This is a genomic window from Herbiconiux liangxiaofengii, assembly GCF_041927335.1.
In the GTDB taxonomy this organism is placed as follows: domain Bacteria; phylum Actinomycetota; class Actinomycetes; order Actinomycetales; family Microbacteriaceae; genus Herbiconiux; species Herbiconiux liangxiaofengii.
Genome location: NZ_JBHFHD010000002.1, coordinates 1 through 51,822 on the forward strand (window position 1 = coordinate 1; position 51,822 = coordinate 51,822).

Genomic DNA, 51,822 nt, shown 5'->3' on the forward strand with positions numbered 1-51,822 from the left:
CCGGCCCCGCGACTCGTCCCGAATCGGGGCGCGACACGGCGTGTCGCCCCGATTCGGGACGAGTCGCGGGGGCGGTGCGAGCGCGCCGGGGCGGGCGTACGGTGACGCCCATGAGCCCCGATCAGTTCGCCTTCGACAACCCCGTCACCCGCTACGCCCGCGTCGAGCCGCCCGTGCAGCACCAGCCCGAGCCTGGCTTGCAGGGCGGCATGACCCCGGTGCCCGACCTCGGCGAGAAGACCTACCGCGGGCTCGGCCGGCTCACGGGCCGGCGGGCCCTGATCACCGGCGGCGACTCGGGCATCGGCGGCGCCGTGGCCATCGCCTTCGCCCGCGAGGGGGCCGACGTGGCCATCTCGTACCTGCCCGAGGAGGAGGCCGACGCCCAGCACGTGCTCGCCGAGGTCGAGGCGGCCGGCCGTCGCGGCATCGGTCTCCCCGGCGACATCTCCGACGCCGCCACCTGCCGGGGACTCGTCGCCGACGCGGTGGAGGCGCTCGGCGGCCTCGACATCCTGGTGAGCAACGCGGGCAAGCAGGTGGCGGTCGAGAGCCTCGACGACCTCAGCGACGAGCAATTCGAACTCACCTTCCGCACCAACGTCTTCGCCGCCTTCTGGATCGTCAAGGCGGCGGTGCCGCATCTCGCGCCCGGCTCGTCGATCATCACCACCGCCTCACTCGAGGCCTACAAGCCCGCCCCCGACCGCCTCGACTACGCCGCGTCGAAGGCCGCGATCAACAACCTCTCGAAGGGGCTGGCGCTGCAGCTGGCCTCGCGCGGCATCCGGGTGAACGTGGTGGCGCCGGGGCCGACCTGGACGGCCCTGCAGGTGTCGGGCGGGGTCTCCGACGAGCAGATGGCCGCCTTCGACGACGAGAGCACCTACCAGCGGGCCGGCCAGCCGGCCGAGCTCGCGCCGGCCTACGTGTTCCTCGCGTCGTCGGAGTCGAGCTACGTCTCGGGTGAGACCCTCAACGTCAACGGCGGCATGCCCACTCCGTAGCCCTTCCGCGGCGGCGGAATGTACCGCTGCGTCGTGCCGTCTGCGGCGGACTCTCCTGTCGTGCCAGACTCCCAGATGTATGGATGACGGTGCAGCACGTATCGCCCGCACGGAGCGGTCGGGCGACGACCTCGACGACGCTCGGGAGATGTACGAGCGCGGCTACAACGGTGCCGACTTCCAGGCCGAGCGCAGCGAGTCGGATTTCGCCTTCCGCTACACCATGGTGGGCGGCGAGAACATGACGCTGCGGTCGTCGACCTATCTCGGCACCATCACCGGTCGCATCCAGCCCGAGAACGAGTACATCGTGTCGTGGCTCATCCACGGATCGGGCGTGATGGAGGCGGATGGCGAGTCCAAGGTGCTCGAGCCGGGCCGGCCCGCCATGTTCCCCGCGGGCAAGCCCTTCGACTTCGACTTCGCCGACTACCGGCAGAACCTCATCCACCTCCGGGCCGGCTATCTCGAGCAGGTGGCCGCCGAGCACGAGGGCGCGCTGCCCGGCCCCATCACGTTCGACCACACCGCTTCACCCGAGGGCGCGGCGCTCACCAGGTGGGTCTTGGCAGTCGAGGAGGCCGCGCGGCTGCTCATCAGCGGTTCGCCGACCCTGCTGCAGCTGGCGGAGGTCGATCGCCGCATCGCGGTGACCCTGCTCGAGACCTTCCCGCACGTCACCTCCCGACTTCCCGACTCCCTGCTGGTGCCGCGGAACGGCCGGCTCCGTCAGGCGGTGGAGTACATGCACGCCAACGTGGCGGCTCCCCTCTCGCCCTCGGACATCGCCGCCGAGGTGGGCCTCACGCCCCGGGGGCTGCAGCAGGCCTTCCAGCGTCAGCTCGGCGCGACCCCCACGGAGTACCTGCGGGGCCTGCGGCTGGAGAGGGTGCGGGCCGAACTGGTGCACCTCAGCCCGAGGGATGCGACGGTGGCCGAGGTGGCCGCCCGATGGGGCTTCACGCACGCCGGCCGGTTCTCGGCCGCCTACGCCGCCCGCTTCCGCGAGTACCCGAGCGCCACATTGCAACGTTGACCGGGCGAATCGGTTCGCTTTTCGGCTAATGCAGACGTATGGACAGGTGCGCATCCGGTGGAATAGGCGTAGACCCGCCGGGGCGCGGCGACACCTGTCGCCGCCGCTGGCCAGCGGGCCCTGTGAGGAGGACGCGATGCCGTTTCGCAGCAAGGACACGCTCGAGCGCTGGCTCGCGGAGTTCCTCGCGGGCGGCCGCAGCTTTCCGGGCACGGTCGAGGTTCTGCCGCAGGACGGCACCGACGGCGGCGACACGGGCCTGGTGGTGGTGGGGCTGAAGTACGCGCCGACGCAGGTGTACATGGAGCCGGCTGCTCCGGGTGACCCGCACTGGACGGTGACCTTCCTGGCCCGGGAGGTCGACACCGCGCTGGATGTGACCCGGTTGCAGTTGCTCGCCGGGGAGCTCTCGCTCGTGTCGGAGCTGTGCGCGCACCTTCAGGCGCGGTCGACCGCGCACGTGCTCGAGCACGGGATCGCCGCGGCCTGAGCCGGCACGCCGGGGTCGCGCGGGTTGCGCCGCGCCGCGCCGGGGCCTGAGCCGCCCGGCTCGCCCGGCTCAGCAGCCCGTGAGCGCCGCCACCCCGGCCCCGAGTGAGTTGGGCCCGCCCAGCAGCGTGACCTTCGTGTTGTCGAAGGTCTTGAAGCTCAGCCGCACGTCGCGTGGCAGACAGTTCTGCGGCACCACCAGCAGGGGCGAACCGAGAGCTCCGGCGTAGGCCGAACCGGCCAGCGCATCCGGGAAGTTCAGGCCGGTGGCCAGGAAGACCCGGTCGCTCGTGCCGTAGGCGTCCTGGTTGATCGCCAGCGACGCGGCGAATCGGTCGGCGCCGGACAGCCGCTCGACGCTGGTGACGCCGGGCAGGGCGTCGAGCGAGCTCTGGATGCCGTCGCTCACCGAGTTCGGGCCTCCCGCGATGCGCACGTCGGTCACCTTCAACGACTCCAGCAGCGCCGCCGTCGAGCCGTCGATCGACGAGGCTCCGCCGTTCACGAGCACCACGGGGCGGCCGAGGTGCCCGCCGGCCCCGCTCGCGCTCAGGGCGTCGGGGAAGTTCAGGCCGGTGGCGACGTACGCTCCGGATGCGCTCGGGAACGCGTACGCCGCGAGGTTGCGCGACACCTCGAACCGGTCGGCGCCGCCGATGCGCTCCACGTCGACGCCGGGCACGAGTCCCGCCAGCTGGGACTGGACGAACGGCGACACCGAGTTCGGGCCACCGACGATCACGATCTTCTGGGGCTTGAGCTGCTTCGAGATCTCATCGGCCACCCCGCTGGTAAGCGCGCCGGTGGGGGTGAGCAGAAGTGGCGCGTTCGCCTGCACGGCGGCGGGGCCGGCGGACAGCGCGTCGGCGTAGCCGGTTCCGGTGGCGATGAACACGGTGCCCGCGCCGTCGGGGTAGGCCTTCTCGGCCACGTTCACCGCCACCTCGTAGCGGTCGGCGCCCTGGATGCGGTCGACGTCGATCTGCGGGTAGCCGAACCAGTCGGTGTACACGAACCAGAACAGCAGGTTGCCGATGCTCGAGCACGCGTTGCCGTTGCTGCCCTGCACCTTGGCCGCGTCGTTCGGCTGGTAGGGCGTGTAGGAGTAGAGGGCGGCGGTGGCCACGGTGCGGATGGTGACGGCCGACGATCCGCAGTCGGGGTTCGGGGAATAGTCGATCTGGGTGGGGGTGCCGATCGGCAGGCGGGGTTCGGCGCGGTAGTCGTCGAGCTGCCGCGCCGCGTTGTAGACCTGCAGGAAGAAGCCGCGGTAGGCGGGATCGCAGCTCGACCCGTCGGGGCACGCGTAACCGGTCGCCTGGTCGTACTGGCTGTCGGTGGGGCTGTTGCTCCCGATCAGCGACGACTCCTTCTGGATCAGGGCGAGCAGGGCCTTCTGACTCACCCCGCAGGCCTTGCCGGCCGCGGCGATCATGGCCGATGCCGTGGTGAGGCCGCCGGCGACCGCCGAGCAGTCGTTGTTCGCGGGCTGCGCGGGCGACGCCGGGAAACTCCGGATGTCGATGCAGTTCGTCGTGGCGCACGACGGCACCGTGGCCACCAGGAACGACTGCACCTGCGCGGCCGTCATGGCGTTCGGGTCGTACATGTTCTTGTCGGAGATGATGTCGTCGGCCCGGAAGCTGGCGACGCTGCCGTCGACGAGATAGGCGTCCAGCGAGGGCTCGGATGCCGCGGCCGGCGTCGGGGCCGGCTCCGGCGCCTCGGCGGCCGAGGCTGCTCCGGCCCCCGACACCAGGAGCCCTGCCGCGAGGGCGACCCCGCTCAGCCCGGCGGCGACGCGCGCCACCCACGATCGTGACGACGGCATCCTGATGCTCATGTCGCGATGCTAACCGTCTTCGACAGTTGTCAGGAAGGGTGGCACGGCGAATTCCCGGTGACGGGCCGCTGCCGGCCGGCGGGTGGCCGCGGGATCAGTAGTCGTCGCCGAAGCCCACGCGCAGCGCGTCGGGATCGGGCTGCGCCCGGGCGGGTTGCAGCCGGGCGGTCTTGTCGCGCATCCACTCCACGGCCGCCGGGTCGTCGAGGTCGACGTCGCGTTCCACCGCCGGAGCGGCGAACAGCTGGCTCGCCGGGCCGATCAGCAGCTTCACGGTGCCGCGCACCCCCTCGTCGGAGAGGGCGGGCACGATCACGAGGTCGGACTTGCCCACGTCGGCGAGAGCCTGGGCGTAGTCGACGACCGCGTCGCAGACCTTGTCGCCGAGCAGCATGTACCCGCTCGCGTAGTAGAGCTTCTGCATGCCCACCATCCTGCCCCCATCCGGTGTCATCGGCAGGGGCGACTAGGGTCGTCAGAGTCAATTCCCGAAGCATCACCCGAAGGAGTTCCATGTCCTCGCACTTCGACGTCGTCGTCCTCGGAGCAGGCCCTGGCGGCTACGTCGCCGCCATCCGGGCCGCTCAGCTGGGCAAGAAGGTGGCAGTGATCGAGTCGCAGTACTGGGGCGGCGTCTGCCTCAACGTCGGCTGCATCCCGTCGAAGGCGCTGCTGCGCAACGCCGAGCTCGCCCACATCTTCACGCACCAGGCCGAGCAGTTCGGCATGTCGGGCGAGGTCTCGTTCGACTTCGGCGTGGCCTTCGACCGCAGCCGGCAGGTGGCCGACGGCCGCGTGAAGGGCGTGCACTTCCTGATGAAGAAGAACGGCATCACCGAGATCGACGGCCGTGGTTCGTTCCAGGATGCGCACACGATCGAGGTCATCCTCTCCGCGGGCGGCACCGAGACGGTCACGTTCGAGAACGCCATCATCGCCACGGGTTCCACCGTGCGACTGCTGCCCGGCGTGGGGCTGAGCGACAACGTGGTCACCTACGAGACGCAGATCCTCACCCGCGAGCTGCCGGAGTCGATCGTGATCGTGGGCGCCGGGGCCATCGGCATGGAGTTCGGCTACGTGCTGAAGAACTACGGCGTCGACGTGACGATCGTGGAGTTCCTCGACCGGGCGCTGCCGAACGAAGACGCCGACGTGTCGAAGGAGATCGCCAAGCAGTACAAGAAGCTCGGGGTGAACATCCTCACCTCCACCAAGGTCGACACGGTTGTCGACGACGGTTCGTCGGTGACCGTCACGTACACCGCGAAAGACGGCAGCCAGGGCAGCCTCACGGCCGACAAGGTGCTGATGTCGATCGGTTTCGCGCCCCGGGTGGAGGGCTTCGGCCTCGAGACCACCGGAGTGGCCCTCACCGAGCGCGGCGCCATCGCCATCGACGACTTCATGCGCACGAACGTGCCGAACATCTACGCCATCGGCGACGTCACCGCGAAGCTGCAGCTGGCGCACGTGGCCGAGGCGCAGGGCGTGGTGGCGGCAGAGACCCTCGCGGGAGCCGAGACCCAGTCGCTGGGTGACTACCGCATGATGCCGCGCGCCACCTTCTGCCAGCCCCAGGTGGCTTCGTTCGGGCTCACCGAGCAGCAGGCGCGCGACGAGGGCCACGAACTGAAGGTGACGAAGTTCCCCTTCTCGGCCAACGGCAAGGCGCACGGTCTCGGCGAGCCGGTGGGCTTCGTGAAGCTGGTGGCCGACGCGAAGTACGGCGAACTGCTCGGCGCACACCTGATCGGCCCCGACGTGTCGGAGCTGCTGCCCGAGCTCACGCTGGCCCAGAAGTGGGATCTCACGGCCACCGAGCTGGCGCGCAACGTGCACACGCACCCCACGCTGAGCGAGGCGCTGCAGGAGGGCTTCCACGGCCTCACGGGTCACATGATCAACATGTGAGCCGCCGAGTTGCGCCGAATCACCCCTTCGCGCCCGCGCAGAGGGTGATTCGGCGCAACTCGCCGAGGGTCAGGCGAGGGTGGCGATGAGGTGCTGCACGCGCGCCTTGATGTCGTCGCGCACTGCGCGCACCTCGGCGGTGGGGAGGCCGGCCGGGTCGGTGAGCTCCCAGTCCTCGTAGCGCTTGCCGGGGAAGATGGGGCAGGCGTCGCCGCAGCCCATGGTGATCACCACGTCGGCCTGGCGCACGGCATCGGTGGTGAGGATGCGCGGCTCGGCCCCGGCGATGTCGATGCCCTCCTCGGCCATCACCTCCACCGCGGCGGGGTTGATCGACTCGGCCGGCTCGCTGCCGGCCGAGAACACGTCGATGCGGTCGCCGGCGAGCTCGCGCAGCCAGCCGGCGGCCATCTGCGACCGTCCGGCGTTGTGCACGCACACGAAGAGCACGGCGGGGCGGGATGATGCGGCGGGGGCGGCGGGCTGATCGGGCATGGCCGCCATCCTAGACAAGGCGGGTTAACGCCCGGCGGCCGCCGCCCGGCCGGGCGAGCCCCTACGATGGTCGCCATGGACGCTGCCCGGCCGAGCTCCCGCGACTGGGCCACCACTGCCGCCGAGGTCGTGATGGTGGTGGTGTCGGTGGTCTACGTGGTGACGAGCAGCTTTGCCGTGCTCGCCGTGTGGGAGGTGATCGCCGCCGCCTATCTCGTGGTCGGCTACGCCGGCATCCGTCGGCGCACTCTCGCCGGGCAGGCCGACACGGGCCGCTCGGGCGTGCTCGACACGCTCTCCTGGGTGCTGCCGCTGGCGGCGAGCCTGGTGGGCATCAACTCGGCCGTGCTCTTCCTGCTCGGCCGGTCCGACCTCGCCGGCGACCCGGGAGCCGGCGCAGTCACTGCGGTCTCGGCGGCGCTCGGCATCGTGATCTCGTGGCTGCTGCTGCACACGGGCTTCGCGCAGCGTTACGAGACCATCGAGTCGCGGTCGACGGGCGAACCGGGCCTGATCATCCCGTCGAGGCCGCATCCGGGACTCGTCGACTACCTGTACTTCTCGTTCACCATCGGCTCGTCGTTCGCCACCTCCGATGTGACGGTGAACACCAGCCGGATGCGCCTGACCGTGCTCATGCACAGCGTGGTGAGCTTCTTCTACAACGCGCTCGTGGTGGCGTTGGCGTTCCAGATTCTGCAGCAACTCGGCGCGCCCTGACGCAGATGGGCCGTCGGGGCGACGGGCCCACGGCCCGGCGCGGCTCAGGCCTGGCGCTTGGCCTTGTTGACGCTGCGCCGCACGAACCCGAACACCAGGGTTCCGACGATCAGGATGATGCCGATGATGCCGAGCCAGAGCAGACCCTCGATGGCGAAGCCGACGACGCTGAGGATGGCCCAGAGCACCAGGAGGATGACGATGACGGTCATGAACATGTCCTTTCACGGACGTCGTGTGCGGCGGTTGCCCTTCGAGCCTAACCCGGACGGGGGTCAGGGGGCGGCGCAGGGCGAGTGCTCGGGTTCGCTTCAGCATCCGTTCACCCGCCGCCCCTACGGTCGGCGTATGCACGACACCCGCTGGAGCACCCCCGCCTTGATGGCCCGCATCGACCTCGCCATCGTGCTCGACGGGAAGAGCCGGGTGGTGTCGGCCGAGCGGGCGCGGCTGCGGCTCGACTTCCTCAACGTGGTGAGCGCGGTCGACGGCGGGCGGATGAGCTCCGACGAGGCGCTGGGCCGGCTCGAGACCATGCTCGACACCGCCCGCGCCGCGGCCTGACGGGCGCCGCGCCGCGGCCCGACGGGCCTGCCTACACCGGCGCCACGTGGTGCCGCCCGAGCGGCAGCATCAACGGCTTGCCCGACGTCGGGTCGGCGATCACCCGGCTGTCGAGCCCGAACACCGCCCGCACCATCTCCTCGGTGAGCACCTCGGCCGGCGTGCCCGCCGCGTGCACCGCGCCGTCGGCGATGGCCACCAGATGGTCGGCGTAGCGCGCTGCGAGGTTGAGGTCGTGCAGCACCATCACGACGGTGGTGCCGCGGGTGCGGTTGAGGTCGGTGAGCAGGTCGAGCACGTCGATCTGGTGGCTCACGTCGAGAAAGGTGGTCGGCTCGTCCAGCAGCAGCAGATCGGTCTGCTGGGCGAGCGCCATCGCGATCCACACCCGCTGCCGCTGACCGCCCGACAGCTCGTCGACGGGCCGGTCGGCCAGGGCCGCGGTCTCGGTGGCGTCGAGGGCGGCGGCCACCGCGGCGTCGTCGTCGGCGTTCCAGCGGGAGAGCAGGCGCTGGTGCGGGTGCCGCCCGCGGCCCACGAGGTCGGAGACCGTGATGCCCTCGGGCGCGATCGGCGACTGCGGCAGCAGGCCGAGCGTGCGGGCGAGCTCTTTCGCCGGCATCCGGTGCACCTGCTTGCCGTCGAGCAGCACCTGCCCCGCGCGCGGCGCGAGCAGGCGCGACATCGAGCGCAGCAGGGTCGACTTGCCGCAGGCGTTGGCGCCCACGATGGCGGTCACGCCGCCGGGCGGCACGGCGAGCGAGAGCTGCTGCACCACGGTGCGGTCGCCGTAGCCGAGCGTGAGGTCGTGGGCGGCGAGGGTGTGGCCACGCGTCACAGCGAGCCTCCAGATCGATTCGAACGGATGATGAGATACACGAGATAGGGGGCGCCGAGCACGCCCGTCACGACGCCCACGGGGTAGCGGGTGCCGAAGGCGAACTGCCCCACGAAGTCGGCCACCACCACCAGCAGCGCCCCCACGAGCGCGGCCGGCACGAGCAGCGATGCGCCGGGGCCCACCAGCCGGGCGGCGATCGGCCCCGCCAGGAAGGCCACGAACGCGATGGGTCCGGCGGCCGCGGTGGCGAACGCGATCAGGCCCACGGCGGCCACGATCACGATCAGCCGCGTGCGGTCGACGCGCACCCCGAGCGCCGCCGCGGTGTCGTCGCCGAGCCGGGTGGCGGCGAGGTTCCGCCCCTGGCCGAGCAGCACCGGAGAGAGCACGGACACCGCCACGAGCACCGGCAGCACCTGCCCCCACGAGGCCCCGTTCAGGCTGCCGGTGAGCCAGCGCATGGCCTCCTGCAGATCCCACTGCGCGGCCTGCGAGAGCACGTAGGCGGTGACGCTGTCGAGCATGGCGGCCACGCCGATGCCGATCAGGATGAGCCGTGTTCCCGCCACCCCGCTCCGGTACGACAGCGCGTACACCAGCAGGGCCACGGCGAGGCCCACCACGATCGCGAACACCGACACCTCGGCGGCGCCGAGCGACAGGGTCACGATGGCGAACGCGGCGGCGGCGCTCGCCCCCGAGCTGATGCCGATGATGTCGGGGCTCGCCAAGGGGTTGCGCAGCATGGTCTGGAAGGCCACGCCGCCGAGCCCGAACGACAGGCCCGCCAGCACGGCCAGCGACACGCGGGGCAGCCGCAGCCGACCCACGGTGAACGTGGCCCCCGCCACGTCGTCGCCCAGGATGACGCGCAGCACGTCGGCCGGCGGGTAGAACGTGCGGCCCGCCATCAGGCTCACCGCGAACATCACCACGATCAGGGCGGCCAGCACGATCATCACGGCGCGCCGGCGACGGGAGCGGTGCGCTCGACCGCGCCGCACGGCGTCGACCGTCGTGGCGTGCAGCCCGGCATCCGGAGGCACGCCCGGTGCGGCGGGTGGCGATGGATCGACGGCGGTCACAGGCTGCGCACCTTCTGCCGCCGCACGATGGCGATGAAGAACGGCGCGCCCACGAGGGCGGTGATGATGCCCACGTCGATCTCGGCCGGGCGCGCCACCACGCGGCCCAGGATGTCGGCGGCCGTGAGCAGGCACGCGCCCGCCACCGCCGAGAAAGGCACCAGCCAGCGGTGGTCGACCCCCACCAGCAGCCGGCAGGCGTGCGGCACCACGAGGCCCACGAAGCCGATCGGCCCGGCCACGGCCGTCACCGCACCGCAGAGCACCACGGCTCCGAGCGCGGCCGAGCCGCGCGCGAGGGCCACCCGCTCGCCGAGCCCCGCCGCCAGCTCGTCGCCGAGCGCCAGGGAGTTCAGGCCCCGGGCCGAGAGCAGGCAGATCACGAAGCCCACCACGATGAACGGCAGCACCTGCTGGATGCTCGCGAGGGTGGCCCCGCCCACCCCGCCGATCTGCCACGATCGCACGCTCTCGCTGATGTCGCCGCGCGGCAGCACGATGGCGCTGGTGAACGACACGAGCGCCGCCGAGGTGGCCGCGCCGGCGAGCGCGAGCTTGAGCGGGGTGGCGCCGCCGCGGCCGAGGGAGCCCACCGTGTACACGAACACTGCGGCCAGCGCGGCGCCGGCGATGGCGGTCCAGATCTGCGCCGAGGCGCCCGCGAGCCCGAAGAACGCGATGCCGCCCACCACCGCGAGCGAGGCGCCCATGTTCACGCCCAGGATGCCGGGGTCGGCGAGCGGGTTGCGGGTGACGCCCTGCATCACGGCGCCCGAGACGGCCAGGGCGGCGCCGCCGAGCACCGCCAGCAGGGTGCGCGGGATGCGCGTGGCCACGGCGGCGCGGTCGAACCCGTCGGTCGCTCCGCCCAGAGCGGCCACGATGTCGTCCCACCCCACGTCGCGCGACCCCACGGCGACGGATGCGGCGGCCAGCGCCACGAGGAGCGCTGCGGACACCAGCAGCCAGAATGCTCGAAGCCGTCTCGGGCGCCGCACGGCGGCGGCTCCCGAGACGGCGGGTGCGCTGATCGCCCGGGTCACGCCTTGTCGGCGGCCTCGGCGAGCAGCGCCAGGTAGTCGTCCAGCACCCACGAGATCGACAGCGGGGTGGGGTTCGCGGCGGTGCCGAGAGGGCTGGTTCCGGGCAGCGCCACGACGGCCTTGTTCGCCACGGCGGGCATCTGCGACAGCAGGGGGTCGCCCTCGAGGGCGGTGAGCAGCTCGTCGCCGCCGTAGGTGACGATGATGTCGACGTCGCCGAACGCATCCGCCTGCTCGGCGCTCTGGCTCAGGGCGAACAGGTCGGTGGTGGCCGAGGCCGTCGCGATGCTCTCGGGGGTGCTCAGCCCGAGGTCGTCGAAGAACATCGCCCGGGTGTCGTGGGTGGTGTAGAAGCTCACCTCGCTGAGGTCGGCGGTGTCGACGTGGGTGAGGAACGCAGCCGACTTGCCCTCGAGCTGCGGGTACTCCGCCGCGGCGTCGGAGATCTGCTGTTCGAGGTCGGAGACGAGCTGCTCGCCCTCGGCCTTCAGGCCGATGGCCTCGCTGTTGAGCTCGATCATCTCGCGCCACGGGGTGCCCCAGGCGGTCTCGGGGTAGGCCACCGTGGGGGCGATCTCGCTGAGCGTGTCGTAGTCCTCCTGGGTGAGGCCCGAGTAGGCGGCCAGGATGACGTCGGGCTGGGTGTCGGCGACGGCTTCGAAGTCGATCCCGTCGGTCTCGTCGAACAGCACCGGGGTCTCGGCACCGAGGTCGTCGAGCTTCTCCTTCACCCAGGGCAGCAGGCCGTCGCCGTCGTCGTCGCCGAAGTTGGCGGCGGCCATGCCCACCGGCACCACGCCGAGTGCGAGCGGCACCTCGTGGTTCGCCCAGTTCACCGTGGCCACGCGTTCGGGCTTCGCATCGATCGTGGTGGTGCCGAGCGCGTGCTCGATGGTGATCGGGGTGAAGGCGGCGTCGCTCGAGGCGTCCGACGAGTCCTCGGCGGAGGACGAGGTCGAGCAGCCGGCGAGGGAGGCGGCGAGGAGGGCTGCCGTCGTGAGAGCGAGCAGGCGCGAGGCGCGGGGCATGGAGATGCCTTTCGATGGGGGTGCAGGGGTTCGCGACCCGGCGCAGTGCTGCGGCGCTTAGGGTTGCCTTACCAAACCTAGGTAGGGCTGAGGGGTTATGCAAGTCGGTGCGACATGTGGATCTCCTATGATCTCGAGAGTCATCGACCGGAGGGAACGAGTGTGGGCGTGATGAGGAGATGGGTGTTTCCGGTCATCCGGATCGTCTTGATCGCGGTGATCGCGATCGCGTTGGGAAAGCTGGCGTTCTTTCCCGACAAGGCGGCCGAGGCCGACCCGGCCGTGCCCACCGGAGAGGTGATGGAGCCCACGGTGGCCGTCACCCTCGGCAGCATCACCAACGACGTCGTGATCGACGCGACGGTCTCGGCCGATGCCGCCGTGCCCATCAAGGCCACCGCGGCCGGCACGGTCGACGAGGTGTTCTTCGCGGTCGGTGCGCCGGTGGCCGCCGGTGACGTGGTGTTCGACGTGAAGGTCGAGATCGTGCGCGACCCGGGTGAGACGGTCGACGCCGAGGGCAAGCCGTTGCCGGCCATCTTCCGCTACGAGGAGGTGACGGCGCCGAGCTCGGGCACCCTCAGCTCGCTGGCCGTGATCGAAGGCCAGACGGTGGCCATCGGCGAGGCGGCGGGCCAGATCGCGCCGCCCACGTTCTCGGTCTCCGGCGCACTGCAGCCCGCGCAGCAGTACCGGCTGGTCAACCAGCCCACGGAGGCCTCGGTGGCGATCACCGGCGGACCGGCCCCGTTCACCTGCACGGGCCTGCGCATCCAGACCCCGCTCGCCGGAGCCGGATCGGGCGGCGACACGGGCACGGGCGGCACCGGCGGCACCGGCACGGGTGGCACGACGGGCGGCACCTCGGGCGGCGGCACCTCCACCACCGTGAGCTGCCCGGTGCCCGACGGGGTGACGGTGTTCCCGGGCCTCGCCGCGCAGATGACCATCGCGGGAGGCCGCGCCGACAACGTGCTCGTGGTACCCACCACCGCCGTGCGCGGGGCCGCCCAGAGCGGATCCGTGTGGGTGGTGACCGCCGACGGCACCCACGAGGAGCACCCTGTGGGACTCGGCCTCAGCGACGGCAGCCAGGTGGAGATCACCGGAGGCCTCACCGAGGGCGACACGGTGCTGCAGTTCGCCCCCGGAGCGGCCGCCCTGCCCTCCGACGGCATGGGCGACTGCACCGCGATGCCCGACGGCAGCATGATGTGCGGATCGGTCCGGTGACGCTGCTGCACCTCGCCGGGGTGACCCGCACGGTGCTGCCCCCCGATCAGCCGGCACTCACCATCCTGAACGGCGTCGATCTCACGGTCGAGGAGAACGACCGCGTCTCGGTGGTGGGCCGGTCGGGTTCGGGCAAGTCGACGCTGCTCAACCTGCTGGGCCTGCTCGACCTTCCCACCAGCGGCACCCTGGAGTTCGAGGGCCGCCCGGTCAAGCAGTACTCGGCGGGCCAGCGTGACCGGCTCCGCGGCCGCGAGATCGGCTTCGTGTTCCAGCAGTTCAACCTGCTCCCCGGTCGCACCGCCCTCGAGAACGTGATGATGCCGCTCTACTACGCCGACGGCCGCCAGTTCTGGCGCCGGCGCACCATCGCGGCCGAGATGCTCGAGGAGGTGGGTCTCGGCCACCGGCTCGACAGCCTGCCCGACCGCCTCTCGGGGGGAGAGCAGCAGCGCGTGGCCATCGCTCGCTCGCTCGTGCGCGGGCCGCGCCTCATCCTGGCCGACGAACCCACCGGTGCTCTCGACCTCGACACCGGGCAGAGCGTGATGGAGCTGATCGACGAGGTGGCGGCGCGCACGAACGCGGCCCTCGTCGTGATCACCCACGACCCGGCCATCGCCGAGCGCTCCCGCGACCACTACCGGCTCGACCACGGCGTGCTGCGCCGGGCCGACGCGGATGTCGCGGCCGATGCCGGGGTCGCGGCCGACGCCGGGGCCGTGCGATGAGCCGCGTCGTCACGAGCGTGCTCGGCGCCGTGCTGGAGGCCTGGCAGGAGCTGCGCATCCACCGCACGCGGGTGCTGCTGTCGCTGATCGGCGTGGCCGTGGCGGTGTGCTCGCTCACCACGGTGGTGGCCCTGGGCGCCATCCTGCAGCAGTCCACCGCCGAGCTCAGCGAGCGCCAGAGCGGCCGGCCCGCCACGCTGTACGTCTCGGCCTACCGCGACGACGGGCAGCAGGTCGATGCCGAAGCGCTGCAGAACGGATGGCGGGACACCGTCGCCCGGTACGGCATCGACTACGCCAGCCGGCTCGTGAACGCCACGGTTCCGGTCGACTCGCCCGAGGGGGTGCTCTCGGTGGGCACGCAGGCCGTCGACCAGCCCTACGGCGAGATGCACCGCGTGCGCATCATCGAGGGCTCGTGGTTCGCGCCCGACGACGCGCAGCTGCTGGCGCCGCCGGTGATCGTGAGCGAGGTGTTCTGGAACCGGCTCGGCCGCCCCGACCTCGCCACGCATCCCACCATCTCGCTCGGCGGGCCGGGCGGCACCACCGCGGTGGTGACCGGGGTGTACCCCTCGGCCGACTGGGAGACCGAGCCCGCCATGTTCATGCTCGTCGACCAGTTGACGGCGTACCAGGCGGCGGATGCGGGCGCCGGGGCGCCCGTCGACCCCTACGCGGGCTCGTCGGTGCAGTACGAGATGTGGGTTCCGCCGGCCGACTGGCAGTCCATCGCCGACGCGGTCAAACGCGACCTCTCGGCCGCGGTCGGCGACGGCGCGGTGGTCGACGTCAGCCGCCAGGACGCCGCGCAGTACGGCGACGACCCGTTCATGGCCACCCGGCTGATCGTGGGCGGCATCGCCCTGCTGGTGCTGCTGCTCGGCGCGCTCGGCCTGGTGAACATCGCCCTCGTGACGGTGAAGCAGCGGGTGCGCGAGATCGGCATCCGCCGCAGTTTCGGGGCCACCGCGGGGCGGGTGTTCTTCGCCGTGATGATGGAGAGCGTGGTGGCCACGGTGGCCGCCGGAGCCGTGGGGGTGGCGGCCGCCATCCTCATCGTGCAGAGCCCGATGGTGCACGACTTGGTGGGCCAGGGGCTCATCACCGACTTCCCGCCGTTCCCGGTCGACGCCGCGGTGCTCGGGCTCGTGGCCGCCTCGGCCGTGGGGGCGCTCGCCGGGTTGCTGCCGGCGCTCGTGGCGGTGCGGGTGAAGGTGATCGACGCCATCCGGTACTGAGGCGCGGTTCGGGATGTCGCGGAGGCCTCCCGCGGGGCCACCCGCCGGCCCGGGCGTCAGCAGTTGGGCACGTTCACGGCCAGGCCGCCGCGCGAGGTCTCCTTGTACTTCGAGCTCATGTCGGCCCCGGTCTCGCGCATGGTGGCGATCACCTGGTCGAGCGACACGTGGTGGGTGCCGTCGCCCCAGAGTGCCATCTTCGCGGCGTTCACCGCCTTGGCCGCCGCGAGGGCGTTGCGCTCGATGCAGGGCACCTGCACCAGCCCTCCGATGGGGTCGCAGGTGAGGCCGAGGTTGTGCTCCATGGCGATCTCGGCCGCGTTCTCCACCTGACGGGGAGTGCCGCCGAGCACCGCGGCGAGGCCGGCGGCCGCCATCGACGACGCCGAACCCACCTCGCCCTGGCAGCCCACCTCGGCTCCCGAGATGGAGGCGTTGCTCTTGTAGAGCGCTCCGATCGCCGCCGCCGTGAGCAGGAACTCCTCCACCACGGCCTCGAGCGCCCCCGGCTCCACGCCGCGCGGCGTGTAGTGCAGCGCGTAGTAGAGCACGGCGGGGATGATGCCGGCGGCGCCGTTCGTGGGGGCCGTCACCACGCGCCCGCCCGAGGCGTTCTCCTCGTTCACCGCCAGGGCCACGAGGTTCACCCGCTCCTGCCAGAACTCCGGCCGACGATCGGGGTCGACCCGCTCCAGGTGGGCGTGCAGCACCCCGGCCCGGCGGCGCACGTTCAGGCCGCCGGGCAGCACGCCCTCGCGGGTGAGGGCGTTGCGCCAGCAGCCGTCCATCGCCTGTTCGATCGCCCGCAGGCCGTCGGCGAGCTCGGTCACGGAGTGCCGGGCGAGTTCGTTCTGCCGCACCACGGCCGCGATGGCGAGTCCGGTCTCGTCGCAGCGCTGCAGCAGCTGGTCGCCGGTGGCGAACGGCAACGGGATGGGCGCGCCGGTCGCTTCCGCCGTCTCGTCGTCGCCCTCGCGCACCACGAAGCCGCCGCCCACGGAGTAATAGGTCTCGGCCGCCAGCACCAGGCCGGCGGCGTCGACGGCGCTCAGCGTGAGCGCGTTCGGGTGCCGCGGCGCCACGGTGAGGGGGCGCAGCACGAAGTCGGATACGGCGCAGCGCACCCGGTGCACCCCGGCCAGCAGCACGCATCCGGATGTCTCAATCGCGGCCAGCCGCTCCTCGGCCTCGTGCGGCAGCGTCGACTCGGGCCGGAGCCCCTCGAGCCCGAGCTGCACCGCCCCGAAGGTGCCGTGACCGGCGCCCGTGGCGGCGAGCGAGCCGAACAGCTCCACCCGCACCTCGGCGACGGAGTCGAGGCCGCCCGACGCCCGCAGCGGCGAATCGGCTGCGATGAGTCGCTCGGCGAAGTCGCCGGCCGCCCGCATCGGGCCGACGGTGTGCGAGCTCGAGGGGCCGAGGCCGATGGTGAAGAGGTCGAACACCCCGGCCAGGCGCGGCGGCGGTGCCGAGACGGGGTGGGACATTGGGCTCGACCCTACCCCCGCCCGACGGGGCGATCAAGGCCGCTCGGCCGCAGCCGCGCCGTGGGGCGACGGAGTTGCGGCGGCCATCCTGCGAACGACGGATGCTCCGTCCGGAGGTGGCCCGCGCATCCGTCGTTCGAGGGCGGCGGCCGGGCGCATCCGTCGAGGGTTGTTGCGACGAATCGAGGGTGAGCGGTGGGGCGGCGGGCGCTAGCGTGACGCCAGAGGCGTGCGCAGCGCGCCGGATCCATCGCCCCTCGAGAGGAGCCCGACCATGTCAGGCATCGAACACGTCAGCCAGCACCACCGCACCACGCTCGAGAACATCGGGCACCACCCCACCACGCACAACCTGGAGTGGAACGACGTGATCGGCCTGCTCGACGAGGTGGCCGAGGTGCGAGAGGAGCACGACGGCAAGTTCATCGTGAAGCTCGGCGACGAGCGCATCGTGCTCACGAAGCCGCGCCACAAAGACGTCGACGAGCAGATGGTGGTCGACCTGCGCCGCCTGTTCCGCGCCGCGGGCTACCTGCCCACCAAGGACTGACCGGCCGACGACGGAGCCGGCACTCCACCTCCGAACGACGGAGTTTCGGGCGCCATCTCGAGAACGACGGATGCTCGGCCCGACGATGGCGCCCGCATCCGTCGTTCGCGCGGGGCGGCGCCCGGGGCGCGGGCCCGGGTCAGTGGGCGGCGGGGGCGGGGTGGGAGCGCGACGTGAGGCGGCGGATGCCGAGCACGATCGCCACCACCAGGAGGCCGAGCGCCAGGCCGAAGACGGCCGAGGATGCCGTGTCGGCGAGCCACACCACCACCGGCCCGGCGGCCTCGACCGCGTGCGTGATCACGTGCAGCAGATCGTAGGGGCCGTGCCAGAACGTCTCGGCCAGGTTCGCGATCACGAGGTGGCCACCCACCCAGAGCATGGCCACGGTGCCCACCACGCTGATCACCCGGAAGACCGCGGGCATCGCCGCCACGACCCGGGCGCCCGTGCGCCGCACCTTCCGCGCCGGGCTCTTCATCAGCCGCAGGCCGATGTCGTCGACCTTCACCAGCAGCGCCACCGCGCCGTACACCAGCGCCGTCATGCCGAGCCCGATCACCACGAGGGCTCCCAGCGTCATCCAGATGCCGAGCTCGGGGTCGAGGCTGTCGAGTGCGATGAGCATGATCTCGGTGCTCAGGATGAGGTCGGTGCGGATGGCGCCGAACACCAGTTTGCGCTCGTCACGCGACTCGGTCTCTCCGCTGTCGTGGTGCATCCCGAACCACTCGAGCACCTTCTCGGCACCCTCGAAGCAGAGGTACGTGCCGCCGATGATGAGCAGGAACGGCAGCACCCAGGGCGCGAACGCCGACAGCAGCAGCGCTATGGGGATGATGATGACGAACTTGTTCACCAGGCTGCCGAGCGCGATGCGCCACACCACGGGCAGCTCTCGGGCGGGCGTCAGCCCCTGAACGTACTGCGGGGTGACCGCGGCGTCGTCGATCACGACCCCGGCGGTCTTCGCGCTCGCCTTCAGGGCGGCGGTGAGGATGTCATCGACGACAGCGAGCAGGCCGACAGACATGCGCTTCTCCAAGGGGTGGGATGCGCCGCTGCTCCAGGGGTGGCAGCGACGGCGTCAAGAGTATCGCGGGCCCGCACGGCAGCGCGTAGCGTCGGAGCATGACCGTCGTCATCGCGTTCGTCGCGAACATCCTCGTCGCCCTCGCCAAGTCGGTGGTCGCCGGCCTCACCGGCTCCGCGTCGATGCTGGCCGAGGCGGCCCACTCGTGGGCGGATGCGGGCAACGAGATCTTCCTGCTGATCGCCGACCGGCGCGCGGGCAAGAAGCGCGACACCGCGCATCCGCTCGGCTACGGCCGTGACGCCTACATCTTCTCGCTGTTCGCGGCGTTCGGCATCTTCACCGTGGGGGCTGTGGTGTCGGTGTACCACGGCATCCAGAGCCTGGCCGCACCGGAGGCCGTTGAGGACTACGCCCTCAACTACATCGTGCTCGCGGTGGCCTTCGTGCTGGAGGGCTTCTCGCTCACGCAGTCGGTGATGGAGGGGCGGCGAACGGCCCGCCGCTACGGCCGCGGCTTCTTCGACTACGTGGTGAACGGGTCGAACACCACGCTGCGGTCGGTGTTCTTCGAAGACACGGCGGCACTGCTCGGGCTGGTGATCGCCGGCGCCGGCATCGGCCTGCACCAGGCCACGGGCGACCCGGTGTGGGATGCGCTCGGCTCGATCGCCATCGGGCTGCTGCTCGGCGGGGTGGCGCTGTTGCTGATCAGCCGCAACCGGCGGTACCTGCTGGGGGCGGGGCCGAGCGAGCAGTACCGGGCGCAGATGGGCCGGGCGCTGCTGGCGCACGCCGAGATCCAGCGGGTGACCTCGCTCTACCTGGAGTTCAGCGGGCCGGGCGAGCTCTTCCTCGTGGCGGCGGTCGACCTCGTGGGCGACGGGCCGGAGGAGGATGTCGCCCGGCAGCTGCGCCGGCTCGAAGGAGACCTCGAGCAGCACGAGCTGATCGGCAAGGCCGTGCTCACCCTCGCCGTGAGCGACGAGCCCTCGCTCGACTTCGACCGTGGGAGGCTGCAGTCATGACCTCGTTCCTCCGCCGCCCCCTCGCCGCGCGGGCCGCCACGCTCGACGCCGACGACGCGCTCGCACCGCTCCGCGACGCCTTCGTGGCCGATCCCGCGGTGCGGGCGTACTTCGACGGCAACTCGCTCGGCCGGCCGCTGCGCGCGACCGCCGGCCGCATGACGGCACTGCTGGACGGCTGGTCGTCGCGCCTGATCCGGCACTGGGACGAGGGCTGGATGGCGGCGCCCGAGACCGTCGGCGACCGCATCGGCGCGCTCACGCTGGGTGCGGCCCCCGGCCAGACGGTGGTGGGCGACTCGACCACGGTGCTGCTCTACAAGCTGATCCGGGCGGCCCTCGCCGCGCGGCCGGGACGCGACGAGATCGTGATCGACGACGACGACTTCCCCACCGACCGCTTCCTGGTGGAGAGCATCGCCCGCGAGACCGGCTCGACGGTGCGCTGGATCCCGGTGCCCCGCGACGGCGGCATCGAGCCCGAGCAGATCGCGGAGGCCGTGGGGGAGCGCACGGCGCTCGTGCTGCTGAGCCACGTGTCGTACCGCTCGGGCCACCTCGCCGACGCCGAGACCATCACGCGCCTGGCGCACGACGCTGGGGCGCTCGTGCTCTGGGACATCTGCCACTCCGTGGGCTCGGTGCCCCTGGAACTCGACCGCTGGGAGGTCGACTTCGCGGTGGGCTGCACCTACAAGTACCTCAACGGCGGCCCCGGTTCGCCCGCCTTCGCCTACGTGCGGTCGGGCCTGCACGCCGCGCTCGAGCAGCCGATCACCGGCTGGATGGGCGCGGCCGACCCGTTCGCGATGGGGGAGCGCTACGAACCCGCGCCGGGCATCCGACGTCTCCTGAGCGGAACGCCGTCGATCCTGGGCATGCAGCCCATGCTCGACATGCTCGACCTCATCGAGCAGGCCGGCCTGCCCGCGGTGCGCGCCAAGTCGATCGCGCTCACGGAGTTCGTGGTCGACGCGCTCGCCGACGGCGGCGCCCTCACGGGTCTCGGCCTCACCCTCGAGTCGCCGCGCGACCCCGCTCGACGCGGCGGGCACGTCACCCTCGGTCATCCGGATGCGGAGGCCGTGGTCGCGCGGGCCTGGCAGCGCGACGTGCTGCCCGACTACCGGGCGCCCGGCGGCATCCGCATCGGGCTGTCGCCGCTCAGCACCTCGTTCGCGGAGGTGGCCGACGGCCTCGAGGTGCTCGCTGCCTGCCTGCGCGCCTGACCCGCGCGCCTGACCCGCCCATCCGCTCGAGCCTCGTCGAGTTGCGCCAAATCGCCCTCATTCAGCCCTCGAAAGGGCACTTTGGCGCAACTCGCCGGGATGTCGGTCAGGGGAGGGGGGCGATGCGCGCGATCACGGCGGTGAGGCGGGACTGGAGGTCGAGCAGCTCGTCGAGGTCGACGCCGAGTGCCTCGATCACCTGCGGCGGCACCTGCTCGGCCTGTTCGCGCAGCCGGCGGCCCTCGGGAGTCAGCCGCAGCGCCAGCTGACGCTCATCCTGAACCGAGCGCTCGCGGGTGACGAGCCCCGCGGATTCGAGCCGCTTCACCAGGGGCGAGAGGGTGGCCGGCTCGAGGCGCAGCACCGCGGCCACGTCGCTGAGTGAGCGCGGCTCCTTCTCCCACAGCGCGAGCATCACCAGGTACTGCGGATGCGTGAGTCCGAGCGGCTCGAGGATCGGCTTGTACGCGCCGATCACCGAGCGCGAGGCGACCGCGAGGGCGAAGCAGAGCTGGCGGTCGAGTGCGAGCAGATCGGTACCGGAGACCATGATCGTTAGTATACTAATGGTTATGGCACGAAACAAAAGGCCGCGCACCCCGAACCCGATGAACCCGTTCGACGGCAAACCGGGGTTTCTCAACAACCTCAACCGCATCGTGTTCACGTTCACCGGGCCGGCGCAGGTGGGCATCGGCCGGCCCGAGGCGCCCTACGTGGCGCCGGCCGATCCGCGCTGCCCGCTCTGCGGCAAGCTCATGGCCGAGCACGAGATCGACCGCTCGGGCGAGCGCACGCAGCTGCACTGCCCGGCCTGAGCCGATCCGTTCCGCCGGCCGGGGTCGGCGGGGGATGGGGTCAGGAGCCGTCGCCCGAGACGTCGGAGGTGGGGTCGGCGATCGCCGGGTCGACCTCATTGAGCAGGGCGCGCGCCACCTGGTCCCAGTCGGTTCCCTCGACCGCGGAGTCGGTACCGTCCACACGCCGCGTCGTGTACACGGGCTCACCCTCCTCGCCGGCCGAGGAGAGCACCACGAGGTGGCCGAGCAACGTGCCGTCGCGGGTGATCGCCCACTCCTCCGGGCCGCCCGCGAGGGTGTAGAGGTGGTCGCGGTGATCGATGGTGGTCTCGCCGGTTCCGAGCGCCATGGGCGGCTCCTTCTGTGCTGGGGTGCCGCTGATCGGCGGCGACCCGGGTGTGCAGCCGACCGTACGCCCCGGATGGCCGCGTGCCGAGTGGTCGGCAGTCACTGCCCAGGCCCGCCCGGCAGAATGGGCGGATGTCTCGACCCTCGCGATCCGCCCGCCGCCGTGACGGCCGCCGCGGTGCCGGGGGCGACGCCGCTCGGGCCATCCGGGTTCGGCGGGTCGAGCGGGGCGAGGTGTACGCCCGCGTCTCGAGCATCGGCGCCCCGGCAGACGCCGCACACGGGCGGGCCTTCGTGCTGGTCGCCGGCCTCGGCGTCTCGGCCACCTACTTCGAGCGTCTCGCACCCGACCTGAACGAGTTCGGACCGGTGCACGCGCTCGACCTGCCCGGGTTCGCCGGGGTGCCGCATCCCCCGTCGGCCCTGTCGATCGAGCAGTACGCCGACCTGGTCGAGGCCGTCGTCGACGACCTCGGGCTCGTCGACCCCGTGCTGATCGGCCACTCGATGGGCACCCAGATGGTGGCCGAGGTGGCGGCCCGGCGGCCCGGGCTGAGCACGCTGGTGCTGATCAGCCCGGTGGTCGATCCGGATGCGCGCCGGCTGCCCGTGCTGGCCTGGCGGTTTCTGCGGGCCGCGTGGCACGAGCCCGCGAAGGTCAAGGTGCTGGCGGTGGGGTCGTACCTCGTGTGCGGGCCGAAGTGGTTCCTCCGGGTGCTGCCGGCGATGATGCGGTTCCGTATCGAGGACCGGTTCCCGCGCATCCGTGCGCACACGCTCGTCATCCGTGGCGAGCACGACGCCGTGGTGTCGCGGGCCTGGGCCGAACGGGTGGCCTCGACGATCCCGTTCGCGTCGACCTGGGAGATCGGCGACGCCGCCCACTCGGTGATGCATCGGCACGCCGCCGGAGTGGCGAGGCTCTGCGTGGAGTTCACCCGGGCGCCGCGCGACAGCGACGATCTGCTCAACCGCATGTCGCACGAGGCGGCCGAGGCACCTGAGCCGCGCGCGGGTGACGTGGGCGCACTGGTGAGGGGACTCGTGGGGCGACTGCGCGAGCTGGTGGGCGTGCTGCGGCACGACGACCGGCTGATCGAGGCCGGCAAGACCGAGCACGCCGAGGCCATGAGTCAGGAGACGGCGGAACGCGGCGAGCCGGGGCGGGGCGAGCCGCGGCGCGGCACGGCCACCGGCCCCGGCTCCGGCCCCGTGCGCTAGCCTGGTCGGCTGGCCCCGCGCCGGCAGAGACGGAGCCGCCGCACCATGACCGACTACCTCGACGCGAACCGCGCCAACTGGAACGACCGCGCACCCCTGCACGCGGCGGGTGACACCGGCTACGCCGTCGATCGCTACGTGGCCGACCGCACCCGGCTGTCCGACGTGGTCGCCTTCGATCGGCCGCGACTCGGCGACCTGAGCGGCATCCGCGCGGTGCACCTGCAGTGCCACATCGGAACCGACACCCTCTCGCTCGCGCGGCTCGGCGCCGACGTGGTGGGCCTGGACTTCTCGAACGCCTCGATCGAGGCGGCCCGGGCCCTCGTGGCGCGAACGGGCGACGCCGTCACGTTCGTGGAGTCGGACGTCTACGAGGCGGCGGCGGTGCTGCCTCCAGCATCCTTCGACCTGGTCTACACGGGCATCGGTGCGCTGTGCTGGCTGCCGTCGATCGAGCGCTGGGCCGCGACGGTGGCCGCCCTGCTGGCACCCGGCGGGCGCCTGTTCCTCCGGGAGGGGCATCCGGTGCTCTGGTCGATCGACGACCGGCGAACGGATGCGCTCACGCTCGGCTTCCCCTATTTCGAGCAGAGCGAGCCCCTGAAGTGGGACGACGACAGCACCTACGTCGACACGCCAGGCACCATCGCTTCCACCACCACGTACGAGTGGAACCACGGCCTCGGCGAGATCGTGACGGCGCTGCTCGGCCAGGGGCTCGTGCTCACGATGCTCGTGGAGCACGACTCGGTGCCGTGGGAGGCGCTCCCCGGCCGGATGCGCGAGCGCCCCGACGGCGAGTGGGAGCTCACGGCGACGCCGCCCCCGGCGCCCCTCAGCTACACCCTCCAGGCCATCCGCCCTGTTGAGGCAGGTGCACGCTGATGGCGATCGAGACGGTGTGGCCGCTGTTCGGAGTGCGGCTCGAGACCCCGCGGCTCGTGCTGCGGGTGCTGCGCGACGACGACCTGGCCGGGGTGACCGAGGCGGCGCTCGCCGGCATCCACGGTGAGCAAATGCCGTTCCTGCACCCGTGGAGCGAGGCCGAGCCGGCGGAGTTGCGTCGGTCGTTCGCCGAGTTCCAGTGGGGGCGGCGTGCCGCGGTGCGGCCGGAGTCGTGGGCGCTGAGCTTCGTGGTGCTGCGGAACGGGCAGCCGATCGGCGTGCAGGATCTGGAGGCCGACGACTTCGCCGCCCGCCGCACGGTGTCGACGGGTTCGTGGCTCACCCGTTCGGCGCAGGGCCAGGGTCTCGGCAGCGAGATGCGGGCCGCCGTGCTGATGTTCGCGTTCGACGAGCTGGGCGCATCCGTCGCCGAGTCGGCCGCGTTCGACTGGAACGCGCCATCGCTCGCCGTGTCGACGCGACTCGGCTACCGGCCGAACGGCAGCGCGCGCGTCAGCCCCCGCCCGGGCGAGGTGGTGGAGGAGCGCCGCCTGCGCCTGGACGCCGCCGACCTCGTGCGCCCTGCCTGGCCCCTCGTGGTGACGGGCGCCGACGCGGCGCGCGCCGCCCTCATCGCCCCGGCCTGACCCCGCACCGCGCCCGGCCGCTTCGAACTGCAGCCGCCCCGGTGGTCACGGATGGCTCGCCTCCGCAGATACGGCTGCGACCGTCGAGTCGAGGGTCGGGGCGAACCGTTCGATCTCCCGCTGGCCGATGCCGTTGCGTCCGGCGGCATCGCGCCATCCGCTCACCGCGTCGACCACCTCGGACAGGACGGCTCTCGCGGCCGCCGGCGTCAGGTCGAACGAGTCGGCGTAGGCGAGGAGCGCCCGAACCTCGTCCTCCGGAGTGTCGGCTCCGCCCACTGAAGTCACGCGCTGAGCCCTGAGCGACGGTTCGGGGTTGAGATCGAAGGCCGGAGACAGCACCCAGCCCGCGCGCTCGCGGAGGAACCCGTGATTGCGCAGGTGGTCGTCGGTTTTGTGAGAAGCGATCGAGAACGCGATCCGGCGCCACAGCTGCCTCAGGTCGGCCGAGGCGCGGGCGGTGCTCTCCCACGCCATCACGTCCCACTCGTCGCCCGGATGCGGGAACTTCGCGATCAGCAGTCGCTCGCCGTCGCGCACCGATGCCTTGGGCCTGGCGCCGCCGAGCGAGCCGGTGCCGGCATCGAGCAGGAGCTTGACGGCGGCCAGATCATCCGGCCTCGGCGCGATGGCGCTTGGCGATGAGGCCTCGCCCCCACCGATCAGGAGACGCGTCGGCGAAGGCCCGGGGGAGCGCGCCGGTCAGCGCCTGCGAACCGGCGTGCAACGGCAGAGCGGGCTCGATCGCGTAGGAGCCGCGGGTCGCGAGGTAATCGCGACCGTAGGCGAACGAGGAGACCACCAGACGCCGGCGAACGGTCGAGAAGAGCTCACCGACCTGCGTCGTCACGCCGTCGAGGTCGAGGTAGGCCAGGACGCGGGTCATCGCCGCACACGTTCGGGGAGGGCCTGGTCGGCCCGGGCGCGCCCGAGGTCGGTGGTGTAGGGGTCGGTCGACCCGACGAGCGCATCCAGCACGCCCAGGGCCCGCGCGACCGACAGCACCGCCCCGATGCTCACACCCGGGTCGCCGTGCTCGATCTTCGACATCGTCGAGCGCGAGATGCCCGCCCGTTCGGCCAGCTCGGCCGCCGTGAGGGTCTGCAGCTTTCGCCAGGCGGTCAGATGCTCGCCCATCTCTACCGCGGCGGCGGAGACGCGAATCGGAAGAGGGCGAGACATCGCGTTCCTAACGTTTGTGTATGCATGCACTAACGCATTTGAGGCCTGGAATAAGCGACGTAATGCCTGAGCGTGGAGCCCCGGGAATAGAACTGCGCTAGGGTCGGTTCAACGAGATACATGCAAACGCATAGATCTTAGGAAAGGTCGCACCTCATGCAGTTCGGAATCTTCACCGTCGGCGACGTCACCACCGACCCCACGACGGGCCGCACCCCTGACGACACGGAGCGCACCCGTGCCATCCTGACGATCGCCCAGCACGCCGACCAGGCGGGCCTGGATGTCTTCGCCCAGGGCGAGCACCACAACCCGCCCTTCGTGGTCTCGTCGCCCACCACTCTGCTCGGCTACCTCGCCGGCACCACCAAGAACATCATCCTGTCCACCGCCACGACGCTCATCACCACGAACGACCCGGTGAAGATCGCCGAGGACTACGCGATGCTGCAGGTCATCTCGAACGGCCGCATGGACCTCATGATGGGCCGCGGCAACACCGGCCCCGTCTACCCCTGGTTCGGCAAGGACATCCGCGCCGGCCTGCCGCTCGCGGTCGAGAACTACGCCCTGCTGCGCCGCCTCTGGGAAGAGGAGGTCGTCGACTGGGAGGGCAAGTTCCGCACCCCGCTGCAGGGCTTCACCGCGACGCCCCGGCCGCTCGACGGCGTTCCCCCGTTCGTCTGGCACGGCAGCATCCGCAGCCCGCAGATCGCCGAGCAGGCGGCCTATTACGGTGACGGCTTCTTCCACAACAACATCTTCTGGCCCATCGAGCACACCGAGCAGATGGTGACGCTCTACCGCAACCGCTTCGAGCACTACGGCCACGGCCGTCGCGACCAGGCGATCGTGGGCCTCGGCGGCCAGTTCTTCGCCCGTAAGAACTCGCAGGACGCCTGGAACGAGTTCCGCCCCTACTTCGACAACGCCCCGGTGTACGGTCACGGCCCCTCGATGGAGGACTTCACCGAGCAGACCCCGCTCACCGTCGGTTCGCCGCAGCAGATCATCGACCGCTACGCCACGATGCGCGACCACGTCGGCGACTACCAGCGCCAGATGTTCCTCATCGACCACGCCGGCCTGCCGCTGAAGACCGTGCTCGAGCAGATCGACATCCTGGCCGAGGAGATCGTGCCCGCCCTGCGCGAGATCAACGACTCCAAGCGCCCCGCCGGCGTGCCGAGCAACCCGCCCAGCCACGCCGAGCGGGTGGCCGCGGCCCGTGCCGCCGGCTCGACGGCCGGCTCCCACGTCGACGGCGAAGACCGCTGGACCGGCTCGACCGCCGAGGACGACGTGGCGGCCGCCGCTGCCGGGGTTCCCGCCCACACGGGCGCGGCCTTCGGCCTCTGACCCGCAGCCCCACCCTCACCCGAACAACGGATGCGCCCCCGCCCCGGCGGGGGCGTTTCCCGTACCCACCCCCTGGCCCGCCCTCCGGGCGCGCCTCCGCCGCGCGTTCACCCGTTCTGTGACGGTCAGCGGATGAGGGCGAAGGCCACGAGTGCCGCGGTACCACCGACGAGCAGTCCGCCCGCGGTGGCCTGCACGACGAGGCTCGACGTGAAGCGTTCACGGCGGGTGGTGAGCTCGGGGCGGGCGAAGCGCGGTGTGCGGCCCGTGGCCGGCGCGGGCGGGCGCGGCTGCGCCGAGGGCGCGGCGCTCAGGTCGCGGGCCGGGCCGGGCGCGGGGCGGCGGCGGGTGACGTCGATCTCCCAGAGGAAGTCCTCGAACGCCTCGTCGTTCCGTGCGTCGCGCGCTGCCATCGTGTGCCGTCCCTTGCTCGGGTTCGAGCGTAGGCAGCGGGCCGTCCGGGGGCGATGGGGAGATCTCCCCATCGCCCGCACCTGGGGGAAACGGGGGTGCCCGGCGTGGCGGGCGGGGATGTCGGTGGGGCGGCGCACAATATCCGCATGGACAACATGGACACCTGCGAACGCTGCGCCGGCTCGGGCGCCGACCCGGTGCAGAGCGTCTTCGACGACGAGTTCGCCTTCTGCCGCGACTGCCGCGGCGACGGCCTCACCCTGTCGTTCGACGAGCTGCTCGAAGAACTGCGCCTCACGGCCTGACGGCCGAGCCCCCGCACATCCCCACCGATGAGACAACCCGCAACGAACCAGTAACGAATTCTCCGACGGCGTGCAAAACTGCCCGGAGAAGACGACGATTTGCTTCAGGGGAGGCGAGATGGGCACCAAGCACTACCGCCGCGGCGACGGTGGCGCCGCGACCGCGGTCGCCCCTGATCCGTCCGACCCGTACGCCGCCTATCTCGAGTGGGTGGCCGAGGGCCGCCCCGCCCTGGCCGGCGGTCTCGGCTTCGGCGCCACGGCCATGCCCTCCGGCCCGGCCGCCGAGGTGCCCGCGATGCGGGTGGCCTCCCACGTTCAGGTGCAGGAGCTCGAGGGCACCCCGGAGCCGCTGGTGCGGCCGAGTCTCTGGCAGCGCCTGGTGGCGCTCACCCGCCGCTGAACCGCACCTTCACGAACCCGGCGAGTCCGACGCGACTCAGGCGGCAGCGGCCACGCTGAAGTGAACCGACCCGGCCTCATCGACCCGCGCATCCAGAACCATGCGGTCGAGCACGCGAGCGGCCTCCTCCTGCAGATACACCCGCGCCCCGTCGCTGGAGACCACCTGGTCGCTCGGTGCCGGCCGTTCGGCCACCGCCACCTCGAAGGTGCTGCCGTCGGCAGCGCTCGAGATGCGCAGCCCGGGCTGGGCGTCGGCCGCGGTCTCGATGGCGGCTCGATCGGCGAGGGTCTTCACGACGGTTCCGGCGTTCTCGGTGATGGTGAGCATGAGCTCTCCTTCCGTATCGGTTGGAGCACCCCACCTTTCCGAGACCGCGAGCCGGTCTCAACCCGTTTCAGCCGGCTCTGCGGTTATTCACACCGGGATCGGATCTGGGATCGGATCCCGGGGCCTGCGCGTCGTGCTCGCCGATGAGCCGCCACACCGAGCTCGTGAGATCGGGGTGATCGAGCGCGATCTGCCGCAGCACCCGGTAGTTGCGCGCGGGGGTGGGCATCCGCCCGCCGTTCGAGGAGATGTTGTCGGCCCGTAGCAGGTACACCACGAGCTCGTCGACGCTCGGCAGCTCCTCCATGAAGTCCCACGGGTCTTCGCCCGCCAGCAGACGCTCGTGCACGATCGTGCTCAGCTCGTCGGCCGCCTCGGCGCGCAGCACCTCGAGGCTCGCGCGCCCGCGGGGCAGGTGCTGGTCGTCGTTCACCCGAAAAGCCTACGCGAGCCTCAGAGCCGGTCGGCGCCCACGGCGAAGGTGTCGCACGAGGCCGGCCCGCCCGAGAGCCCGGTCTCGAACCAGGTCTGCCGCGACTGGCTCGAGCCGTGCGTCCACGCCTCGGGGTTCACCTGCCCGCCGCTCTGCTGCTGGATGCGGTCGTCGCCGATCACCGAGGCCGCGTTCAGTGCATCCGCGATCTGCTGGCTCGTCACCGGCTCGAGGAAGGTGGTGCCGTTCTCGTCGGCGATGGTCGACGCGGCTCCCACCCAGGCGCCGGCGTAGCAGTCGGCCTGCAGTTCGGTGCGCACCGAGTCGGAGGCCGGCCCCGTGTCGGAGGAGTTCTCCGACGCGAGCACGCCGGTCAGGTTCTGGATGTGGTGCCCCCACTCGTGCGCGATCACATACATCTGCGACAGCGTTCCCCCGCTGGCCCCGAACCGGGTGCGCAGCTCGTCGAAGAACTCGGTGTCGAGGTAGATCTGCTCGTCGGGCGGGCAGTAGAACGGGCCGACCGCGCTGGTGGCCTGGCCGCATCCGGTGGTCGTCGACTGGTCGAACAGGATGACGTCGCCCGGCGACCGGTACTGCGCCGCCACGGCGGCCGCGTGGGCGGTCCAGTACACGTCGAGGGAGGTGGCGGCCCCGGTGATCAGGCAGTCGACGCTCGCGTTCGCGTCGGCGCCGGTCTCGCACGAGACCGCGCTGTCCTGGGCGCTGTCGGAGCCCTGCGACCCGCCCGCGAGGCCGGTCAGATCGACCCCGAGCAGCTGGGAGAGCAGGAACAGCCCCACCACGACCACCACGCTGCCGCCTCCGATGGCCGCCGTGCGCCCACGCTTGGAGACCTTGCCCGAATCGATCTTGGCGTTGGGGTTGAACGTCATGAGCACGAACGTACTGCGGTTGCCCTGCGCGCGCCGCTGTATACAAAGGGCCTTGATCGAGCCCTCGAAGCGGCGTAGATTGGCCGCGATGTATACAGAGAGCGGATGCGCGTGATGGCCCGCGCGAGCGACACGGTCTACGCGGCCCTGCGTTCCGAGATTCTCTCGTGGCAGCTGGCGCCGGCCACCGTGCTCGCCGAGGTCGATCTCGCGGCACGCCTCGGGCTCTCCCGCACGCCGGTTCGCGAGGCCCTCGCGCGGCTCGTGGCCGACGGTCTCGTGGAGCCGCAGGGCGGCCGAGGGCTGATCGTCTCCCCGGTGTCGGCGGCGAACGTCAGCGAGCTGTTCGAGCTGCGCCGGGGGCTCGAGACCGAGGCCGCGGCCCTGGCCGCGCGGCGCCGCGACGAACGGGTGTTCCGCCGGCTGCAGGACGAGCTGCGGGAGGTGCCGGCGCTGCTGGCCGACCCCGATCCGGGCCGGCACGCCTACTACGACCTGGTGGCGCGCTTCGACGCGGCCGTCGACGGCGCGGTGCAGAACCCCTACCTCGTGCAGGCGCTCGCCGGGGTGCGCACGCACCTCGTGCGCATCCGTCGCCTCTCGCACGACAACCCGGCGCGCCTGCTCGAGGCCGCCCGGGAGCACCTGCTCATCGTCGACGCGATCGTCGACGGCGACCCGCAGCTGGCGGCCGATGCCACCCGGGTGCATCTGGCGCGGAGCCTCCGCGCCACCCTCGGCTCCCTCCCGACCTCCCAGCTCGACCCCACCACTCCCGAGAAAGGCGCCACCGCCCGATGAACCTCCACGACGTCCGCGTGCACCGAAGCGACGAGAACCTGCCCCGCGAGGGCCAGCTGGCCTGGAAGATCGCCGAGGTCGCCGTCGACCCCGTGGCCGTCACCGACGAGGTGACCGAGATGGTGATCAACCGCCTCATCGACAACGCGGCCGTCGCCGTGGCGAGCATCACCCGTGGGCCCGGGGTGGCGGCTCGCTCTCAGGCACTCGACCACCCGTACGCGCCGGGCGCATCCGTGTTCGGTGTCACCGGGGGGTACAGCCCCGAGTGGGCGGCCTGGGCGAACGGCGTGGCCGTACGGGAGCTCGACTACCACGACACCTTCCTCGCGGCGGAGTACTCGCACCCCGGCGACAACATCCCGCCGATCCTGGCGGTGGCCCAGCACGTGGGCTGCAACGGCGCCGACCTCGTGCGCGGCATCGCGACCGGCTACGAGATCCAGGTCGACCTCGTGAAGGCCATCAGCCTGCACAAGCACAAGATCGACCACGTGGCGCATCTCGGCCCGTCGGCCGCCGCCGGGATCGGCACGATGCTCGGCCTCGATGCCGAGACGATCTTCCAGGCCGTGGGTCAGGCGCTGCACACCACCACCGCCACCCGTCAGTCGCGGAAGGGCGAGATCTCCACCTGGAAGGCGCACGCCCCCGCCTTCGCGGGCAAGATGGCGGTCGAGGCCGTCGACCGGGCGATGCGCGGCCAGACCAGCCCCACCCCCATCTACGAGGGAGAGGACGGCGTGATCGCGTGGCTGCTCGACGGCCCGGATGCGCGGTACCAGGTGCCGCTGCCGGCCGCGGGCGAGGCCAAGCGCGCCATCCTCGACACCTACACGAAGGAGCACTCGGCCGAGTACCAGGCGCAGGCCTGGATCGACCTGGCCCGCAAGCTCAACCGCGAGCACCCGGAGCTCGTCGACCCGGCGAACGTGGCGAGCATCACCATCCACACCAGCCACCACACCCACTACGTGATCGGCTCGGGAGCGAACGACCCGCAGAAGTACGACCCCACGGCCTCGCGCGAGACGCTCGACCACTCCATCCCGTACATCTTCACGGTGGCGCTGCAGGACGGGGCCTGGCACCACGTCGACTCGTACGCCCCGGCACGCGCCGCCCGCCCCGACACGGTCGAGCTCTGGCACAAGGTGCAGACGCTCGAAGACGCCGAGTGGACGCGTCGCTACCACTCGCTCGACCCCGCCGAGAAGGCGTTCGGCGGCCGCGTCGAGATCGTGCTCGCCGACGGCCGCACCGTGGTCGACGAGATCGCGGTGGCGGATGCGCATCCGCTGGGGGCACGCCCGTTCGCACGGGCGGATTACGTCGCGAAGTTCAGAACCCTGGCCGCCGGCGTGATCGAGGAGGCCGAGATCGAGCGGTTCCTCTCCCTCGCCGAGCGACTGCCGTCGCTCACGGTGGCCGAGGTGCGCGAGCTCAACGTGGTGGCCCGGCCGGGCCTTCTCGAGGCCATCCCCACCCCGAAGGGACTCTTCTGATGCTGTACTCCACCCTCCCGGCCCACGAGAAGCGCGCGGCCTTCCGCTCGGCGCTCGCCTCGGGCCGCCTGCTCCGGATGCCCGGCGCCTTCAACCCGCTGAGCGCCCGGCTGATCGAGGAGAAGGGCTTCGACGGCGTGTACATCTCCGGTGCCGTGATCGCCGCCGACCTCGGCTTCCCCGACATCGGCCTCACCACGCTCACCGAGGTGGCGACCCGCGGCGGCCAGATCTCGCGCATGACGAACCTGCCCACGCTGATCGACGCCGACACCGGCTTCGGCGAGCCGATGAACGTGGCGCGCACCGTGCAGACGCTGGAAGACGCCGGGGTGTCGGGCCTGCACATCGAGGACCAGGTGAACCCCAAGCGCTGCGGACACCTCGACGGCAAGGCGGTGGTCGACGCCGACACGGCGGTGAAGCGCATCCGGGCCGCCGTCGACGCGCGGCGCGACCCGAACCTGCTCATCATGGCGCGCACCGACATCCGGGCCGTCGACGGGCTCGGCGCGGCGATCGACCGTGCCAAGCAACTCGTCGACGCGGGGGCCGACGCGATCTTCCCCGAGGCGATGGCCTCGCTGGACGAGTTCGAGGCCATGCGGGCCGCGATCGACGTGCCGATGCTGGCGAACATGACGGAGTTCGGCAAGAGCGAGCTGTTCTCGGTGCAGCAGCTCGAGTCGGTGGGCGCGAACCTCGTCATCTTCCCGGTGTCGCTGCTGCGCATCGCGATGGGCGCCGCCGAGCGCGGGCTCGACGCGCTGGTCGCCGAAGGTTCACTGAAGAGCGAGGTCGCCACCATGCAGACGCGTGCGAGGCTGTACGAACTGCTCGACTACGCGGCCTACAACGCCTTCGACACCTCGGTGTTCGACTTCGATGTTCCGGATGCGCGGTGAGCGCTGCCTGCCGCATCACCGCTTTCACGACTTTCACCGCTTTCACGAGGGAGTGACATGAGTACCGAACCAGAGATCCGCAAAGGCCTCGCCGGAGTGGTCGTCGACCACACGGCCGTGTCGAAGGTGAACCCCGAGACCAACTCGCTGCTCTACCGGGGCTACCCCGTGCAGGAGCTGGCGGCATCCTGCAGCTTCGAGCAGGTGGCCTACCTGCTCTGGAACGGCGAGCTGCCGTCGGCGGCCGAGCTCGAGGCGTTCGAGGCCGCCGAGCGCGGCCAGCGGGCCCTCGACCCGGCCGTGCGGCGGGTGATCGACGAGCTGCCGCTCACCGCCCACCCGATGGACGTGGTGCGCACGGCCGTGAGCGTGATCGGCGCCCTCGACCCCGCGTGGGACGACGCATCGCCGGCCGGCAACCTCGCCAAGTCGGTGCGCCTGCTCGCGGCGCTGCCCGCGATCGTGGCGTACGACCAGCGCCGCCGCCGTGGCCAGGAGCTCGTGGAGCCCGACGAGACGCTCGGCTACTCGGCCAACTTCTTGAAGATGACCTTCGGCGAGGTGCCGTCGGATGTGGTGGTGAAGGCCTTCGACGTGTCGATGATCCTCTACGCCGAGCACTCCTTCAACGCCTCGACGTTCACCGCGCGCGTGGTCACGTCGACGCTGTCCGACCTGTACTCGGCCGTGGTGGCCGGCATCGGAGCCCTCAAGGGCCCGCTGCACGGAGGCGCGAACGAGGCCGTGATGCACGTGTTCGCCGAGATCGGAACGGCCTCCGAGGCCGAGGGATGGCTCGACGAGGCGCTGGCGTCGAAGAAGAAGATCATGGGCTTCGGCCACCGCGTGTACAAGAACGGCGACTCGCGCGTGCCCACCATGAAGGCCTCGTTGGAGACCCTCGTGGTGGAATACGACCGGCCCGACGTGCTCGCGCTCTACGATGCCCTGAACGACGCGATGCAGGCGCGCAAGGCCATCCAGCCGAACCTCGACTACCCCTCGGGGCCGGCGTACCACCTGATGGGCTTCGACACCGAGATGTTCACGCCCCTGTTCGTGGCGTCGCGGGTCGTGGGCTGGACGGCGCACATCATGGAGCAGCTCGCCTCGAACGCGCTCATCCGCCCGCTCTCGGCCTACAACGGCCCCGAGGAGCGCCACCTCCCCTGACCCCTCGCCCCCCGCGACTCGTCCCGAATCCGGCCTGGATGCGGCGTGTCGCGCCGTTTCGGGACGAGTCGCGGGGGTGTGCCAGGGTGGGGGCATGAACGGGGCGGATGCGGTGGGGGTCGTCGTGGTCGCGGGGCTGGCGGCACTCGCCCCGTTGGTGGCTGCGCTGGTGGGACGGGTGGCCCGCGTGCCGCTGGTGGTGTTCGAGATCCTGCTCGGCATCCTGGTGGGGCCGAGCGTGCTCGGCTGGGTGGGGGCGGCGCCCTTCACCGCGGCGATCGCCGACTTCGGCCTGGCACTGCTGTTCTTCATGGCGGGGCGCGAGATCGACTTCGCGGCCATCGCGGGGCGGCCGCTCGCCCGCGCCGGCATCGGCTGGGCCATCTCGCTCGTCGCCGCCATCGGGCTGGGGCTGCTGCTCGCGCCGACGGTCGAGGCGGCCGTGTTCATCGGGGTGGCGCTCACCTCCACCGCGCTCGGCACCATCATGCCGATGCTGCGAGACGCCGGCGAGCTCTCGACCCCCTTCGGGCGCGCCATCACGGCGGTGGGAGCCGTGGGCGAGTTCGGCCCGCTGATCGCCATCTCGCTCTTTCTCAGCGGGCGCTCGCCGGCCATCGCCGCCGTGGTGCTGATCGCCTTCGCCGTCGTGGCCGCCCTCGGCATCTGGGCCGCCTCACGCGGGCCCCATGTGGGACTGCACCGCATCGTCACGGCCACGCTGCACACCAGCGGGCAGTTCGCCGTGCGCCTGGTGCTGCTGGTGATCGCGGCGCTCACCGTGCTGAGCGTGGTGCTCGGTCTGGACATGCTGCTCGGCGCCTTCGCCGCCGGGGTGCTGTGCCGGGTGCTGCTGTCGGGGGCGGCGAAGCCTGATCTCGAGCTGGTCGACGCCAAGCTCGAGGCCGTGGCGTTCGGTTTCCTGGTGCCGATCTTCTTCATCTACACGGGTATCACGTTCGACCTCGCGGCCCTCGTCGACGACCCGACGGCGTTGGTGCTGCTGCCGGTGTTCGCCCTGCTGCTGCTCGTGGTGCGCGGTCTGCCGGGCCTGCTCGCGGCGCCGGCCCGCGCATCCGTTCGCGACCGCATCGCCATCGGGCTGTTCAGTGCCACCGGGCTGCCGATCATCGTGGCGGTGACGGGCATCGGGCTCGAGCAGGGGGTGCTCGAGGCGGGCACGGCGTCGGCGCTGGTGGGGGCCGGGATGCTGTCGGTGCTGATCTACCCGCTGGTGGCGCTGGCCATCCGCCGCCGTACGGGCGCAGTCCGACCGCCCGACGAGGAGCACGTCCCCCTCGAGGCCTGACCACCCCCAAGGGGTGAGCACACCCCAAGGCGTGAGCACACCCCCATGGCGTGGGCACACCAGATCCGTCACTTTCCGCCCCAAAAAGCGCGTTTTGGGGCCAAAATTGACGGATCTGGTTCGGTGGGGGCGGGATGCGGGTGTGCCAGGCTTGCGGGATGACTGACGCCCTGGCTCCCGACGCTCTCGCCCCCGACGATCTCTCGCGGCTGGAACGGGCCGTCGACCTGGCCCGGGCGGCGCGCGAGCGTGGCGATCATCCGTTCGGCGCGCTGCTGGTCACCGGCGACGGACGCGTGGTCGAGGCGATGAACACCGTGAACACCGGGCACGACCCGATCGGCCATGCCGAGACCAACCTCGTGCGCGACGCGGGCCAGGCACTCGAGCGCGACGAGCTCGCCACGGCGACGCTCTACACGAGCACGGAGCCGTGCGCGATGTGCACGGGGGCGATCTACTGGGCCGACATCCCCCGGGTGGTGTTCGCCCTCTCGGAGGAGGGGCTGCGCGACATCGTGGCGGCGCAGGAGGGCGTGCCCACGCTGGCGCTGCCCTCGCGGGAGGTGTTCGCGCGCGGTGGCCGTCCGGTGGAAGTCGTCGGCCCGGTGGCGCTTCCCGGGGCTACCGCGGTGCACGAGGGCTTCTGGCTCTGACCCCTCGCGGGGGCGCCGCGGGTCGCGGGCCGCGGGTCAGAGGGCCTCGCGCACCTCGCTCCACGAGCTGCCCTGCTGCATGTGCTGCACCCCGATGAGGTGGTCGAACACGATGTTGGTCTGGGTCGAGGCGACCGAGTTGTCCATGCTCAGCTCGGTGGCCACGAAGTCGCGCAGCTGACCCGTCGACGTGCACGCCACATGGATGAGGAAGTCGTCGGCCCCGCCGAGGAAGAACACGTTCAGCACGTTCGGCAGGGTGATCACCCGCTGCGCGTAGGTCTTGATCTGCGCCCGCGCCTGGGCCTTCAGCCGCACCTGCACGATGGCCTGGATGGGGAGCCCGAGCGACTCCCAGTCGGGCTGCGCGTTGAACGACCTCAGCACCCCGGCCGCGTGCAGCGCCCGAACGCGCACGAGACAGGTCGACGGAGCGATGCCCACGCGTTCGGCCAACTCCTTGTTGGGCAGGCGCGCCTCGCGGCAGAGCTCCCAGACGATGCGCTCGTCGATTTCGTCGATCTGGGTGGTCATGGCGAAGCTCCGAATCCGGCTGCACGTGTGGAGCCTTCTACCGAATAATATGCGGCATCCGTGACATCTCTGGGCCGATCGCTCGATAATCGAGCCATGTCACGAACGGCAGGGGTCGTTCGCTCAGTGCAGAGGAGTCGGCCGTGATCATCGGTGTGCCCAAAGAGATCAAGAACAACGAGTTCCGCGTGGCCATGACGCCATCGGGGGTGTTCGAGCTGGTGAAGCACGGCCACACGGTGCGGGTGGAGCGTGGTGCGGGTGTCGGTTCGGCCATCGCCGACGAGGAGTTCGAGGCGGCCGGGGCATCCGTTGTCGACGTCGACGCCGTGTGGGCGGCCGACATGGTGGTGAAGGTGAAGGAGCCGATCGCCCCCGAATACGGGCGGATGCGCGAGGGTCAGCTGATCTTCACCTACCTGCACCTCGCGGCGGCCGAGCCGCTCGTGGAGGCGCTGCTCACGTCGAAGGCGACGTCGATCGCCTACGAGACCGTGCAGCTCGCCGACGGATCGCTGCCGCTGCTCGCCCCGATGAGCGAGGTGGCGGGCCGGCTCTCGGTGATGGTGGGCAGCTACCACCTGATGGGGTCGCAGGGCGGGCGCGGCGTGCTGCTCGGCGGGGTTCCCGGGGTGCGGCCCGCGAAGGTGAGCGTGATCGGGGGCGGGCAGGCCGGGGTGAACGCCGTGCAGCAGGCTGTGGCAGCCGGTGCCGACGTCACGGTGCTCGATCTCTCCATCCCGCGGCTCAGGCACATCGACGAGGTGTTCGGCGGGCGCGTGAAGACCGTGGTGTCCAACGCCTTCGAGGTCGAGCGGAGCGTTCTCGAGGCCGACCTCGTGATCGGGGCCGTGCTGGTTCCCGGGGCGGCGGCGCCCAAACTGGTCTCGCACGAGCTGGTGTCGCGGATGAAGCGGGGCGCCGTGCTCGTCGACATCGCGATCGACCAGGGCGGCTGCTTCGAAGACTCCCACCCCACCACGCACGACGACCCCACCTACCTCGTGGAGGGCGCGACCTTCTACTGCGTGGCCAACATGCCCGGTGCCGTGCCGGCCACCTCGACGGCGGCCCTCACCAACGCCACCCTGCCCTACGTGGTGCGGCTGGCCGACCTCGGCTGGCGCGAGGCGGTGGCTCGGGATGCCGCGCTCGCGCCGGCGGTCTCCACGGTCGACGGTCACCTCACGCACGCTCCCACGGCGGCGGCGTTCCCGCGCTTCGCGCACACGCCGCTCGCCGCGCTCGAGCCGCAGCTCGCGTAGCCCCCGCCCGCCAGCTCGCGTAGCCCCCGCCCCCGGCGCTACGCGGCGTGGGGGCCGCGGGCCAGGCGGAGGCCCACGTCGGGGTGCCGGGTTCGGGGGGCGGCCCCGCGCCGCTCCGAGGCGCGCACGCTCCAGGCGTCGTCGGCGAAGCCACCGCCCCGGAACACCCGGTAGTCGTCGTAGCGCTCCGGGTCGAACAGGTCCCAGCACCACTCCCAGGCGTTGCCGAGGGTGTCGAAGAGGCCGTTGAGATTCGGGTACTTGCCGCCCACATCCTGGGGTGCGGTCACGCCGTCGGCGCTGGTCCACGCGATCTCCTCGAGGGGGCCGTACTGCGGCGTGGTCGATCCGGCGCGGCAGGCGTGCTCCCACTCGGCCTCTGTGGGCAGGCGGTAGCCGTCGGAGTCGACGTGCCAGGAGACGCTCTCGCCGTCGAACGAATACGCGAGGTCGAGCCCCTCCCACTCCGACGCCGCGTTGCAGAGACGCACGGCGCGCAGCCAGCTCACGTCGACGGCCGGGCGCCGCGGGTGGTTCGACGTCACCCCCAGCAGCTCGGCCACGAGCTCCTCGGTGACGGCGAACACCCCGAGCTCGAACGGCTCGAGCTCGACGGTGCGCCGCGTCTTCAGCCGCGCATCCTGCAGCACCACCGTGCCGCCGTCGATCGCCGCCATCTCGATATCGCTCACCCCTGAATCATCCCAGCCCGCGGCATCCGCACCCGTCGCATTCGCTCTACGCGAGCAGCGACCGCAGGTCGTCGGCCGTGAGCGCCCGCGCGAAGAGCGCGTCGTCGTCGAGCACCGCGTCGAAGAGCTCACCCTTCTGCTCCTTCAAGGTCATCACCTTCTGCTCGATGGTGTCGGCCGCCACCAGCCGGTACACGTTCACCGGATGCCGCTGCCCGATGCGATGGGTGCGGTCGATCGCCTGGGCCTCCGACGCCGGGTTCCACCACGGATCGAGCAGGTAGACGTAGTCGGCCTCCGTGAGCGTCAACCCGAATCCGCCGGCCTTCAGGCTGATCAGGAACACGGGCGCCGTGCCCGAGCGGAAGGCGTCGATCACCTCGGACCGCTTGCGGGTCGACCCGTCGAGGTACTCGTAGGCGATGCCCTCCGCGTCGAGCCGCGCCGCCACCTTCGCGAGGTAGCTCGTGAACTGACTGAACACGAGCGAGCGGTGCCCCTCGCCGATCACCTCGTGCAGCTGCTCCACCAGCACGTCGAGCTTCGACGAGGGGATGGCCGAATGGGCGTCGTCGATGAGGGTGGCGTCGAGGCTGAGCATCCGGAGCAGGGTGAGCGAGCGGAACACGATGAACCGGTTGCGGTCGAGGTCGTCGATCAGGCCGAAGAGCTTCTGGCGTTCGCGCTGCAGCACGGTGTCGTAGAGGCGGCGGTGCGCGGGCGAGAGCTCCACGGTGAGCACCTGCTCCTGCTTGGCCGGCAGCTCGGGTGCGACCGCGTCTTTCGTGCGCCGCAAGAGGAACGGCCGGATGCGCTCCCGCAGCGTGGCGAGCGCCCGCGCGTCGATGCCCCGCTCGATGGGGCGCTGGAACCGCTCGGCGAACCGCGTGGCCGAGGGGAACAGCCCCGGCGCCACGATGTCGAGCAGCGCCCAGAGCTCGAGCAGGTTGTTCTCGAGCGGGGTTCCGGTGATGGCGAGGCGGAACGGCACATCGAGCGCGCGCGCCGCCTCGTGCGCCTTGGAGGTGTGGTTCTTCACGAACTGCGCCTCGTCGAGGATGAGCCCGGCCCACGGCAGGGCCCGGTAGTGCGCGGCGTCGAGCCGGAACAGGGCGTAGCTCGTCACCACGAGGTCGGCACCCGCGACGGTGTCGGCGAGCGAGCGGATGCTGCCCTGCGTCGAGCCGATCGCCGTCACCGCCAGGCCGGGGGTGAAGCGCGCGGCCTCGTTCTGCCAGGTGGAGACCACCGAGGTCGGGGCCACCACGAGAAAGGGCGGCGGATGCGCGCCGGAACCCGCGGCGCCGGCCGGGCGAGCGGGCCCGGACCCTGCATCCGCCCCGGCGCGCGCGACCGCCCCCGCGCGCGCGTGCGCCACCAACGCCAGCGTCTGCAGCGTCTTGCCCAGCCCCATGTCGTCGGCCAGGATGCCGCCGAGACCGTGCTGCAGCAGGAACGCCAGCCAGTCGAATCCGGCTTTCTGGTAGGGGCGGAGGGTGGCCGCGACGCCTGAGGGAACGGGGGTGGCGGGCACCGCGACATCCGTCGACGTGCTCAGCTGCACGGCCGCGCGGACGGCCTCGCGCCAGGCCACCGCATCCGGACTCTCGTCGGCCTCGTCGACGAACTCGGCGAACGCGGCCGCCCGGTGCCGGCTCACGCGCAGGCCCGTCTCCCACTCGTCGAGCGTGGTGGACTCCTCGAGCAGCTCGCGCAGGCGGTCGAACGCCGGATGCTCGAGCGAGAGGTAGGTCTTGTCGACCATGATCAGCTTGGTGCGACCCTTGGCGAGAGCCTTGAACAGCGGGCCGAACGGCACCCGGTACCCGTTGATGTTCACCACGATGCCGAGGTCGAACCAGTCGCGCTTGAGGGTCTCGACCGAGGTGACCGAGACATCCGGATGGCCGGTGAGCTCGCGGTAGGCCGGGCGAGGGCCGATCACGTCGACGCGCACGTGCGGCAGGGCGTCGAGGGCGGGCAGGGCCTTCTCGGCGAAGGCGGCTGCGGTCACGCCGTCGAGGGTGACCGGGGGTGCCTGGTCGTCGATGTCGAGGGTGCGGCCGAGCGGGAACCGCACGAGCACGGCATCGAGCTCGGCGGCAGTGGCCCCCCGGATGTCGCGTTCGGCGCGTTCGTCGCGGAGGCCCACCCAGTCCCAGTCCAGGGTGAGCACGTCGTCGGCGTGGAAGCGGGCGGTGAGCACCAGCGTCGGAGGTTCGACCTCGGGCAGCTCGACGTCGCCGGCGGTACTGGTGATCTCGATGCCGCGGCGCAGGGTGGGGTAGTACTCGTCGAAGAACTGGGCGGTGTCGGCGGCGGGCACGGTGAGCGGCGGCCGGCCCAGGGCGTTGCGCTGCTCGGCGGTGAGGGGATGCGCGGTGGGGGCGAGGCAGATGCGCGGATGCTTCGGGTCGGCGAGGTCGTAGGCGTAGAGGCCGTGGTCGCCGAGGGGGCCGGCGTCGTGGGCGGGCCAGGTGGCGGCGTCCCCAGCCTCTGTCGGCGCTTCCGCCTTGCCGAAGGTGACCAGCGGGGTGAGCACCAGGCCCGACTCGCTCGCGCGGCCGGCCTCGAAGGAGACGGACGCGCATCCGCTCACCTCGACCGAACCGCCCTTCGCCGAGGTGAGCAGGGCGATACCCAACCGCTCGGCCTCGTCGAGCAACTGCCAGAGCAGGGGGCTGAGGAAGTCGTCGAGGGTGAGCCAGTCTGTCTCGGGCACGGCGTGGGAGGGCCGGGTGGCCCGGTGCAGGGCGGCGAACTGCGCGAACCAGCGGTGGTGCGACGGTTCGAGCGCCAGCCGGTTCACCTGGTGGGTGAACGAGCCCCAGGTGACGTTCGCCTTCACGAACGCGCCCGACCCCGAGCGGATGACCGGCCGCACCGCGAGCCGCCGCGGCGCCCGGCCGCCGCCCCGCCGCTGCCCGGTGGTGGCGGCCCGGGTGCTGGGCCCGCGCCAGCGGTCGTGGTCGCGCGGGGCCTCCTCGCGCACCTCGAACTGCAGGCCCATCGGGGTGCTCGGCTCGTCGCCCGGCGTCGCGGATGCGCCGGTCGCCGACAGCTCGTGAACCACGGCGCGCCAGCTGGGAGGCGGGGTGGCGGGCATGTCTCCATCGTCGCATCCGCCACCGTCACGCGGGGTCGGTCGGTGGCTGCGGCGGTCCTCGATGCCAGCTGGCTGCTTTCGGCCGGCTGGTGTTCGGCCGTTCGCCGAGGTGAGGGGCCGTCGACTTTGTGCTCGTTCTGCTGCATGCTAGGCTCTGATGTTCGTGCGGGAGATCGTTTCTCACACACTGCGCCCTTAGCTCAGCTGGATAGAGCGTCTGACTACGGATCAGAAGGCCAGGGGTTCGAATCCCTTAGGGCGCACCACAGAAAGCGACCCGCGAAAGCGGGTCGCTTTTGTGTTTCTCCCCGAGGGAACTCGTGCCTGTCGCATCCGACGCTTTTCGCAACATCACCCGGGCAGCTGGCTACCTCAAGATTCAACCCAGCGCCGCAACCATTGCGCCACATACGGTGTCTCGTCGGGGTGGAAGCACTCGACGAGATGTCGGCAGGCTCTCTTGACGGACAACACCACAGCGAGGATCACAACAATTGCGGCAAACCAGGCCAGGCTCAAAAGCAGAAGGATCGGTTCAACTGAGCCCGTGGCTACCCACGAGGCCCACACCCTCGTCGACGAGAGAGCGATGAACGAGGCGCAGAGCAATATCGAAAGCAAATCTGCCGTCATCATCAGTCAAGCCCAAGTGGGTGAACGGTCGTCGCTCTTGAGTATTCGCCAGGCGAATCCGATCAAGACGAGCACGCCCAGTCCCGATGGGCCGCCCAGTACCAGCAACAGGTCTTCTTCCGCATCCACCGTCGACCTCGTCTATTTGCTCTTCGGCAACCGGTTTCGCGGGAATGCATCTGAGACGACCACTGCCCAGGGTGCTTTCTCGTCGTCGTGGACCATCTCAGTGTCTATGCCCGATCGATCCATCTGAGAAACGAACGCGTCGCGCTTTTGCTCGGACGAGAAGCGAATCACTGTGCCATTGACTTCGCCCACCGTCTTCCGCCCGTTGCGATGCGCATCGTTCAACGCCCAGTCGACCGTGAGGTCATCGGTGATGTCGCTGTAACTGGCGAGAAGAGTGGTTCGCATGGTCCGTGCCTGCGATCGAGAGACACGGAACAACGCTTCGATCTCGACGTCATCGATGACCCTGCCGAGCTCCTGGCTGATCTCTAGCAACAGCCCGGAACGCTCCACTGTGAGGCTCGTCGGGACCGGACCTGCCTGCACCGTGCGCGAGAAAGCGTGACGCTGGGCAGCCACAAGGTAAGCCTCCACAAGCTCCGTCGCGTCGCGTCTCGCGCCCAAACGTCGGGCAAAAGCGGTGTGTAGTTTCTGTCGGTCCTGCTCGTTCAGTTCCCCCATACAGACGAACATAGGCTGAATCTCGTCGGCAAGATGAAGGATTTGAACGCTCGACACGATCTACCGGACACCATCGCCGGGTAGCGCCGCGTCGATCCGGGCGATGAAGTCGGTGAGTCACTCCATGGCGCCCTCGACCTCGGGGGCTACATCGAGTCCCTCGGCCGCTGCAGCGTAGAGGGTGTCCCAACAAGTGCCTTCGACTACTGCCGGGGGCCACGCGTGGGCTTTTCGGTACTCGAACAGACGAACGCACGTACTCCGCACCGACGAGAGGTCGAGTTGCTCTCGGGTGCCCAGTAGCTGCAGATCGACGAGGTCTCGGGCCCGGTCGCTGCCGGGCGCGGTGCCGGCGTGGATCTTCTGGGCGACCTGATGATCGGTGGGCATCACGGGCACCGGCGCTGGTGCCGGGAGGCCGACGGCTGTGAACATGGCCCGGATGCTGGGAGCCAAGGCGAACTCGGGCTGGTCGGCATCGCCGATCTCGTTGTGCCCGAGTTCGAACGGCACGGTGCACCACGCCTTCGTCTGGAACTCGAGCTTCACGTCGAAGGGCTTCATCACGTACGACGTGGGGACTCCCCGGGCCTCGACGGTGTGCGCTCGACCAGCCGCCCGGTGAAGCCGGCCCATCCTTCTCGGAGGCGTTCTTCGAATGCCGATCGGAATGCGGTGAGGTCGTGTGCGCGGGCAGCGTCGAGGTCGATGGTGAACCGTGTGCCGGCACCGTAGCGGAGGGCCATCGCGCTGCCGCCCTTCACGGCCCCTTCGGGGATCATCTGGCCGACCACGACCAGAGCCATCGTCGTTCGCCGGCGAAGAACGAGCGTGTCGCTGCCCTCGAGATTCCTCATCCGCTGATTCAGGGCAGTGAGGTTTCGCGGCGGGGTGTCGTAGCTCACGCGGCGAGCTCTTTGCGCACGTGCTTCCACTCCGCGGTCGTCAACAGACCATCAGCGCGGGCCTTCGCGGCTGCATCACGCAATTGCGTTTCGGGAACACGGCCGCGGCACTCGAGAAGTGCTTCGGACAGCTGCTGGGCGCGGATGCCGTGGTAGCGGATGATCATGGCTTCGATTGGCGAGTAGACGAGGTCGATGTAGGAGGGAAAGGAGCGACGAACGCGACGGGTGGTTCCCACCGTGATCTTCGAGGGGTTCACATCGGCCAGGCCAAGCAGAGCGAGCACCGCCTCGCCACGGAGATAGGCGTCGCTTCCTGCGCGCAGAGTGGCTTCGGCGAACTGGTCGTCGTCGGTCGGGGGGACGCCGGTCATCCGGTAGAGGCCGTACCCGACGTGCTCGAGGCCGCCACGCGCCGCGAGCTTCGGGAGCTCGACGGCGGGAACGCCGGCGTCGACGGCGTCGGCAGTCGTGACATAGCCGTGGTTGTCGACGGCGATCTCGCGGAGAAGATCTCGATACGTAGTCGCCATGTCAAAATTCTACCATTAGCGGTAGAGATTTGACAGGTGAGGCTTTATCGATTCTATTTAGAACGCGCGGTGGCGAGGGTGAAGCCCGCCCAGAAGCCGAGGGCCGTGAGGCCGATCGCCACCGCCGCCGCGCCCGCGATCGCACCCCAGCCGACCACCACGGCGCCCGCTGGGCTGAACACCTCACCCGACAGGGGCGCGTAGGCGAACCAGCCGAACGACGTGGTCTGCGGTGTGAACAGCGCGATGCCGATGATGCCAGCCGCCATCACCACGACGGCCGCCACGGGAAGGACGAGAATCCGGCTGACGCGTCTCGGAGTCATGCCCTCACGCTAACTTCGCGACCTGCGGATGAACAGCGCACGTGAACCGTCAACGAGGCAGGGGCAGCGCCCGAAGCCGCTCCTCGGTCACCGGGAACGGCACCGTGTAGTAGAGCTGGGTCGCGGTCATGTCGCCCCAGTCGTCTTTCTTCACCCGGAGCCACGAGGGTGACACCTCGGCGATCCGAACCCGGAGCCACGAGCCGTCGTCGAGCCGCAGCTCGTGCGGGTCGGCCAGGTAGCCGAGTCCGAGCTCGTCCAGGGCTTCCTCGGCGGTGAGCCAGTCGACCACATCGGTGCGCCGGCGCCCCAGCAGATCGATGGCGACGAATCCGTCATCGACAGGCTCCATCCACCCCATCCGCTCGCCGTCGTCGGCACGCCGGTGCTCGATCCAGTCCGCGTCCATGCCGCCAGGGTACCTGTCGGTGTTCCCGAGGAGGCCACAGGATGCGGCCCGCTCAGTCGATGGACGCCGATGCGTGGCCGAGCCAGCGGTGGCGGTTGCCCGCCCAGCACCAGCCCAGCTTCGCAGCCCCACGGCGGGCACGGCCGTCGCGCCCGGTGCCGCCGCTGATCCAGAGGGCCGGCACGCGGGCGTCGAGCGAGCCGTCGGGCGTGCGGCGGCGGGAGGCGATGGTCATGAAGCAGTGGTTCGGGGCGAGCTGCTCCGGCTGCTGCAACAACCAGCTGATGCCCTCGTTCACGGTGAGCGGCCGGCGACCGCGCGCCACGATCTCGGGCAGTGCCTCATCCGGAGTTCGATTCAGCAGGTCGTCGCCGCGCTCGAGGCCGTGCACGAGCGAGAGGCCGCCCTCGGGTGCGTCGAGGTCGGGCTGGGATGCGAACTCGTCGAGATCGGTGAGGTCGTCGACCACGAAGCCCGGCTTGGTGCCCCGGCGCAGCAGCGGCATGAGCTGCGCGGGGGAGGCGATGGCTGGGCCGACCACGAGGATCGAGTCGGGCCGGGCGCGGAGGGTCGACGCCCGGCTGCGCAGCTCCTCGGCACTGATGCCCGCGATCTCGGGCAGCCCGAGATCGATCAGGCGCTGCACCTGCTCGCTCAGCGGCGGGGTGCGGTGGGTGGTGGCGGTGTCGATGGTCAAGGTCATGTCGGCCTCCCAGGTCGAAGCCTGGAACGCCGCGGCCCCGCCTGCCATTCCCACACGGTGGGCGGCCGCGGTTCGATCGATCAGGCCACGCCGTCGGCGTCGGGGTTCGGGTTGTCGGCGTGGGGGTCAACCGACTCCGCCGAGGCGTCCGGGTCGTCGCTGTAGGCGCCGATGCCGTCGGGGCTGCTCGTGCTCGAGCCGTCGGGGCCCGAGCCGAGCTCGTCGGGATCGCGCTCGGCGTAGCTCTCGTGGTCGGGGTCGAGCGGCGACGTCTCGCCGCGCTCGTCGAACGAACCGGATGAAGCGGATGAATCGGTCATGCTGTCCTCCTCGGGCGCCGCGCCGGCGCACTCCCCACCCTGCGCCCGTCGGCCGGATGCGCAACCCCGCGCGTCCCGAACCCGCCGCCCATCCGGCGCGGTGACCGTTCAGACGCGCGGCGACCTCTCAGAGGCGCGGTGACCTCTCACAGCGCCGACACGTAGAACCAGCGCCCACCCTCGCGCACGAACCGGCTCACCTCGTGCTGCGACCCCGCCGCCGCCGAGACACCCGGCCGCGGCTTGAAGAACGCCACGAACTCCACCACTCCCTCGGAGTCGCCCTCGCGCCCCGCCGACCCGTCGAGAATGTCGAGCCGGTACCAGCGCAGCCCCTCGTCGAGCTCGAGCGAGTCGGGCCGGGTCGACGGATGCCACGACGCGAGCAGGTAGTCCGCGTCACCGACCGCGAACGCCGAGAACCGCGACCGCATCAGCCGTTCCGCCGTGGGGGCCGCGGCCGTGCCGTCGTGCAGGGGCCCGCAGCACTCGCCGTACGCGAAGCCGCTCAGACACGGACACCGGGCCGACGCCGAGAGCTCTGTGGTGGTCATCCCTCCATTCTCCGCCGCTCTCGACGAGTGCCCGCCCCGCGCAGCGCGCCCTAGGGTGAATCCGTGACCGACAGCCGCACCATCACCGTCGGCGACGTCGACATCGCCTTCGAGACGGCCGGCGACCCGGCCGCCCCCGCGGTGCTGCTCGTGCACGGCTTCGCGTCGAACCGCAGCGACAACTGGGTGCGCACCCGCTGGTTGCCACCCCTCGTCGACGCGGGGTTCCGGGTCATCGCCCCCGACCTCCGCGGCCACGGCGAGAGCGGCCGCCCCCGCCGGCTCGCGGCCTACACGCTGCCGCGGCTGCTCGGCGACCTCACCGCCGTGCTCGACGCCACGGATGCCCGTGTCGCCCACGTGGTCGGCTACTCCCTGGGCGCCCGGCTCGCGTGGGAGCTGGCGGTCCGCCGGCCCGAACGGGTGGCCTCGCTCGTGGTCGGCGGCGCACCGGTGCTCGGCTCGTTCGCCGGCTTCGACCTGCCCGCCGCCACCGCGGCCCTCCGCGGCTCGGCCGCCACCACGCCCGCCACCGCCCGCTACCTTGCCATGGCCACCCGAGGCGCCAACGACCCCGAGGCCCTGCTGCGGGTGGCCGAGGCCGTGCGGCGCAGCGCGTTCGATCCGCGGGCGACCCGACCCGCGCATCCGTTGCTCGTGGTGGCCGGCGACGACGACGATGTGGTCGCCGAGTCACGCGCCCTCGCCCGTGAGCTCGGCGCACGCTTCGTGGGCCTGCCGGGCCGCGATCACGTGAGCGCCGTGACCTCGAGGGTGTTCAAGGCCGAGGTGGTGGAGTTTCTGCAGGCCGAGCAGGCCCGCCGGGCGACCGGCCCCGCGACGACCTCGTGACCAGGTACTGCACCGGCCCGGTGAGAACGAGGATGAACAACCCCCAGAGCCCCAGCCCCGGCACCAGCACCACCGCGAGGAACGTGACGGCCATCATGCTCACCGTCACGATCGAGGGCCGCAGCGTGATGGTGCCCCTGGCCTGAGGTGCCACCAGTTCGGGATGCCGGCTCAGCACCAGCTGCTGCAGCGCCAGCGCGAAGCTGCTCACGAGCATGGTGCCCACGTACAGGGCCGCCGTGCCGTCGGCCGCGTTGTCGTTCTCGGCGATGAGCTCGGTGGGGAACGGCAGGAACACGATGGTGAGCAGCCAGAACAGGTTCGCCCAGAGCAGTCGCCCGTTGTAGTCGACGGCCCGCTCGTACAGGCGGTGGTGCGAGAGCCAGAACCGGCCGATCACGGCGAAGCTGATCACGAACACCTGCAGCTTGCCCGAGTCGCGCGCCACGATCTCCCACACCGACGTGCCATCGGTGACCTCGGTGACGCTGTCGACCAGCGGCAGCACGAGCAGGGTGATGGCGATGGCCACCACCGCGTCGCTGAAGTTGACCAGGCGATCGAAGCCCCGCTCGGTGTGCATGCCCCATTCTCTCGGCTGCGGCCGCCGAGCGACACCGGATGCGGCCGCCGATGCGACACCGGATGCGCCCCCGGCTGCGTGTTCCCGGAATACTCGGCGACCCGCTACCGTTTCACCCGCGTAACTACTTCACAGGGGGCAATCATCTCGACGGAACGACCCGGCAACGACAGCGGCACGAGCACCGGAAGCACCGACCTCACGAACGGAACCCGAGGCACCGACCAGCCCTGGCTCACCGACGCGGAGCGCGATCGCCTGCGCACCCCGGTGAACCAGCGCGCCGTGGTCTTCACCCTCGCCTTCACCGGGCTCGTGGCCGCGTTCATGATGACGCTGCTCACCCCGCTCGTGCCCGAGCTGCCCCAGCTGCTGAACGTGTCGCCCGAAGACGGGCAATGGGCGGTCACCGTCACCCTGCTCGCCGCGGCCGTGGCCACCCCCATCTCGGGCCGGCTCGGCGACCTCTACGGCAAGCGCCGAATCGTGCTCGTGCTGCTCGCCCTCGTGATCGTGGGTTCGGTGGTGGCGCTGTTCTCCACCTCGCTCATCCCGCTCATCGTGGGCCGGGCGCTGCAGGGCGCCGGGATCGGCGTCATCCCGCTCGGCGTCAGCATCCTGCGCGACGTGCTGCACCGCGACCGCCTGGGCGGCGCCGTCGCGCTCGTCAGCGCCACGCTCGGTGTGGGCGGCGCGGTGGGCCTGCCGGTGGCGGCCGTGATCTCGCAGTACCTCGACTGGCACGTGCTCTTCATCGTGTCGGGCCTGCTCGCCGCGGCCGGACTCCTCCTGGTCTGGAAGCTCATCCCAGTGAGCACCCTGCGCAGCGAGGGCCGCTTCGACGGCCTCGGCGCGGTGGGCCTGGCCATCGGCCTCACCGGTGTTCTGCTCGGTGTCTCCAAGGGCAGCAGCTGGGGCTGGGGCAGCCCGCTCACACTCGGCACGCTGATCGGCGGCGTGGTGCTGCTGGTGCTCTGGGGCGTGTTCGAGCTGCGCATCCCGAGCCCGTTGATCGACCTGCGCATCGCGGCCAGCCGCACGGTGCTGCTCACCAACCTCGCGTCGGTGACGGTGGGCTTCGCGTTCTTCGCGAGCACCGTCGTGCTGCCGCAGCTGCTCGAATCGCCCACCGGAACCGGTGTGGGGCTCGGCCAGTCGATGCTCATCGCCAGCCTGTGCCTGATGCCCAGCGGCCTCGTGATGTGGGCCATGTCCCCGGTGGCCGCCCGCCTCATCCGGGTGCGCGGTGCGCGGGTGAGCCTGCTGCTGGGTATCGCCATCATCGCGGTGGGCTACCTGCTGGCCCTGTTCCTGATGACCGAGATCTGGCACACGATCGTCATCGCCACGGCCGTCGGCTTCGGCGTGGGGTTCGCCTACTCCTCGATGCCCACGCTCATCATGGCGGCGGTTCCGGCCACCGAGACGGCGGCCTCGAACGGCCTGAACTCGGTGATGCGCACGCTCGGCTCCACGATCGCGAGCGCGGTGCTCGGCACGGTGCTGGCGGGCAACCTGGTGACCGCGAACGGCATCACCACGCCGAGCTCCAGCGCCTTCCAGCTCACCTTCGCCATCTCGGCCGCGGCCGCCGTGGTGGGCGTGCTGCTCACGGTGTTCATCCCGCGGCATCACGCTGCCGTGCGCGGGGCGAGCCTGCCCGGCGACGAGGAGAGCCGCTGAGCCTCAGACGGCCGCGATGGTCCAGGATGCGACGGCCGACTCCCCGGATCCGAGCACGATCAGGTCGACCTCCGAGTTGAACGCGTCGGGCGGGCAGGTCATGGGCTCCACGGCGAGCCCCGCGCGGTTCATCTCGGCCACGACGTGATCGGCGGTGTGCACCTGCACCCAGGGCAGCTCGGTGCCGAACGTCATGGCCGTGGCCGTGCCCTCGGGCGAGGAGACCGTCACGGTGGCGAGCCCGTCGGCGTCGCGGGCGATGCCGGTGAAGGCGTGGTCGATGAAGGTGTCGCCGATGGTGCGCGGCGCCTGGAAGTCGAGCGCTCCGCCCTGGTCGTAGGCCACCTCCACCACGGCCACCGGGATGAGCCGGTCGGGCGTCACGGTGAGCACCTCGGATGCGGGCAGCTCCAGAGTCCAGTCGTCGACCAGGCCGGGCCCGGCCACCAGGTACGGGTGCGGGCCGGTGCCGTAGGGCGCGGGCGACTCGGAGAGGTTGCGGGCGGTCACCGTCTGACGGAGCCCCGCCTCGTCGAGCGTGTACTCCACGGCGAGTTCGATGCGGTGCGGGTAGCCGTCCTGCGGCTCGATGGTGGCGCCGAGCAGCACGCGGTCGACGCCGCGCTCGAGCACCGCGAAGTCGAGCCAGGCCGCGAGGCCGTGCAGGGCGTGGCCGCGGGAGGGCTCGGTGAGCGGGAGGATCTCGTCCTCTCCGCCGAAGCGGTAGCGCCCGTCGACCACCCGGTTCGGCCACGGGGCGAGGGTGGCTCCGCGGTAGGCCGGGCGCAGCTCGTCGAGCCCGAACGGCACCACCAGGTCGCGCCCGCAGTGCTGCAGCATCCGCAGCGTCGCGCCGATGCTCGCGATCGAGGCCCGGTAGTCGCCGGCCTCGAGATCGATGCGGGTGCCGGACAGGGGGCGGTGGGAGGCGTTCACGAGGGGCTTCTTCCAGACAGGGACCGGGATGCGCTCCACGCTAGCGGGTCGTGCCGACTTCGCGTTCTGCGCAGCCCTCCAGGCGGCCGGGCCGCGTTCGAGGTAGATTCGAGGCACTTGATCATCCACTCGAGGGGACACCGATGACCGACGACAGCCAGCGACCGGGCGAGCAGCCGAACCAGCCGTACCAGGCTGCGCCGCAGTACAACGCCGCTCCGCAGTACAACGCGGCACCTCCCGCCGGCCAGCCCGCCACCGTTCCGGGCAAGACGCTCGGCATCGTCAGCCTCGTGCTGGGCATCGTGGGCTTCTTCCTGCTCTGGTACATCGCCCCCATCGGCGGCATCGTCACCGGCATCATGGCGCGCAAGCAGTCCAAGGCCGCCGGCGTCAAGAACACGCCCGCCACCGCCGGTCTGATCGTCTCGATCGTGGCCCTCGTGCTGCAGATCATCGGCACGATCATCTTCGTCGTGGTCATCGCGGCGGTCGTCGGCGAGTGCGCCGACCTCGGCCCGGGCGTGCACGAGCTGAACGGCCAGACCTACACCTGCAGCTGACGCTGAGCCGGCCGTGAAGCGGCCGTCACGAAGCCCCGGGGGTCATCGACCCCCGGGGCTTCGTCATCCGTTCGCCCGCAGCGTCATACTCGGGTGCGCCGGGCGGTGTCGAACTAGAGTTGGCAACGACGCTCCACGCCCTAGTTCCCGCTGATACTGCGTCAGCACGTTTCAGAAAGACGGCAATCCCATGGCTCAGATCTACGACGACGTCACCCAGCTCGTCGGCCGCACCCCGCTGGTGCGCATCAACCGCCTCACCGACGGCATCGACGCCACGGTGCTCGGCAAGCTCGAGTTCTACAATCCCGCGAACAGTGTGAAAGACCGCATCGGCGTGGCCATCATCGACGCCGCCGA

General features: G+C 71.0%; 63 protein-coding genes and 1 tRNA gene (1 of these 64 only partly in view). 31 read left to right on the forward strand and 33 right to left on the reverse strand.

What is annotated here, in order from left to right; translation table 11 throughout:
* Positions 1-110: 110 nt before the first annotated feature.
* From ACEXOR_RS00855 to ACEXOR_RS00865, 3 genes are all read left to right on the forward strand, one after another.
* Positions 111-1,007, forward strand: coding sequence for an SDR family oxidoreductase (locus ACEXOR_RS00855; protein ID WP_374847467.1), 897 nt, complete (start codon positions 111-113; stop codon positions 1,005-1,007).
* Positions 1,008-1,086: 79 nt separating this feature from the next.
* Positions 1,087-2,043, forward strand: a complete 957-nt coding sequence (locus ACEXOR_RS00860; protein WP_374847468.1) for an AraC family transcriptional regulator — start codon at positions 1,087-1,089, stop codon at positions 2,041-2,043.
* Positions 2,044-2,179: 136 nt separating this feature from the next.
* Positions 2,180-2,533: a hypothetical protein gene (locus tag ACEXOR_RS00865; protein WP_374847469.1), complete on the forward strand. Its 354-nt coding sequence runs from the start codon at positions 2,180-2,182 to the stop codon at positions 2,531-2,533.
* Positions 2,534-2,602: 69 nt separating this feature from the next.
* Here the strand turns inward: ACEXOR_RS00865 and ACEXOR_RS00870 are convergent, their stop codons facing one another.
* Together ACEXOR_RS00870 and ACEXOR_RS00875 are read right to left on the reverse strand one after the other, a co-directional pair.
* The gene (locus tag ACEXOR_RS00870; RefSeq protein WP_374847470.1) at positions 2,603-4,375 is read right to left on the reverse strand and encodes a cell wall-binding repeat-containing protein; all 1,773 of its coding nucleotides are present in this window, start codon (positions 4,373-4,375) and stop codon (positions 2,603-2,605) included.
* Between the two features lie 94 nt (positions 4,376-4,469).
* Positions 4,470-4,799, reverse strand: a complete 330-nt coding sequence (locus ACEXOR_RS00875) for a hypothetical protein (RefSeq protein WP_374847472.1) — start codon at positions 4,797-4,799, stop codon at positions 4,470-4,472.
* Between the two features lie 89 nt (positions 4,800-4,888).
* Between ACEXOR_RS00875 and lpdA the strand changes: the two genes are divergently transcribed.
* Positions 4,889-6,289 (forward strand): dihydrolipoyl dehydrogenase, encoded by a 1,401-nt coding sequence (gene lpdA / locus ACEXOR_RS00880; RefSeq protein WP_374847474.1) that lies wholly within the window; start codon positions 4,889-4,891, stop codon positions 6,287-6,289.
* 69 nt (positions 6,290-6,358) lie between these two features.
* Here lpdA and ACEXOR_RS00885 read toward each other — a convergent pair whose 3' ends face one another.
* Entirely contained in the window at positions 6,359-6,784 is a 426-nt protein-coding gene (locus ACEXOR_RS00885; protein ID WP_374847475.1) for an arsenate reductase ArsC, read from the reverse strand.
* Positions 6,785-6,859: 75 nt separating this feature from the next.
* Here ACEXOR_RS00885 and ACEXOR_RS00890 point away from each other — a divergent pair, with 75 nt between their 5' ends.
* Positions 6,860-7,504, forward strand: coding sequence for a DUF1345 domain-containing protein (locus ACEXOR_RS00890; RefSeq protein ID WP_374847476.1), 645 nt, complete (start codon positions 6,860-6,862; stop codon positions 7,502-7,504).
* A 44-nt stretch (positions 7,505-7,548) separates the two neighbouring features.
* Here ACEXOR_RS00890 and ACEXOR_RS00895 read toward each other — a convergent pair whose 3' ends face one another.
* Positions 7,549-7,716, reverse strand: a complete 168-nt coding sequence (locus ACEXOR_RS00895; protein WP_374847477.1) for a hypothetical protein — start codon at positions 7,714-7,716, stop codon at positions 7,549-7,551.
* A 136-nt stretch (positions 7,717-7,852) separates the two neighbouring features.
* On the opposite strand from ACEXOR_RS00895, the gene ACEXOR_RS00900 reads away from it, so the two are divergent.
* Positions 7,853-8,068: a hypothetical protein gene (locus ACEXOR_RS00900; RefSeq protein ID WP_374847478.1), complete on the forward strand. Its 216-nt coding sequence runs from the start codon at positions 7,853-7,855 to the stop codon at positions 8,066-8,068.
* A gap of 31 nt (positions 8,069-8,099) precedes the next feature.
* Here ACEXOR_RS00900 and ACEXOR_RS00905 read toward each other — a convergent pair whose 3' ends face one another.
* Genes ACEXOR_RS00905 through ACEXOR_RS00920 form a run of 4 tightly spaced genes read right to left on the reverse strand, consistent with a single transcriptional unit; the run spans position 8,100 to position 12,065 of the window.
* The gene (locus tag ACEXOR_RS00905) at positions 8,100-8,906 is read right to left on the reverse strand and encodes an ABC transporter ATP-binding protein (RefSeq protein ID WP_374847479.1); all 807 of its coding nucleotides are present in this window, start codon (positions 8,904-8,906) and stop codon (positions 8,100-8,102) included.
* Positions 8,903-9,937 carry a FecCD family ABC transporter permease gene (locus ACEXOR_RS00910; protein WP_374847563.1) on the reverse strand — a complete coding sequence of 345 codons (1,035 nt, stop codon included), beginning with the start codon at positions 9,935-9,937 and terminating at the stop codon, positions 8,903-8,905. The genes ACEXOR_RS00905 and ACEXOR_RS00910 overlap by 4 nt, the downstream gene beginning before the upstream one ends.
* A 53-nt stretch (positions 9,938-9,990) precedes the next feature.
* Complete coding sequence (locus ACEXOR_RS00915) at positions 9,991-11,037, reverse strand: FecCD family ABC transporter permease (RefSeq protein WP_374847480.1); 1,047 nt, start codon at positions 11,035-11,037, stop codon at positions 9,991-9,993.
* Positions 11,034-12,065 (reverse strand): iron-siderophore ABC transporter substrate-binding protein, encoded by a 1,032-nt coding sequence (locus tag ACEXOR_RS00920; RefSeq protein ID WP_374847481.1) that lies wholly within the window; start codon positions 12,063-12,065, stop codon positions 11,034-11,036. Before ACEXOR_RS00920 ends, ACEXOR_RS00915 begins: the two co-directional genes overlap by 4 nt.
* A gap of 171 nt (positions 12,066-12,236) precedes the next feature.
* Here ACEXOR_RS00920 and ACEXOR_RS00925 point away from each other — a divergent pair, with 171 nt between their 5' ends.
* Genes ACEXOR_RS00925 through ACEXOR_RS00935 form a run of 3 tightly spaced genes read left to right on the forward strand, consistent with a single transcriptional unit; the run spans position 12,237 to position 15,270 of the window.
* Positions 12,237-13,298 (forward strand): permuted SH3 domain-containing protein, encoded by a 1,062-nt coding sequence (locus tag ACEXOR_RS00925; RefSeq protein WP_374847483.1) that lies wholly within the window; start codon positions 12,237-12,239, stop codon positions 13,296-13,298.
* Positions 13,295-14,029 (forward strand): ABC transporter ATP-binding protein, encoded by a 735-nt coding sequence (locus ACEXOR_RS00930; protein ID WP_374847484.1) that lies wholly within the window; start codon positions 13,295-13,297, stop codon positions 14,027-14,029. The genes ACEXOR_RS00925 and ACEXOR_RS00930 overlap by 4 nt, the downstream gene beginning before the upstream one ends.
* Complete coding sequence (locus ACEXOR_RS00935) at positions 14,026-15,270, forward strand: ABC transporter permease (RefSeq protein WP_374847486.1); 1,245 nt, start codon at positions 14,026-14,028, stop codon at positions 15,268-15,270. The genes ACEXOR_RS00930 and ACEXOR_RS00935 overlap by 4 nt, the downstream gene beginning before the upstream one ends.
* Positions 15,271-15,326: 56 nt before the next feature.
* Here ACEXOR_RS00935 and ACEXOR_RS00940 read toward each other — a convergent pair whose 3' ends face one another.
* A complete protein-coding gene (locus ACEXOR_RS00940) occupies positions 15,327-16,757 on the reverse strand; it encodes an L-serine ammonia-lyase (RefSeq protein WP_374847487.1) in 1,431 nt (476 codons plus the stop codon).
* Positions 16,758-17,031: 274 nt separating this feature from the next.
* Between ACEXOR_RS00940 and ACEXOR_RS00945 the strand changes: the two genes are divergently transcribed.
* Positions 17,032-17,307 carry a hypothetical protein gene (locus tag ACEXOR_RS00945; protein WP_374847488.1) on the forward strand — a complete coding sequence of 92 codons (276 nt, stop codon included), beginning with the start codon at positions 17,032-17,034 and terminating at the stop codon, positions 17,305-17,307.
* Positions 17,308-17,446: 139 nt separating this feature from the next.
* Here ACEXOR_RS00945 and ACEXOR_RS00950 read toward each other — a convergent pair whose 3' ends face one another.
* A complete protein-coding gene (locus ACEXOR_RS00950) occupies positions 17,447-18,340 on the reverse strand; it encodes a DUF808 domain-containing protein (protein WP_374847489.1) in 894 nt (297 codons plus the stop codon).
* Positions 18,341-18,438: 98 nt separating this feature from the next.
* Here ACEXOR_RS00950 and ACEXOR_RS00955 point away from each other — a divergent pair, with 98 nt between their 5' ends.
* Both ACEXOR_RS00955 and kynU read left to right on the forward strand, forming a co-directional pair.
* A complete protein-coding gene (locus ACEXOR_RS00955) occupies positions 18,439-19,368 on the forward strand; it encodes a cation diffusion facilitator family transporter (protein ID WP_374847490.1) in 930 nt (309 codons plus the stop codon).
* Positions 19,365-20,597 (forward strand): kynureninase, encoded by a 1,233-nt coding sequence (kynU, locus tag ACEXOR_RS00960; protein ID WP_374847491.1) that lies wholly within the window; start codon positions 19,365-19,367, stop codon positions 20,595-20,597. The genes ACEXOR_RS00955 and kynU overlap by 4 nt, the downstream gene beginning before the upstream one ends.
* A gap of 106 nt (positions 20,598-20,703) precedes the next feature.
* Here the strand turns inward: kynU and ACEXOR_RS00965 are convergent, their stop codons facing one another.
* Entirely contained in the window at positions 20,704-21,147 is a 444-nt protein-coding gene (locus ACEXOR_RS00965) for a MarR family winged helix-turn-helix transcriptional regulator (protein WP_374847492.1), read from the reverse strand.
* Positions 21,148-21,169: 22 nt separating this feature from the next.
* On the opposite strand from ACEXOR_RS00965, the gene ACEXOR_RS00970 reads away from it, so the two are divergent.
* Positions 21,170-21,415 (forward strand): hypothetical protein, encoded by a 246-nt coding sequence (locus ACEXOR_RS00970; RefSeq protein ID WP_374847493.1) that lies wholly within the window; start codon positions 21,170-21,172, stop codon positions 21,413-21,415.
* 40 nt (positions 21,416-21,455) lie between these two features.
* Here the strand turns inward: ACEXOR_RS00970 and ACEXOR_RS00975 are convergent, their stop codons facing one another.
* A complete protein-coding gene (locus tag ACEXOR_RS00975) occupies positions 21,456-21,746 on the reverse strand; it encodes a hypothetical protein (RefSeq protein ID WP_374847494.1) in 291 nt (96 codons plus the stop codon).
* A gap of 131 nt (positions 21,747-21,877) precedes the next feature.
* Here ACEXOR_RS00975 and ACEXOR_RS00980 point away from each other — a divergent pair, with 131 nt between their 5' ends.
* From ACEXOR_RS00980 to ACEXOR_RS00990, 3 genes are read left to right on the forward strand one after another with little or no spacing between them, the layout of a single operon-like run.
* Positions 21,878-22,966, forward strand: a complete 1,089-nt coding sequence (locus ACEXOR_RS00980) for an alpha/beta fold hydrolase (protein ID WP_374847495.1) — start codon at positions 21,878-21,880, stop codon at positions 22,964-22,966.
* A 45-nt stretch (positions 22,967-23,011) separates the two neighbouring features.
* Positions 23,012-23,854 (forward strand): class I SAM-dependent methyltransferase, encoded by an 843-nt coding sequence (locus ACEXOR_RS00985; RefSeq protein WP_374847496.1) that lies wholly within the window; start codon positions 23,012-23,014, stop codon positions 23,852-23,854.
* Complete coding sequence (locus ACEXOR_RS00990; protein ID WP_374847497.1) at positions 23,854-24,501, forward strand: GNAT family N-acetyltransferase; 648 nt, start codon at positions 23,854-23,856, stop codon at positions 24,499-24,501. The genes ACEXOR_RS00985 and ACEXOR_RS00990 overlap by 1 nt, the downstream gene beginning before the upstream one ends.
* 45 nt (positions 24,502-24,546) lie before the next feature.
* Here the strand turns inward: ACEXOR_RS00990 and ACEXOR_RS00995 are convergent, their stop codons facing one another.
* The 3 genes from ACEXOR_RS00995 to ACEXOR_RS01005 form a co-directional block, all read right to left on the reverse strand.
* Entirely contained in the window at positions 24,547-25,041 is a 495-nt protein-coding gene (locus ACEXOR_RS00995; protein ID WP_374847498.1) for a HipA domain-containing protein, read from the reverse strand.
* 70 nt (positions 25,042-25,111) lie between these two features.
* A complete protein-coding gene (locus ACEXOR_RS01000) occupies positions 25,112-25,387 on the reverse strand; it encodes a HipA N-terminal domain-containing protein (protein WP_374847499.1) in 276 nt (91 codons plus the stop codon).
* The gene (locus ACEXOR_RS01005) at positions 25,384-25,683 is read right to left on the reverse strand and encodes a helix-turn-helix domain-containing protein (protein WP_374847500.1); all 300 of its coding nucleotides are present in this window, start codon (positions 25,681-25,683) and stop codon (positions 25,384-25,386) included. The genes ACEXOR_RS01000 and ACEXOR_RS01005 overlap by 4 nt, the downstream gene beginning before the upstream one ends.
* 156 nt (positions 25,684-25,839) lie before the next feature.
* On the opposite strand from ACEXOR_RS01005, the gene ACEXOR_RS01010 reads away from it, so the two are divergent.
* Positions 25,840-27,042 carry an LLM class flavin-dependent oxidoreductase gene (locus ACEXOR_RS01010; protein WP_374847501.1) on the forward strand — a complete coding sequence of 401 codons (1,203 nt, stop codon included), beginning with the start codon at positions 25,840-25,842 and terminating at the stop codon, positions 27,040-27,042.
* 125 nt (positions 27,043-27,167) lie between these two features.
* Here ACEXOR_RS01010 and ACEXOR_RS01015 read toward each other — a convergent pair whose 3' ends face one another.
* Complete coding sequence (locus ACEXOR_RS01015) at positions 27,168-27,455, reverse strand: hypothetical protein (RefSeq protein WP_374847502.1); 288 nt, start codon at positions 27,453-27,455, stop codon at positions 27,168-27,170.
* A 147-nt stretch (positions 27,456-27,602) separates the two neighbouring features.
* On the opposite strand from ACEXOR_RS01015, the gene ACEXOR_RS01020 reads away from it, so the two are divergent.
* Both ACEXOR_RS01020 and ACEXOR_RS01025 read left to right on the forward strand, forming a co-directional pair.
* The gene (locus ACEXOR_RS01020) at positions 27,603-27,761 is read left to right on the forward strand and encodes a hypothetical protein (RefSeq protein ID WP_374847503.1); all 159 of its coding nucleotides are present in this window, start codon (positions 27,603-27,605) and stop codon (positions 27,759-27,761) included.
* Between the two features lie 118 nt (positions 27,762-27,879).
* Positions 27,880-28,164, forward strand: coding sequence for a hypothetical protein (locus ACEXOR_RS01025; protein ID WP_374847504.1), 285 nt, complete (start codon positions 27,880-27,882; stop codon positions 28,162-28,164).
* Between the two features lie 36 nt (positions 28,165-28,200).
* Here the strand turns inward: ACEXOR_RS01025 and ACEXOR_RS01030 are convergent, their stop codons facing one another.
* From ACEXOR_RS01030 to ypfJ, 3 genes are all read right to left on the reverse strand, one after another.
* Complete coding sequence (locus ACEXOR_RS01030; protein WP_374847505.1) at positions 28,201-28,494, reverse strand: Fe-S cluster assembly protein HesB; 294 nt, start codon at positions 28,492-28,494, stop codon at positions 28,201-28,203.
* Positions 28,495-28,561: 67 nt separating this feature from the next.
* Positions 28,562-28,927 (reverse strand): tryptophan synthase subunit alpha, encoded by a 366-nt coding sequence (locus tag ACEXOR_RS01035; RefSeq protein WP_374847506.1) that lies wholly within the window; start codon positions 28,925-28,927, stop codon positions 28,562-28,564.
* 20 nt (positions 28,928-28,947) lie between these two features.
* Positions 28,948-29,823: a KPN_02809 family neutral zinc metallopeptidase gene (gene ypfJ, locus ACEXOR_RS01040; protein WP_374847507.1), complete on the reverse strand. Its 876-nt coding sequence runs from the start codon at positions 29,821-29,823 to the stop codon at positions 28,948-28,950.
* A gap of 105 nt (positions 29,824-29,928) precedes the next feature.
* On the opposite strand from ypfJ, the gene ACEXOR_RS01045 reads away from it, so the two are divergent.
* The 6 genes from ACEXOR_RS01045 (at position 29,929) to ACEXOR_RS01070 (ending at position 36,172) form a co-directional block, all read left to right on the forward strand.
* On the forward strand, positions 29,929-30,624 hold the full coding sequence (locus ACEXOR_RS01045; protein ID WP_374847508.1) for a GntR family transcriptional regulator: 696 nt from the start codon (positions 29,929-29,931) through the stop codon (positions 30,622-30,624).
* Positions 30,621-32,129 carry an MmgE/PrpD family protein gene (locus ACEXOR_RS01050; RefSeq protein ID WP_374847509.1) on the forward strand — a complete coding sequence of 503 codons (1,509 nt, stop codon included), beginning with the start codon at positions 30,621-30,623 and terminating at the stop codon, positions 32,127-32,129. Before ACEXOR_RS01045 ends, ACEXOR_RS01050 begins: the two co-directional genes overlap by 4 nt.
* On the forward strand, positions 32,129-33,034 hold the full coding sequence (prpB, locus tag ACEXOR_RS01055) for a methylisocitrate lyase (protein ID WP_374847510.1): 906 nt from the start codon (positions 32,129-32,131) through the stop codon (positions 33,032-33,034). The genes ACEXOR_RS01050 and prpB overlap by 1 nt, the downstream gene beginning before the upstream one ends.
* A 57-nt stretch (positions 33,035-33,091) precedes the next feature.
* Positions 33,092-34,207: a bifunctional 2-methylcitrate synthase/citrate synthase gene (locus tag ACEXOR_RS01060; protein WP_374847511.1), complete on the forward strand. Its 1,116-nt coding sequence runs from the start codon at positions 33,092-33,094 to the stop codon at positions 34,205-34,207.
* Positions 34,208-34,301: 94 nt separating this feature from the next.
* Positions 34,302-35,516: a cation:proton antiporter gene (locus ACEXOR_RS01065; protein WP_374847512.1), complete on the forward strand. Its 1,215-nt coding sequence runs from the start codon at positions 34,302-34,304 to the stop codon at positions 35,514-35,516.
* A 158-nt stretch (positions 35,517-35,674) separates the two neighbouring features.
* Positions 35,675-36,172: a nucleoside deaminase gene (locus ACEXOR_RS01070; RefSeq protein ID WP_374847513.1), complete on the forward strand. Its 498-nt coding sequence runs from the start codon at positions 35,675-35,677 to the stop codon at positions 36,170-36,172.
* A gap of 36 nt (positions 36,173-36,208) precedes the next feature.
* Here ACEXOR_RS01070 and ACEXOR_RS01075 read toward each other — a convergent pair whose 3' ends face one another.
* Positions 36,209-36,706 (reverse strand): Lrp/AsnC family transcriptional regulator, encoded by a 498-nt coding sequence (locus ACEXOR_RS01075; protein ID WP_374847514.1) that lies wholly within the window; start codon positions 36,704-36,706, stop codon positions 36,209-36,211.
* Positions 36,707-36,849: 143 nt separating this feature from the next.
* Between ACEXOR_RS01075 and ald the strand changes: the two genes are divergently transcribed.
* Positions 36,850-37,971, forward strand: a complete 1,122-nt coding sequence (ald, locus tag ACEXOR_RS01080; protein ID WP_374847515.1) for an alanine dehydrogenase — start codon at positions 36,850-36,852, stop codon at positions 37,969-37,971.
* A gap of 38 nt (positions 37,972-38,009) precedes the next feature.
* On the opposite strand, the gene ACEXOR_RS01085 is transcribed toward ald, so the two are convergent.
* Both ACEXOR_RS01085 and ACEXOR_RS01090 read right to left on the reverse strand, forming a co-directional pair.
* A complete protein-coding gene (locus ACEXOR_RS01085) occupies positions 38,010-38,663 on the reverse strand; it encodes a formylglycine-generating enzyme family protein (RefSeq protein ID WP_374847516.1) in 654 nt (217 codons plus the stop codon).
* Positions 38,664-38,709: 46 nt separating this feature from the next.
* Positions 38,710-41,769 (reverse strand): DEAD/DEAH box helicase, encoded by a 3,060-nt coding sequence (locus ACEXOR_RS01090; protein WP_374847517.1) that lies wholly within the window; start codon positions 41,767-41,769, stop codon positions 38,710-38,712.
* A gap of 189 nt (positions 41,770-41,958) precedes the next feature.
* On the opposite strand from ACEXOR_RS01090, the gene ACEXOR_RS01095 reads away from it, so the two are divergent.
* A tRNA-Arg gene (locus ACEXOR_RS01095) sits at positions 41,959-42,035 on the forward strand.
* A 508-nt stretch (positions 42,036-42,543) separates the two neighbouring features.
* On the opposite strand, the gene ACEXOR_RS01100 is transcribed toward ACEXOR_RS01095, so the two are convergent.
* The 9 genes from ACEXOR_RS01100 to ACEXOR_RS01140 form a co-directional block, all read right to left on the reverse strand.
* Complete coding sequence (locus ACEXOR_RS01100; RefSeq protein ID WP_374847518.1) at positions 42,544-43,095, reverse strand: hypothetical protein; 552 nt, start codon at positions 43,093-43,095, stop codon at positions 42,544-42,546.
* 117 nt (positions 43,096-43,212) lie between these two features.
* Positions 43,213-43,659: a nucleotidyl transferase AbiEii/AbiGii toxin family protein gene (locus ACEXOR_RS01105; protein WP_374847564.1), complete on the reverse strand. Its 447-nt coding sequence runs from the start codon at positions 43,657-43,659 to the stop codon at positions 43,213-43,215.
* Complete coding sequence (locus ACEXOR_RS01110) at positions 43,659-43,952, reverse strand: nucleotidyl transferase AbiEii/AbiGii toxin family protein (RefSeq protein WP_374847519.1); 294 nt, start codon at positions 43,950-43,952, stop codon at positions 43,659-43,661. The genes ACEXOR_RS01105 and ACEXOR_RS01110 overlap by 1 nt, the downstream gene beginning before the upstream one ends.
* Before the next feature lie 44 nt (positions 43,953-43,996).
* Positions 43,997-44,533: a type IV toxin-antitoxin system AbiEi family antitoxin domain-containing protein gene (locus ACEXOR_RS01115; protein WP_374847521.1), complete on the reverse strand. Its 537-nt coding sequence runs from the start codon at positions 44,531-44,533 to the stop codon at positions 43,997-43,999.
* A gap of 53 nt (positions 44,534-44,586) precedes the next feature.
* Positions 44,587-44,859: a hypothetical protein gene (locus ACEXOR_RS01120; protein ID WP_374847522.1), complete on the reverse strand. Its 273-nt coding sequence runs from the start codon at positions 44,857-44,859 to the stop codon at positions 44,587-44,589.
* A gap of 49 nt (positions 44,860-44,908) precedes the next feature.
* On the reverse strand, positions 44,909-45,268 hold the full coding sequence (locus ACEXOR_RS01125) for a hypothetical protein (protein WP_374847524.1): 360 nt from the start codon (positions 45,266-45,268) through the stop codon (positions 44,909-44,911).
* 52 nt (positions 45,269-45,320) lie between these two features.
* Positions 45,321-45,971 (reverse strand): DUF5701 family protein, encoded by a 651-nt coding sequence (locus tag ACEXOR_RS01130; protein ID WP_374847525.1) that lies wholly within the window; start codon positions 45,969-45,971, stop codon positions 45,321-45,323.
* 80 nt (positions 45,972-46,051) lie between these two features.
* Positions 46,052-46,291, reverse strand: a complete 240-nt coding sequence (locus ACEXOR_RS01135; RefSeq protein WP_374847526.1) for a hypothetical protein — start codon at positions 46,289-46,291, stop codon at positions 46,052-46,054.
* A 146-nt stretch (positions 46,292-46,437) separates the two neighbouring features.
* Positions 46,438-46,845, reverse strand: coding sequence for a YchJ family protein (locus tag ACEXOR_RS01140; RefSeq protein ID WP_374847527.1), 408 nt, complete (start codon positions 46,843-46,845; stop codon positions 46,438-46,440).
* Between the two features lie 63 nt (positions 46,846-46,908).
* Here ACEXOR_RS01140 and ACEXOR_RS01145 point away from each other — a divergent pair, with 63 nt between their 5' ends.
* The gene (locus tag ACEXOR_RS01145; RefSeq protein ID WP_374847528.1) at positions 46,909-47,697 is read left to right on the forward strand and encodes an alpha/beta fold hydrolase; all 789 of its coding nucleotides are present in this window, start codon (positions 46,909-46,911) and stop codon (positions 47,695-47,697) included.
* Here ACEXOR_RS01145 and ACEXOR_RS01150 read toward each other — a convergent pair.
* Positions 47,624-48,280, reverse strand: a complete 657-nt coding sequence (locus ACEXOR_RS01150; RefSeq protein WP_374847529.1) for a TMEM175 family protein — start codon at positions 48,278-48,280, stop codon at positions 47,624-47,626. The two genes, ACEXOR_RS01145 and ACEXOR_RS01150, sit on opposite strands and share 74 nt — an antisense overlap.
* A gap of 78 nt (positions 48,281-48,358) precedes the next feature.
* Between ACEXOR_RS01150 and ACEXOR_RS01155 the strand changes: the two genes are divergently transcribed.
* Positions 48,359-49,963, forward strand: a complete 1,605-nt coding sequence (locus ACEXOR_RS01155; RefSeq protein WP_374847530.1) for an MFS transporter — start codon at positions 48,359-48,361, stop codon at positions 49,961-49,963.
* Between the two features lie 3 nt (positions 49,964-49,966).
* Here ACEXOR_RS01155 and ACEXOR_RS01160 read toward each other — a convergent pair whose 3' ends face one another.
* Positions 49,967-50,899 (reverse strand): aldose 1-epimerase family protein, encoded by a 933-nt coding sequence (locus ACEXOR_RS01160; RefSeq protein WP_374847565.1) that lies wholly within the window; start codon positions 50,897-50,899, stop codon positions 49,967-49,969.
* A gap of 143 nt (positions 50,900-51,042) precedes the next feature.
* Here ACEXOR_RS01160 and ACEXOR_RS01165 point away from each other — a divergent pair, with 143 nt between their 5' ends.
* Together ACEXOR_RS01165 and cysK are read left to right on the forward strand one after the other, a co-directional pair.
* A complete protein-coding gene (locus ACEXOR_RS01165) occupies positions 51,043-51,462 on the forward strand; it encodes a DUF4190 domain-containing protein (RefSeq protein ID WP_374847531.1) in 420 nt (139 codons plus the stop codon).
* Positions 51,463-51,652: 190 nt separating this feature from the next.
* Positions 51,653-51,822 carry the 5' end (the start) of a cysteine synthase A gene (cysK, locus tag ACEXOR_RS01170; protein ID WP_374847532.1) on the forward strand. It continues 766 nt past the right edge of the window, so only the first 170 of its 936 coding nucleotides appear in the window; the start codon lies at positions 51,653-51,655; the stop codon falls past the right edge of the window.

Excerpts from the sequence above, each read along its gene's own strand:
- ACEXOR_RS01070 (WP_374847513.1), top strand. The coding sequence starts at position 35,675 with ATGACTGACGCCCTGGCTCCCGACGCTCTCGCCCCCGACGATCTCTCG.
- ACEXOR_RS00875 (WP_374847472.1), bottom strand. The coding sequence starts at position 4,799 with ATGCAGAAGCTCTACTACGCGAGCGGGTACATGCTGCTCGGCGACAAG.
- ACEXOR_RS01100 (WP_374847518.1), bottom strand. The coding sequence starts at position 43,095 with ATGGGGGAACTGAACGAGCAGGACCGACAGAAACTACACACCGCTTTT.
- ACEXOR_RS01030 (WP_374847505.1), bottom strand. The coding sequence starts at position 28,494 with ATGCTCACCATCACCGAGAACGCCGGAACCGTCGTGAAGACCCTCGCC.
- ACEXOR_RS00990 (WP_374847497.1), top strand. The coding sequence starts at position 23,854 with ATGGCGATCGAGACGGTGTGGCCGCTGTTCGGAGTGCGGCTCGAGACC.
- ACEXOR_RS00935 (WP_374847486.1), top strand. The coding sequence starts at position 14,026 with ATGAGCCGCGTCGTCACGAGCGTGCTCGGCGCCGTGCTGGAGGCCTGG.
- ACEXOR_RS01075 (WP_374847514.1), bottom strand. The coding sequence starts at position 36,706 with ATGACCACCCAGATCGACGAAATCGACGAGCGCATCGTCTGGGAGCTC.
- ACEXOR_RS00925 (WP_374847483.1), top strand. The coding sequence starts at position 12,237 with ATGAGGAGATGGGTGTTTCCGGTCATCCGGATCGTCTTGATCGCGGTG.
- ACEXOR_RS01050 (WP_374847509.1), top strand. The coding sequence starts at position 30,621 with ATGAACCTCCACGACGTCCGCGTGCACCGAAGCGACGAGAACCTGCCC.
- ACEXOR_RS00920 (WP_374847481.1), bottom strand. The coding sequence starts at position 12,065 with ATGCCCCGCGCCTCGCGCCTGCTCGCTCTCACGACGGCAGCCCTCCTC.
- ACEXOR_RS01105 (WP_374847564.1), bottom strand. The coding sequence starts at position 43,659 with ATGAAGCCCTTCGACGTGAAGCTCGAGTTCCAGACGAAGGCGTGGTGC.
- ACEXOR_RS01025 (WP_374847504.1), top strand. The coding sequence starts at position 27,880 with ATGGGCACCAAGCACTACCGCCGCGGCGACGGTGGCGCCGCGACCGCG.
- ACEXOR_RS00885 (WP_374847475.1), bottom strand. The coding sequence starts at position 6,784 with ATGCCCGATCAGCCCGCCGCCCCCGCCGCATCATCCCGCCCCGCCGTG.
- ACEXOR_RS00975 (WP_374847494.1), bottom strand. The coding sequence starts at position 21,746 with ATGGCGCTCGGAACCGGCGAGACCACCATCGATCACCGCGACCACCTC.
- ypfJ (WP_374847507.1), bottom strand. The coding sequence starts at position 29,823 with ATGACGTTCAACCCCAACGCCAAGATCGATTCGGGCAAGGTCTCCAAG.
- ACEXOR_RS00950 (WP_374847489.1), bottom strand. The coding sequence starts at position 18,340 with ATGTCTGTCGGCCTGCTCGCTGTCGTCGATGACATCCTCACCGCCGCC.
- ACEXOR_RS01010 (WP_374847501.1), top strand. The coding sequence starts at position 25,840 with ATGCAGTTCGGAATCTTCACCGTCGGCGACGTCACCACCGACCCCACG.
- lpdA (WP_374847474.1), top strand. The coding sequence starts at position 4,889 with ATGTCCTCGCACTTCGACGTCGTCGTCCTCGGAGCAGGCCCTGGCGGC.
- ACEXOR_RS01065 (WP_374847512.1), top strand. The coding sequence starts at position 34,302 with ATGAACGGGGCGGATGCGGTGGGGGTCGTCGTGGTCGCGGGGCTGGCG.
- ACEXOR_RS01000 (WP_374847499.1), bottom strand. The coding sequence starts at position 25,387 with ATGACCCGCGTCCTGGCCTACCTCGACCTCGACGGCGTGACGACGCAG.
- ACEXOR_RS00855 (WP_374847467.1), top strand. The coding sequence starts at position 111 with ATGAGCCCCGATCAGTTCGCCTTCGACAACCCCGTCACCCGCTACGCC.
- ACEXOR_RS01015 (WP_374847502.1), bottom strand. The coding sequence starts at position 27,455 with ATGGCAGCGCGCGACGCACGGAACGACGAGGCGTTCGAGGACTTCCTC.
- kynU (WP_374847491.1), top strand. The coding sequence starts at position 19,365 with ATGACCTCGTTCCTCCGCCGCCCCCTCGCCGCGCGGGCCGCCACGCTC.
- ACEXOR_RS00860 (WP_374847468.1), top strand. The coding sequence starts at position 1,087 with ATGGATGACGGTGCAGCACGTATCGCCCGCACGGAGCGGTCGGGCGAC.
- ACEXOR_RS01005 (WP_374847500.1), bottom strand. The coding sequence starts at position 25,683 with ATGTCTCGCCCTCTTCCGATTCGCGTCTCCGCCGCCGCGGTAGAGATG.
- ACEXOR_RS00945 (WP_374847488.1), top strand. The coding sequence starts at position 17,032 with ATGTCAGGCATCGAACACGTCAGCCAGCACCACCGCACCACGCTCGAG.
- ACEXOR_RS00940 (WP_374847487.1), bottom strand. The coding sequence starts at position 16,757 with ATGTCCCACCCCGTCTCGGCACCGCCGCCGCGCCTGGCCGGGGTGTTC.
- ACEXOR_RS01110 (WP_374847519.1), bottom strand. The coding sequence starts at position 43,952 with ATGAGGAATCTCGAGGGCAGCGACACGCTCGTTCTTCGCCGGCGAACG.
- ACEXOR_RS01150 (WP_374847529.1), bottom strand. The coding sequence starts at position 48,280 with ATGCACACCGAGCGGGGCTTCGATCGCCTGGTCAACTTCAGCGACGCG.
- ACEXOR_RS01045 (WP_374847508.1), top strand. The coding sequence starts at position 29,929 with ATGCGCGTGATGGCCCGCGCGAGCGACACGGTCTACGCGGCCCTGCGT.
- ACEXOR_RS01130 (WP_374847525.1), bottom strand. The coding sequence starts at position 45,971 with ATGACCTTGACCATCGACACCGCCACCACCCACCGCACCCCGCCGCTG.
- ACEXOR_RS00895 (WP_374847477.1), bottom strand. The coding sequence starts at position 7,716 with ATGACCGTCATCGTCATCCTCCTGGTGCTCTGGGCCATCCTCAGCGTC.
- ACEXOR_RS01115 (WP_374847521.1), bottom strand. The coding sequence starts at position 44,533 with ATGGCGACTACGTATCGAGATCTTCTCCGCGAGATCGCCGTCGACAAC.
- ACEXOR_RS01140 (WP_374847527.1), bottom strand. The coding sequence starts at position 46,845 with ATGACCACCACAGAGCTCTCGGCGTCGGCCCGGTGTCCGTGTCTGAGC.
- ACEXOR_RS00955 (WP_374847490.1), top strand. The coding sequence starts at position 18,439 with ATGACCGTCGTCATCGCGTTCGTCGCGAACATCCTCGTCGCCCTCGCC.
- ACEXOR_RS00985 (WP_374847496.1), top strand. The coding sequence starts at position 23,012 with ATGACCGACTACCTCGACGCGAACCGCGCCAACTGGAACGACCGCGCA.
- ACEXOR_RS01165 (WP_374847531.1), top strand. The coding sequence starts at position 51,043 with ATGACCGACGACAGCCAGCGACCGGGCGAGCAGCCGAACCAGCCGTAC.
- ACEXOR_RS01060 (WP_374847511.1), top strand. The coding sequence starts at position 33,092 with ATGAGTACCGAACCAGAGATCCGCAAAGGCCTCGCCGGAGTGGTCGTC.
- ACEXOR_RS00900 (WP_374847478.1), top strand. The coding sequence starts at position 7,853 with ATGCACGACACCCGCTGGAGCACCCCCGCCTTGATGGCCCGCATCGAC.
- ACEXOR_RS00865 (WP_374847469.1), top strand. The coding sequence starts at position 2,180 with ATGCCGTTTCGCAGCAAGGACACGCTCGAGCGCTGGCTCGCGGAGTTC.
- ACEXOR_RS00890 (WP_374847476.1), top strand. The coding sequence starts at position 6,860 with ATGGACGCTGCCCGGCCGAGCTCCCGCGACTGGGCCACCACTGCCGCC.
- ACEXOR_RS01090 (WP_374847517.1), bottom strand. The coding sequence starts at position 41,769 with ATGCCCGCCACCCCGCCTCCCAGCTGGCGCGCCGTGGTTCACGAGCTG.
- ACEXOR_RS00970 (WP_374847493.1), top strand. The coding sequence starts at position 21,170 with ATGGCACGAAACAAAAGGCCGCGCACCCCGAACCCGATGAACCCGTTC.
- ACEXOR_RS01135 (WP_374847526.1), bottom strand. The coding sequence starts at position 46,291 with ATGACCGATTCATCCGCTTCATCCGGTTCGTTCGACGAGCGCGGCGAG.
- ACEXOR_RS01020 (WP_374847503.1), top strand. The coding sequence starts at position 27,603 with ATGGACAACATGGACACCTGCGAACGCTGCGCCGGCTCGGGCGCCGAC.
- ACEXOR_RS00980 (WP_374847495.1), top strand. The coding sequence starts at position 21,878 with ATGTCTCGACCCTCGCGATCCGCCCGCCGCCGTGACGGCCGCCGCGGT.
- ACEXOR_RS00965 (WP_374847492.1), bottom strand. The coding sequence starts at position 21,147 with ATGGTCTCCGGTACCGATCTGCTCGCACTCGACCGCCAGCTCTGCTTC.
- prpB (WP_374847510.1), top strand. The coding sequence starts at position 32,129 with ATGCTGTACTCCACCCTCCCGGCCCACGAGAAGCGCGCGGCCTTCCGC.
- ACEXOR_RS01125 (WP_374847524.1), bottom strand. The coding sequence starts at position 45,268 with ATGGACGCGGACTGGATCGAGCACCGGCGTGCCGACGACGGCGAGCGG.
- ACEXOR_RS01120 (WP_374847522.1), bottom strand. The coding sequence starts at position 44,859 with ATGACTCCGAGACGCGTCAGCCGGATTCTCGTCCTTCCCGTGGCGGCC.
- ACEXOR_RS00870 (WP_374847470.1), bottom strand. The coding sequence starts at position 4,375 with ATGAGCATCAGGATGCCGTCGTCACGATCGTGGGTGGCGCGCGTCGCC.